General features: G+C 71.9%; 51 protein-coding genes, 2 pseudogenes and 1 riboswitch (1 of these 54 running past the window's edge). Of the genes and pseudogenes, 25 read left to right on the top strand and 28 right to left on the bottom strand.

The features are described 5' to 3' along the window. The 3 genes from sdhA to ACWIF2_RS11180 all read left to right on the top strand — a co-directional run. Window positions 1-1,634, top strand: the 3' portion of a protein-coding gene (gene sdhA, locus ACWIF2_RS11190) for a succinate dehydrogenase flavoprotein subunit (RefSeq protein ID WP_391099198.1). Its footprint begins 121 nt before the window's first position; 1,634 of the gene's 1,755 nt are visible here — the last part of the coding sequence; its start codon lies beyond the left edge, outside the window; it ends in the stop codon at window positions 1,632-1,634. Next, a complete protein-coding gene (locus tag ACWIF2_RS11185) occupies window positions 1,634-2,413 on the top strand; it encodes a succinate dehydrogenase iron-sulfur subunit (protein ID WP_391099195.1) in 780 nt (259 codons plus the stop codon). The genes sdhA and ACWIF2_RS11185 overlap by 1 nt, the downstream gene beginning before the upstream one ends. A gap of 154 nt (window positions 2,414-2,567) precedes the next feature. Beyond that, window positions 2,568-3,188: a Uma2 family endonuclease gene (locus tag ACWIF2_RS11180; RefSeq protein ID WP_454359869.1), complete on the top strand. Its 621-nt coding sequence runs from the start codon at window positions 2,568-2,570 to the stop codon at window positions 3,186-3,188. 1 nt (window position 3,189) lies between these two features. On the opposite strand, the gene ACWIF2_RS11175 is transcribed toward ACWIF2_RS11180, so the two are convergent. Then, window positions 3,190-3,465: a DUF7737 domain-containing protein gene (locus tag ACWIF2_RS11175; protein ID WP_454359868.1), complete on the bottom strand. Its 276-nt coding sequence runs from the start codon at window positions 3,463-3,465 to the stop codon at window positions 3,190-3,192. A gap of 168 nt (window positions 3,466-3,633) precedes the next feature. Between ACWIF2_RS11175 and ACWIF2_RS11170 the strand changes: the two genes are divergently transcribed. The 4 genes from ACWIF2_RS11170 (at window position 3,634) to ACWIF2_RS11155 (ending at window position 5,581) form a co-directional block, all read left to right on the top strand. Then, window positions 3,634-3,804, top strand: a complete 171-nt coding sequence (locus ACWIF2_RS11170) for a hypothetical protein (protein ID WP_454359867.1) — start codon at window positions 3,634-3,636, stop codon at window positions 3,802-3,804. Window positions 3,805-3,872: 68 nt separating this feature from the next. Next, window positions 3,873-4,280: a hypothetical protein gene (locus ACWIF2_RS11165; protein ID WP_215119183.1), complete on the top strand. Its 408-nt coding sequence runs from the start codon at window positions 3,873-3,875 to the stop codon at window positions 4,278-4,280. A gap of 12 nt (window positions 4,281-4,292) precedes the next feature. Then, window positions 4,293-4,787, top strand: coding sequence for a thiol-disulfide oxidoreductase DCC family protein (locus ACWIF2_RS11160; RefSeq protein ID WP_454359866.1), 495 nt, complete (start codon window positions 4,293-4,295; stop codon window positions 4,785-4,787). Between the two features lie 32 nt (window positions 4,788-4,819). Beyond that, on the top strand, window positions 4,820-5,581 hold the full coding sequence (locus ACWIF2_RS11155) for a TetR family transcriptional regulator (RefSeq protein WP_454359865.1): 762 nt from the start codon (window positions 4,820-4,822) through the stop codon (window positions 5,579-5,581). A 34-nt stretch (window positions 5,582-5,615) separates the two neighbouring features. On the opposite strand, the gene ACWIF2_RS11150 is transcribed toward ACWIF2_RS11155, so the two are convergent. The 3 genes from ACWIF2_RS11150 to ACWIF2_RS11140 all read right to left on the bottom strand — a co-directional run bounded on the left by ACWIF2_RS11150 (window position 5,616) and on the right by ACWIF2_RS11140 (window position 9,091). After that, window positions 5,616-7,157 (bottom strand): ABC transporter substrate-binding protein, encoded by a 1,542-nt coding sequence (locus ACWIF2_RS11150; protein ID WP_454359864.1) that lies wholly within the window; start codon window positions 7,155-7,157, stop codon window positions 5,616-5,618. Between the two features lie 162 nt (window positions 7,158-7,319). Further along, complete coding sequence (locus ACWIF2_RS11145; RefSeq protein WP_454359863.1) at window positions 7,320-8,828, bottom strand: metallophosphoesterase; 1,509 nt, start codon at window positions 8,826-8,828, stop codon at window positions 7,320-7,322. Between the two features lie 23 nt (window positions 8,829-8,851). Next, window positions 8,852-9,091 (bottom strand): SCO4848 family membrane protein, encoded by a 240-nt coding sequence (locus ACWIF2_RS11140; protein WP_382489590.1) that lies wholly within the window; start codon window positions 9,089-9,091, stop codon window positions 8,852-8,854. Window positions 9,092-9,182: 91 nt separating this feature from the next. Between ACWIF2_RS11140 and ACWIF2_RS11135 the strand changes: the two genes are divergently transcribed. Beyond that, window positions 9,183-10,472 carry a D-alanyl-D-alanine carboxypeptidase family protein gene (locus ACWIF2_RS11135; protein WP_454359862.1) on the top strand — a complete coding sequence of 430 codons (1,290 nt, stop codon included), beginning with the start codon at window positions 9,183-9,185 and terminating at the stop codon, window positions 10,470-10,472. Between the two features lie 530 nt (window positions 10,473-11,002). On the opposite strand, the gene ACWIF2_RS11130 is transcribed toward ACWIF2_RS11135, so the two are convergent. The 4 genes from ACWIF2_RS11130 to ACWIF2_RS11115 are packed head-to-tail and all read right to left on the bottom strand — an operon-like array spanning window position 11,003 to window position 13,848. After that, window positions 11,003-11,932 (bottom strand): YihY/virulence factor BrkB family protein, encoded by a 930-nt coding sequence (locus tag ACWIF2_RS11130; RefSeq protein ID WP_454359861.1) that lies wholly within the window; start codon window positions 11,930-11,932, stop codon window positions 11,003-11,005. Continuing rightward, entirely contained in the window at window positions 11,920-12,375 is a 456-nt protein-coding gene (locus tag ACWIF2_RS11125; RefSeq protein WP_454359860.1) for a GtrA family protein, read from the bottom strand. The genes ACWIF2_RS11130 and ACWIF2_RS11125 overlap by 13 nt, the downstream gene beginning before the upstream one ends. Further along, window positions 12,372-13,316: a decaprenyl-phosphate phosphoribosyltransferase gene (locus tag ACWIF2_RS11120; protein WP_454359893.1), complete on the bottom strand. Its 945-nt coding sequence runs from the start codon at window positions 13,314-13,316 to the stop codon at window positions 12,372-12,374. The genes ACWIF2_RS11125 and ACWIF2_RS11120 overlap by 4 nt, the downstream gene beginning before the upstream one ends. Before the next feature lie 10 nt (window positions 13,317-13,326). Beyond that, window positions 13,327-13,848, bottom strand: coding sequence for a phosphatase PAP2 family protein (locus ACWIF2_RS11115; protein ID WP_382489584.1), 522 nt, complete (start codon window positions 13,846-13,848; stop codon window positions 13,327-13,329). A gap of 133 nt (window positions 13,849-13,981) precedes the next feature. On the opposite strand from ACWIF2_RS11115, the gene ACWIF2_RS11110 reads away from it, so the two are divergent. Then, complete coding sequence (locus ACWIF2_RS11110) at window positions 13,982-15,364, top strand: FAD-binding protein (RefSeq protein WP_454359859.1); 1,383 nt, start codon at window positions 13,982-13,984, stop codon at window positions 15,362-15,364. A 16-nt stretch (window positions 15,365-15,380) separates the two neighbouring features. Further along, window positions 15,381-16,136, top strand: a complete 756-nt coding sequence (locus tag ACWIF2_RS11105; protein ID WP_454359858.1) for a decaprenylphospho-beta-D-erythro-pentofuranosid-2-ulose 2-reductase — start codon at window positions 15,381-15,383, stop codon at window positions 16,134-16,136. 24 nt (window positions 16,137-16,160) lie between these two features. Here the strand turns inward: ACWIF2_RS11105 and ACWIF2_RS11100 are convergent, their stop codons facing one another. The 5 genes from ACWIF2_RS11100 to ACWIF2_RS11080 all read right to left on the bottom strand — a co-directional run bounded on the left by ACWIF2_RS11100 (window position 16,161) and on the right by ACWIF2_RS11080 (window position 21,232). Continuing rightward, on the bottom strand, window positions 16,161-16,739 hold the full coding sequence (locus ACWIF2_RS11100; protein ID WP_454359857.1) for a 2'-5' RNA ligase family protein: 579 nt from the start codon (window positions 16,737-16,739) through the stop codon (window positions 16,161-16,163). 141 nt (window positions 16,740-16,880) lie between these two features. Further along, entirely contained in the window at window positions 16,881-17,894 is a 1,014-nt protein-coding gene (gene trpS, locus ACWIF2_RS11095) for a tryptophan--tRNA ligase (RefSeq protein WP_454359856.1), read from the bottom strand. Window positions 17,895-17,998: 104 nt separating this feature from the next. Next, window positions 17,999-19,477 carry a glycine hydroxymethyltransferase gene (locus ACWIF2_RS11090; RefSeq protein WP_454359855.1) on the bottom strand — a complete coding sequence of 493 codons (1,479 nt, stop codon included), beginning with the start codon at window positions 19,475-19,477 and terminating at the stop codon, window positions 17,999-18,001. Beyond that, a riboswitch (ZMP/ZTP riboswitch) is annotated at window positions 19,477-19,562 on the bottom strand. Its footprint overlaps the gene before it by 1 nt. A 111-nt stretch (window positions 19,563-19,673) precedes the next feature. Next, on the bottom strand, window positions 19,674-20,855 hold the full coding sequence (locus tag ACWIF2_RS11085) for a glutathionylspermidine synthase family protein (RefSeq protein ID WP_454359854.1): 1,182 nt from the start codon (window positions 20,853-20,855) through the stop codon (window positions 19,674-19,676). Window positions 20,856-20,869: 14 nt separating this feature from the next. Then, window positions 20,870-21,232 (bottom strand): hypothetical protein, encoded by a 363-nt coding sequence (locus ACWIF2_RS11080; RefSeq protein WP_454359853.1) that lies wholly within the window; start codon window positions 21,230-21,232, stop codon window positions 20,870-20,872. Between the two features lie 163 nt (window positions 21,233-21,395). Between ACWIF2_RS11080 and ACWIF2_RS11075 the strand changes: the two are divergent. From ACWIF2_RS11075 to ACWIF2_RS11045, 7 genes and pseudogenes are all read left to right on the top strand, one after another. Then, a pseudogene (locus tag ACWIF2_RS11075) lies at window positions 21,396-22,263 on the top strand (hypothetical protein). Window positions 22,264-22,389: 126 nt separating this feature from the next. Beyond that, window positions 22,390-22,968 carry an antibiotic biosynthesis monooxygenase gene (locus ACWIF2_RS11070; RefSeq protein ID WP_454359852.1) on the top strand — a complete coding sequence of 193 codons (579 nt, stop codon included), beginning with the start codon at window positions 22,390-22,392 and terminating at the stop codon, window positions 22,966-22,968. A 30-nt stretch (window positions 22,969-22,998) separates the two neighbouring features. Then, the gene (pabB, locus tag ACWIF2_RS11065; RefSeq protein ID WP_454359851.1) at window positions 22,999-25,506 is read left to right on the top strand and encodes an aminodeoxychorismate synthase component I; all 2,508 of its coding nucleotides are present in this window, start codon (window positions 22,999-23,001) and stop codon (window positions 25,504-25,506) included. A 17-nt stretch (window positions 25,507-25,523) separates the two neighbouring features. Beyond that, window positions 25,524-27,047: an AMP-binding protein gene (locus ACWIF2_RS11060; protein ID WP_454359892.1), complete on the top strand. Its 1,524-nt coding sequence runs from the start codon at window positions 25,524-25,526 to the stop codon at window positions 27,045-27,047. 23 nt (window positions 27,048-27,070) lie between these two features. After that, window positions 27,071-28,660 (top strand): class I adenylate-forming enzyme family protein, encoded by a 1,590-nt coding sequence (locus tag ACWIF2_RS11055; protein WP_454359850.1) that lies wholly within the window; start codon window positions 27,071-27,073, stop codon window positions 28,658-28,660. After that, complete coding sequence (locus tag ACWIF2_RS11050) at window positions 28,657-29,835, top strand: FAD-dependent monooxygenase (RefSeq protein WP_454359849.1); 1,179 nt, start codon at window positions 28,657-28,659, stop codon at window positions 29,833-29,835. The genes ACWIF2_RS11055 and ACWIF2_RS11050 overlap by 4 nt, the downstream gene beginning before the upstream one ends. A gap of 13 nt (window positions 29,836-29,848) precedes the next feature. Further along, window positions 29,849-30,646 (top strand): aminotransferase class IV, encoded by a 798-nt coding sequence (locus ACWIF2_RS11045; RefSeq protein WP_454359891.1) that lies wholly within the window; start codon window positions 29,849-29,851, stop codon window positions 30,644-30,646. Window positions 30,647-30,711: 65 nt separating this feature from the next. Here the strand turns inward: ACWIF2_RS11045 and ACWIF2_RS11040 are convergent, their stop codons facing one another. Both ACWIF2_RS11040 and pdxR read right to left on the bottom strand, forming a co-directional pair. After that, window positions 30,712-31,179 carry a carboxymuconolactone decarboxylase family protein gene (locus tag ACWIF2_RS11040; protein ID WP_193481623.1) on the bottom strand — a complete coding sequence of 156 codons (468 nt, stop codon included), beginning with the start codon at window positions 31,177-31,179 and terminating at the stop codon, window positions 30,712-30,714. 63 nt (window positions 31,180-31,242) lie between these two features. Next, window positions 31,243-32,631, bottom strand: coding sequence for a MocR-like pyridoxine biosynthesis transcription factor PdxR (gene pdxR / locus ACWIF2_RS11035; RefSeq protein WP_454359848.1), 1,389 nt, complete (start codon window positions 32,629-32,631; stop codon window positions 31,243-31,245). A gap of 47 nt (window positions 32,632-32,678) precedes the next feature. Between pdxR and ACWIF2_RS11030 the strand changes: the two genes are divergently transcribed. From ACWIF2_RS11030 to ACWIF2_RS11020, 3 genes are read left to right on the top strand one after another with little or no spacing between them, the layout of a single operon-like run. Beyond that, entirely contained in the window at window positions 32,679-33,197 is a 519-nt protein-coding gene (locus ACWIF2_RS11030) for a carboxymuconolactone decarboxylase family protein (RefSeq protein ID WP_454359847.1), read from the top strand. Next, entirely contained in the window at window positions 33,194-33,640 is a 447-nt protein-coding gene (locus tag ACWIF2_RS11025) for a carboxymuconolactone decarboxylase family protein (RefSeq protein ID WP_454359846.1), read from the top strand. The genes ACWIF2_RS11030 and ACWIF2_RS11025 overlap by 4 nt, the downstream gene beginning before the upstream one ends. Beyond that, on the top strand, window positions 33,637-34,353 hold the full coding sequence (locus tag ACWIF2_RS11020) for an isocitrate lyase/PEP mutase family protein (RefSeq protein ID WP_454359845.1): 717 nt from the start codon (window positions 33,637-33,639) through the stop codon (window positions 34,351-34,353). The genes ACWIF2_RS11025 and ACWIF2_RS11020 overlap by 4 nt, the downstream gene beginning before the upstream one ends. 6 nt (window positions 34,354-34,359) lie before the next feature. Here ACWIF2_RS11020 and ACWIF2_RS11015 read toward each other — a convergent pair whose 3' ends face one another. From ACWIF2_RS11015 to ACWIF2_RS10970, 10 genes are all read right to left on the bottom strand, one after another. Then, entirely contained in the window at window positions 34,360-35,316 is a 957-nt protein-coding gene (locus ACWIF2_RS11015) for an ABC transporter substrate-binding protein (protein ID WP_454359844.1), read from the bottom strand. 1 nt (window position 35,317) lies between these two features. Then, window positions 35,318-37,267, bottom strand: coding sequence for an ABC transporter permease (locus ACWIF2_RS11010; protein WP_454359843.1), 1,950 nt, complete (start codon window positions 37,265-37,267; stop codon window positions 35,318-35,320). After that, on the bottom strand, window positions 37,267-38,379 hold the full coding sequence (locus ACWIF2_RS11005; protein WP_454359890.1) for a quaternary amine ABC transporter ATP-binding protein: 1,113 nt from the start codon (window positions 38,377-38,379) through the stop codon (window positions 37,267-37,269). The genes ACWIF2_RS11010 and ACWIF2_RS11005 overlap by 1 nt, the downstream gene beginning before the upstream one ends. Before the next feature lie 5 nt (window positions 38,380-38,384). Then, the gene (locus ACWIF2_RS11000) at window positions 38,385-39,917 is read right to left on the bottom strand and encodes a GMC family oxidoreductase (RefSeq protein WP_454359842.1); all 1,533 of its coding nucleotides are present in this window, start codon (window positions 39,915-39,917) and stop codon (window positions 38,385-38,387) included. Between the two features lie 88 nt (window positions 39,918-40,005). Continuing rightward, window positions 40,006-41,526 (bottom strand): aldehyde dehydrogenase family protein, encoded by a 1,521-nt coding sequence (locus ACWIF2_RS10995; RefSeq protein WP_454359841.1) that lies wholly within the window; start codon window positions 41,524-41,526, stop codon window positions 40,006-40,008. A gap of 176 nt (window positions 41,527-41,702) precedes the next feature. Further along, window positions 41,703-42,278: a DinB family protein gene (locus ACWIF2_RS10990; protein WP_454359840.1), complete on the bottom strand. Its 576-nt coding sequence runs from the start codon at window positions 42,276-42,278 to the stop codon at window positions 41,703-41,705. 95 nt (window positions 42,279-42,373) lie between these two features. After that, the gene (locus ACWIF2_RS10985) at window positions 42,374-43,363 is read right to left on the bottom strand and encodes a malate dehydrogenase (RefSeq protein WP_454359839.1); all 990 of its coding nucleotides are present in this window, start codon (window positions 43,361-43,363) and stop codon (window positions 42,374-42,376) included. A 1,025-nt stretch (window positions 43,364-44,388) separates the two neighbouring features. Next, on the bottom strand, window positions 44,389-45,708 hold the full coding sequence (locus ACWIF2_RS10980; RefSeq protein WP_454359838.1) for a DUF2690 domain-containing protein: 1,320 nt from the start codon (window positions 45,706-45,708) through the stop codon (window positions 44,389-44,391). A gap of 386 nt (window positions 45,709-46,094) precedes the next feature. Further along, window positions 46,095-46,766 carry a DUF3017 domain-containing protein gene (locus ACWIF2_RS10975; RefSeq protein ID WP_454359837.1) on the bottom strand — a complete coding sequence of 224 codons (672 nt, stop codon included), beginning with the start codon at window positions 46,764-46,766 and terminating at the stop codon, window positions 46,095-46,097. Between the two features lie 34 nt (window positions 46,767-46,800). After that, window positions 46,801-47,655 (bottom strand): bifunctional methylenetetrahydrofolate dehydrogenase/methenyltetrahydrofolate cyclohydrolase, encoded by an 855-nt coding sequence (locus ACWIF2_RS10970; protein WP_382489540.1) that lies wholly within the window; start codon window positions 47,653-47,655, stop codon window positions 46,801-46,803. Window positions 47,656-47,933: 278 nt separating this feature from the next. Between ACWIF2_RS10970 and ACWIF2_RS10965 the strand changes: the two genes are divergently transcribed. The 4 genes from ACWIF2_RS10965 to ACWIF2_RS10950 all read left to right on the top strand — a co-directional run bounded on the left by ACWIF2_RS10965 (window position 47,934) and on the right by ACWIF2_RS10950 (window position 51,717). Beyond that, window positions 47,934-48,515: a hypothetical protein gene (locus ACWIF2_RS10965; RefSeq protein WP_454359836.1), complete on the top strand. Its 582-nt coding sequence runs from the start codon at window positions 47,934-47,936 to the stop codon at window positions 48,513-48,515. A 133-nt stretch (window positions 48,516-48,648) separates the two neighbouring features. Then, the gene (locus tag ACWIF2_RS10960) at window positions 48,649-49,395 is read left to right on the top strand and encodes an FHA domain-containing protein (protein WP_454359835.1); all 747 of its coding nucleotides are present in this window, start codon (window positions 48,649-48,651) and stop codon (window positions 49,393-49,395) included. Next, a complete protein-coding gene (locus ACWIF2_RS10955) occupies window positions 49,392-50,966 on the top strand; it encodes a protein kinase domain-containing protein (RefSeq protein ID WP_454359834.1) in 1,575 nt (524 codons plus the stop codon). The genes ACWIF2_RS10960 and ACWIF2_RS10955 overlap by 4 nt, the downstream gene beginning before the upstream one ends. 157 nt (window positions 50,967-51,123) lie before the next feature. Next, window positions 51,124-51,717, top strand: a complete 594-nt coding sequence (locus ACWIF2_RS10950) for an ALF repeat-containing protein (RefSeq protein ID WP_454359833.1) — start codon at window positions 51,124-51,126, stop codon at window positions 51,715-51,717. A gap of 46 nt (window positions 51,718-51,763) precedes the next feature. Here the strand turns inward: ACWIF2_RS10950 and purH are convergent, their stop codons facing one another. Beyond that, complete coding sequence (gene purH / locus ACWIF2_RS10945; protein WP_454359832.1) at window positions 51,764-53,329, bottom strand: bifunctional phosphoribosylaminoimidazolecarboxamide formyltransferase/IMP cyclohydrolase; 1,566 nt, start codon at window positions 53,327-53,329, stop codon at window positions 51,764-51,766. Beyond that, window positions 53,326-53,964 carry a phosphoribosylglycinamide formyltransferase gene (gene purN / locus ACWIF2_RS10940; protein ID WP_454359831.1) on the bottom strand — a complete coding sequence of 213 codons (639 nt, stop codon included), beginning with the start codon at window positions 53,962-53,964 and terminating at the stop codon, window positions 53,326-53,328. Before purN ends, purH begins: the two co-directional genes overlap by 4 nt. Window positions 53,965-54,310: 346 nt before the next feature. On the opposite strand from purN, the gene ACWIF2_RS10935 reads away from it, so the two are divergent. Next, the gene (locus ACWIF2_RS10935; protein WP_454359830.1) at window positions 54,311-55,090 is read left to right on the top strand and encodes a hypothetical protein; all 780 of its coding nucleotides are present in this window, start codon (window positions 54,311-54,313) and stop codon (window positions 55,088-55,090) included. Window positions 55,091-55,107: 17 nt separating this feature from the next. Here ACWIF2_RS10935 and ACWIF2_RS10930 read toward each other — a convergent pair. Further along, window positions 55,108-55,691: pseudogene (locus ACWIF2_RS10930) on the bottom strand (hypothetical protein); the annotation flags it as partial.

Genomic DNA, 55,691 nt, shown 5'->3' with positions numbered 1-55,691 from the left:
CCCACACGGGCGCCGCGCAGGGCGGCATGGCCGCCGCGCTGGCCAACGTGGAGGAGGACAACTGGGAGTGGCACACCTTCGACACGGTCAAGGGCGGTGACTACCTGGTCGACCAGGACGCCGCCGAGATCCTGGCGAAGGAGGCCATCGACTCCGTCCTCGACCTGGAGAAGATGGGCCTGCCGTTCAACCGCACGCCGAACGGCACCATCGACCAGCGCCGCTTCGGCGGTCACAGCCGTAACCACGGCGAGGCCCCGGTCCGCCGCTCCTGCTACGCGGCCGACCGCACCGGCCACATGATCCTCCAGACGCTGTACCAGAACTGCGTCAAGGAGGGCGTGGAGTTCTTCAACGAGTTCTACGTCCTGGACCAGCTGATCACCGAGGTCGACGGCGTCAAGAAGTCGGCCGGTGTGGTGGCGTACGAGCTCGCCACCGGCGAGATCCACGTCTTCCAGGCGAAGTCCGTGGTCTACGCGTCCGGCGGCTGCGGCAAGTTCTTCAAGGTGACGTCCAACGCGCACACGCTGACGGGTGATGGCCAGGCGGCGGTCTACCGCCGCGGTCTGCCGCTGGAGGACATGGAGTTCTTCCAGTTCCACCCGACCGGCATCTGGCGCATGGGCATCCTGCTGACGGAGGGCGCCCGCGGTGAGGGCGGCATCCTCCGCAACAAGGACGGCGAGCGCTTCATGGAGAAGTACGCGCCGGTCATGAAGGACCTCGCGTCCCGTGACGTCGTGTCCCGCTCCATCTACACGGAGATCAGGGAGGGCCGCGGCTGCGGCCCCGAGGGCGACCACGTCTACCTGGACCTGACGCACCTGCCGCCGGAGCAGCTGGACGCGAAGCTCCCGGACATCACGGAGTTCGCCCGCACCTACCTCGGCATCGAGCCCTACACGGACCCGATCCCGATCCAGCCCACGGCCCACTACGTCATGGGCGGCATCCCGACGAACGTCGAAGGTGAGGTCCTGGCGGACAACACCACCGTCGTCCCGGGCCTGTACGCGGCCGGCGAGGTCGCCTGCGTGTCCGTGCACGGCGCCAACCGCCTCGGCACCAACTCGCTGCTGGACATCAACGTGTTCGGCAAGCGCGCGGGCATCGCCGCCGCGGAGTACGCGCAGACGGCGGAGTTCGTCGAGCTGCCGGAGAACCCGGCGGAACTCGTGATCGAGCAGGTGGAGCGACTGCGTGACTCCACCGGCACCGAGCGCGTGACGGCGATCCGTCGCGAACTGCAGGACACCATGGACGCCAACGTCATGGTGTTCCGCACCGAGCAGACGATCAAGACGGCGGTCGAGAAGATCGCGGAGCTGCGCGAGCGGTTCAAGAACGTGTCGATCCAGGACAAGGGCAAGCGGTTCAACACGGACCTGCTGGAGGCCATCGAGCTGGGCAACCTGCTGGACCTCGCCGAGGTCATGGCGGTCTCCGCGCTCGCCCGCAAGGAGTCCCGCGGCGGTCACTACCGCGAGGACTACCCGAACCGCGACGACGTCAACTTCATGCGGCACACCATGGCGTACCGCGAGGTCGGCGCCGACGGTTCCGAAACCGTCCGTCTCGACTACAAGCCGGTCGTCCAGACCCGCTACCAGCCGATGGAGCGTAAGTACTGATGGCTACCCCTGTTGTGGACAAGGCGGAAGCGGCCGGCCAGCCCGAGCCCGGCTTCGCCGACTCCCCCTACATCACCGTCACCTTCCGGGTCCGCCGCTTCAACCCGGAGGTCTCGGCCGAGGCGACCTGGGAAGACTTCCAGCTGGAGATCGACCCCAAGGAGCGCGTCCTCGACGGCCTCCACAAGATCAAGTGGGACGTCGACGGCACGCTGACGTTCCGCCGCTCCTGCGCGCACGGCATCTGCGGCTCCGACGCCATGCGGATCAACGGCAAGAACCGCCTCGCGTGCAAGACGCTGATCAAGGACATCAACCCCGAGAAGCCGATCACGGTCGAGCCCATCAAGGGCCTGACGGTCCTGAAGGACCTCGTGGTCGACATGGAGCCGTTCTTCCAGGCGTACCGCGACGTCATGCCCTTCCTCATCACGAAGGACACGAACGAGCCGACGCGTGAGCGCCTCCAGTCGGCCGAGGACCGCGAGCGCTTCGACGACACCACGAAGTGCATCCTCTGCGCGGCCTGCACCACGTCGTGCCCGGTCTTCTGGAACGACGGCCAGTACTTCGGCCCGGCGGCCATCGTCAACGCGCACCGCTTCATCTTCGACTCGCGCGACGAGGCCGGCGAGCAGCGCCTGGAGGTCCTCAACGACCGCGACGGCGTCTGGCGCTGCCGCACGACCTTCAACTGCACGGACGCCTGCCCGCGCGGTATCGAGGTCACGAAGGCGATCGCGGAGGTGAAGCGAGCGCTGATCACGCGCCGCTTCTGAGATCGCGTTCCGCAGTCCTTCGAGGGCCCCGTTTCCACTGGGAAGCGGGGCCCTCGGGCATATGCCACACCATGGGGTGAACGACGCCGAGAGGGACGCTCGGGGGGGCCGACCTACGATGATGCTCTCGACACCAGCCCCCAGGAGGCACCTGATGTCCGCAGCTTCCGTCGAGCAGCCCTTCCACGATGCAGAGCCGGTCACCCTGACGACCATCGCCGACGAGATCATGGAGCGCCATAAGGGCTACCGCGTCGAGATCATCGGAGGCCATCTCCTCGTGACCCCGTCCCCGGATGCTCCTCATGCTCGGGCCCTGACCAAACTCATGCGGCCGTTCATCGCGGCCGGATTGGACGACGGCGAAACCGAGGTACTCCAGAACGTAGGACTCTGGCTCCCGACCGGCGTCGAGGACTACGCCATCCCCGACCTCGTGGTGGTGGACGCCGACATCGACGACCACTTCATCGAGAACAACGCGTACGACCCGGTCTGCTTCCGCCTCGTTCTGGAGGTCACCTCCGGCAACTGGAAGGACGACCTCAAAACCAAGGTCACCGCATACGCCGAGGCCAAGGTGCCCGTCTACGTCGTCGTCGACCGGAAGCACCAGCGTCTTCACGTCCTCACCGATCCCACCGGCAACGGGTACGAGAAGCACCGTCCCCACGCCCCCGGCGAGATCGTCGCTCTTCCCGACTCCATCGGCGCCAAGGTCACCCTTGATGTCGCCGCGATCCTGAAGGCGGGACAGCCGGCGACGAGCGACTGAGTCACAGCTGGCTCAGGATCGTGGGGTCCGTGATCTTCGTGTCCGCCGCCAAGAGCATCGCCTTGCTGAGGATGACCGCCAACATGCGGTCGCCCTCGAAGGGGAGGTAGCCCGTCCCCGGGGCGGTCGGGGCGAATTTCGGGACGATGCAGAGGTACTGGTCGTTCGGGGTCATGAGGATGTTGCCCGAGCCAAGGTGGATCTTGTACGTGTGGCGGTCGCCCTTCACGTGAAGAAAGCGGCCCTCCAGGGTGTCCGGAAGGCGGTCATCAGCCACCCACCAGGGGCACGAGCTGCAGGAAGGTGACCTCGGTGCCGAGCGGCAGCTCGATCTCCTCGTCCGGGTCCGTGATCTGACGGTCCCCCACCAGCACCAGGAAGCCGTTCCCCGCGAAGGCGCGCAGGGCCAGGCCCGTCTGCGCCTCGGGGGTCGATGCGGCGGGGTGTGCGCACCACGTACCCGTTCAGCACGCGCTCGGTGTCCTCGGGCTGGACGAGCCCCTGGAACACCTCCGGCGTACGGGCGTTGTACTCGGCGACCTCCTGGAACACCCGGCGCCGGATCAACTCCCGTGCGGTCAGCCGCTCCTCGGCGATCTCCAGTCCCACATGTTGAACACGTTCAAAAAAGGGTCTACAGTCTTCCTCGACAGCGTTTTGAACGTGTTCAAGAAGGGTGGGGCAATGGACCGCACGGTCATCGCCTACGTCATCTACCTGGTGGTCAGCGTCGCGTTGACGGTCTGGGTGGCTCGTACGCTCAGCCGGAACGGGAAGGTCTTCCTCGCCGATGTGCTGCACGGCAACGAGAAGCTCGCCGACGCCGTCAACCACCTGCTGGTGGTCGGCTTCTACCTCGTCAACCTCGGGTTCGTCGCGCTGTATCTGAGCGGCGACGAGACCATCACCGACACCCGCGGCGTCTTCGAGGCCCTGTCGACGAAGCTCGGCGTGGTGCTGCTGGTGCTCGGCGTGATGCACCTGGCCAACGTTTATGTGCTGAACCGGATCCGGCGGCGGGGCGTGATGGAGCGGGAGCAGGTGCCGCCCGTGCCGCCGCAGGGCTGGGCGGCCCCGTCGGCCCGGGCCTGAGCGGAGGCCCGGGTGAACGCCACCGCACCGGTCCGCCGGCTCACCGTCCTGTACGACGCCGAGTGCTCCCTGTGCGCGTTCCTGCGCGACTGGCTCCTGCGGCAGCCCAAGCTCGTGCCGCTGGAGCTGGTCCCGGCCGCCTCCGAGGAGGCCCGGCGGCGGTTTCCCGGACTGGACCACGGCGCCACCCTCGACGAGATCACCGTCGTCGGCGACGCCGGGCAGGTCTATCTGGGGCCCGCCGCCTGGATCGTCACCCTGTGGGCGCTGCGCGAGCACCGGCCGCTCGCCCACCGGCTGAGCACCCCGTCCGGCGCCCTGCTCGCCAGGGGCGCGGTGCTCGCCGCCGCCAAGTGGCGCGGGGCGCAGTGGCGCCAGGGGCCGCGGGGCGGGGCGCAGTGGGGCGGGCAGGTGTACCGGCGCGCTGACGGGTGGGCGTACGACCCGAACGCCGGCTGGTCCTACACCGCGCCGGGCTGCGTCGACGGCACCTGCGCCCCTCGGTAGCCGCACCGGCTCTGACGTTAGGCTCTCTTCCCGTGTCCGCGAAGAACGACGGCCCCGACGACGGCGCCACCCCCACGAAGTCCGAGCAGACCCGCGCCCTGATCCTGGAGACGGCCATGCGGCTGTTCCAGGAGCGCGGCTACGACAAGACGACGATGCGGGCCATCGCCCAGGAGGCCGGGGTCTCCGTCGGCAACGCGTACTACTACTTCGCGGGCAAGGAACACCTGATCCAGGGCTTCTACGACCGGATCGCCGCCGAGCACCAGGTGGCGGTCCGGGAGATCCTGGACCGGGAGCGCGACCTGGAGACCCGGCTCGCGGGCGTGCTGCGGGCCTGGCTGGACATCGCCGCGCCCTACCACGAGTTCGCGGTGCAGTTCTTCAAGAACGCCGCCGACCCGGACAGCCCGCTCAGCCCCTTCTCCCCCGAGTCGGAGCACGCGCGTGTGGAGGCCATCAGCGTCCACCGGGAGGTGCTGGCCGGGGCGACGAAGACGAAGGTGCCCGAGGAACTGCGGGACATCCTGCCCGAGTTGATGTGGCTGTCCCAGATGGGGCTCGTCCTGTACTGGATCTTCGACCGTACGGAGGGACGGGAGCGCAGCTACCGGCTCGCCGAGCGCGGCGCCCGGCTCACCGCGCGGGGCGTCGCCCTGGCCCGCTTCCGGGTGCTGCGGCCGCTGGTGCGGGAGGTGCACGAGTTGTTCACGGACTTCCTGCCGGGGATGACCCGGGCCATCCCGGACCCTGCGGCACGCCGCACCGAGTCCCAGGGCCGCACCGAGACCTAGGTCGCGGACCCGGCCCAGGGCCGCGCAGGGCGCCTCAGAGCCTCGTGAGGCTCCAGAGGCGGAAGACGCCCGTGCCGTCCGAGAGGTACTGGCCGCCGCCGATGTCCTCGGTGGTGACGACGTACTCCTTCGACTGCCACAGCGGGAGCACCGGCACGTCCTGCGCGACGGTCTGCTGCACCTCGCGGAAGTCCCGGTCGGCTTCGCCGCGGTCGGCGTAGCGCTGGCTGTCCTTGATGAGCCGGTCCACGGTCTTGCTGCTGTAGCCGGTGTTCATGGCGCTGCCGGTGCCGACGAGCGCGGCGCCGAAGGTGTCCGGGTCGGGGAAGTCGGCGACCCAGCCGACGGCGTACGCGTCGAGCTTGCCGATCGCCCACCGCTTCTGGAAGTCGGTCCACTCGTAGCCCTGGAGAGTGACCTTGAAGAGTCCGCTCGCCTCCAGCTCGCGTTTGATCTCGGCGCCCTCCTGGGCACCGGCGCCGCGGCCCTTGGCGTAGCCGTAGGTGATGCGGACCGGCAGGCTCACACCGGCCTTGGTGAGCAACTGCCGTGCCTTCTTCGCGTCCTGCCCGGGATAGTCGTCGAAGAACGAGGCGGTGTGGCCGGTGATGCCCGCCGGGATCAGGGAGTACAAGGGGTCGACGGTGCCGTCGTAGACGGTGGAAGCCAGTCGCTCGCGGTCGATCAGCCAGGCGATGGCCCGGCGGACCTCGGGCTTGTGCAGGGGTTTGCCCGCGCGGGTGTTGAAGTACAGGTTGCGAGTCTCGGAGCCGTCCGCCTCGAAGACGCGCTGCGCCGGGTCGCTGGGGTTGAGGTCGGCGAGGACCTGGGGCGGCAGCTGGCGGGTCGCGACCTCGACCCGCCGGTCCTTCCATGCGGTGTCGAGGGCGTCGGGGGTGCCGTAGTAGCGCAGCTCGACGGAGCGGTCCGCGCCGCCCTTGACGGCGCCCTGGTAGTGGGCGTTGGGCGCGAGGACGGCCGTGGCGTTCTTCGTGTAGGAGGTGAGGGTGTACGGGCCGGTGCCGTCGACACCGTTGTCGGTGCGCAGCTTGCCGGCCGGGTACGCGGTGTGGTCGACGATGGAGCCGGCGCCGGTGGCCACCTTGAACGGGAAGGTCGCGTCGGGCGAGGACAGGTGGAAGGTGACGGTCAGCCGGTCGGCGCTGACGGAACCGAGGGTGTCCAGCAGGGGCGCCGGGCCGACGGGCGACTTGATCCTCAGGATCCGGTCGAAGGAGTACTTCACGTCCTCGGCGGTCATCGTCCGGCCGCTCGGGAAGGTGAGGCCGGAGCGCAGCTCGCAGCGGTACGTCGTCAGGTCACCCCCGGCGAACGCGCAGCTCTTGGCCGCGTCCGGTACGGGTGCGGTGCCGCCCGGCGTGAAGGTGAGCAGTGACTGGAAGACGTTGCTGAACAGCGCCCAGGAGCCGGCGTCGTAGGCGCCGGCCGGGTCGAGCGAGGTGACGGCGTCCGTCGTGCCCACCGTGATGGCCTTGCCGTCGCTCTTCGACGGCAGGAACTGCCAGGCGCCCACGCCCGCGGCCGCCAGGACGAGCAGCCCCGCGAGTATCCGCATGCGAACCGATCGCATCGGCCTTGCCCTCCCCGGGCCCTTTGGGCCCTTGTGCCGGTGCCACACCCCTTCGTGGCGGGCTCACACAATCACAGGCTTTTGAGGCCGGGGAAGGGAGATTTGACGACTTGGGAAAGAACTTACCGATGGGCCGATCGGTCCGGATCAGGCCTGCTTCGACGCCAGCTCGATCAGTGTGATGTCCGACGGTGCGCCGACCCGGGTGGGCGGGCCCCAGGCGCCGGCGCCGCGCGAGACGTAGAGCTGGGTGTCGCCGTAGCGCTCCAGGCCCGCGAGGGTCGGGTTGGCGGCGGAGGCGATGAGGTTGCCGGGCCAGAGCTGGCCGCCGTGGGTGTGGCCGGAGAGCTGGAGGTCGACGCCGTGCTCGACGGCGTCGTGGATCTGGACGGGCTGGTGGGCGAGCAGCACGCACGCGCGTGCGGTGTCCCGGTCCCCGAGCGCCCGGGCGAAGTCGGGGCCCTGGCCCTCCTCCTCGCCCGCCACGTCGTTGACTCCGGCCAGGTCGAAGTACGGGAGTTCCCGGCGGGCGTTCTCCAGGGGGGTGAGGCCCAGGCGCCGGACCTCCTCGACCCACTGTTCGGCGCCCGAGAAGTATTCGTGGTTGCCGGTGACGAAGTAGGACCCGTGACGGGCCCTCAGCTGGGCCAGCGGGGCCGCGGCGGGGCCGAGGTCCTTGACGCTGCCGTCGACCAGGTCGCCGACGACCGCGATCAGGTCGGGCTGGGTCGCGTTGATCGTGTCGACGACCGTCTGGGCGAAGCCTCGGCCCAGGACCGGGCCGAGGTGGACGTCGCTGACCACCGCGATCCGGAACCCGTGCGCCGCGCGCGGCAGCTTGGCCAGCGGCACGGTGACCCGCTTCACCTTCGGCCCCCGCAGCACGCCGTACGTCCCGTACCCGACGGTCCCGACGGCGGCGGCCGCGGCGGCCCCGGCGACGACCCGGGAGACGAAGAGGCGGCGGGAGGGGCCGGTGGGGGTGGGGGCTGCGGGTGTGGTGTCGGTGGTGCCGGTGGGGGTGAGCGGCTGCGGGGTGGCCTCCGGGGCGTCGGGGGCGGGGTCCGTCAGGGGGTGGGGCTCGGTGGCGGAGGCGGTCGCTCCGCCGCGGAGACCGGCCTGTGCGGCGGCAGCGGCGGCCATACCGGGCGCTGCGGCGCCGACGCCGGCCTGCGGACCGGCCGTCGGCGCGGCATCGGGCGCTCCGCCGTGGGGGCCGGCCTGGGCGGCGGCCGCCGGCGCGGAGCCCGTCGCTCCGCCTGGTGCGTCAGGGGTGTGCGGCCGGTCCGCGGGCGACGCCGTCGGCCCCGTCCCGGCTTCGGCTCTCGCTCTGTCCCGGCGTTCCAGGAACCGCCGCAGCAGGGGGCGTACGACCTCGCCCGCCACCACCGCCAGCAGCAGGTATATCGACAGGGCCAGCCACAGGAAGCCCGGCCAGGCGAGGGTCTGCTGGAGCCAGAAGGGGGCTCCGGAGCGTTCGGCGACCAGGGCCGTGATCGCCAGGGTCCAGCCGCCGGCGATCAGGACCGCGCCCGCGCGGCGGGTGAGGCCCGGTCCGCGGGTCGTGTCACGGAACAGGCGGCGCCACACGTACCAGTTGGCCGTCACGATGACGGCCAGGACCAGAGTTGCGACGAGTACGAAGACGATGGCCACGGTGTCGTGTCTCCCGATTGCCGTTATGACGTCCGGCGCAGTGCGCGCAGACCACGCAACCCGATGGCCCCGACGGCCGTCCCCAATACGAAGGAAACGACGGCGAGCAGCAGGTGCACCCAGAAGTACGCCGTGGGACGACCGTCGTCGAAGGCGAGCCCACTGCTGTCCTTGACAAGGTTTTTGACGAAAGTGATCCAGATGACCCAGCTCCACACCCCGAAGGCGAGCAGGAACCAGGAGACGGGGCGGCTGAGCTTCATGAGTCCAGTATCGCCAGAGCGTGTCCTGTTCCGTTCCCGGGGTGGGGCGGGAGGCGGGACTTCCCTGCGTACGGCATGTACGTTTCCGACCGTGCCCGCACCGAAGAAGACCGCCAGGCGATCCCTGCTGGTCACCGCCGCCGTCCTGTCGTCCCTCGCCCTGGCCGCGCCCGCCGCCGTCGCGGCCCCGAAGCCCTCGGACAGCCCGTCGGGCAGCCCCTCGGCCACTCCCCCGGCCTCGATGTCGTCCCTGGGCGGCGCCCGGCTCGGGCGGCCGGGGACGCAGGTGAACCTGGCGAGCGGTGTGCCGGTGCTGCCGAAGGACCTGAGCGCCCGCTCCTGGATCGTCTCCGACGCCGAGACCGGTGATGTGCTCGCCGCGCACAACGCGCACTGGCGGCTGGCCCCGGCTAGCACGCTGAAGATGCTGTTCGCGGACACGCTGCTGCCGAAGTTCCCGAGCACGGCCAAGCACAAGGTCGTGCCCTCCGACCTGGCGGGCATCGGGGCGGGGTCCAGCATGGTCGGGATAAAGGAGGAGGAGACGTACTCCGTCCACGACCTGTGGCTCGGCGTCTTCCTGCAGTCCGGCAACGACGCGGTGCATGTGCTGTCCGCGATGAACAAGGGCGTCGAGAACACCGTCAAGGAGATGAACGAGCACGCCGAGGAGCTCCAGGCCCTCGACACGCACGTCGTCAGCCCGGACGGCTACGACGCCGAGGGGCAGGTGTCGTCGGCCTACGACCTGACGCTGATCGCCCGTTCGGGGCTTCAGAAGAAGGACTTCCGGGAGTACAGCTCGACGGTCTCAGCGAAGTTCCCCGGCGAGACGAAGAAGGACAAGAAGGGGAAGTCCGTCCGCAAGTCCTTCGAGATCCGCAACACCAACCGGCTGCTGAGCGGCGATGCGGACGTGCCTGTCTACGAGGGCATCGCGGGCGTGAAGAACGGCAACACCACCAACGCGGGTGCCACGTTCACCGGCGTCGCCGAGCGGAACGGCAAGGTGCTGTTGGTCACGGTGATGAACCCGGAGAAGGACGAGCACAACGAGGTCTACAAGGAGACCGCGCGGCTGTTCGACTGGGGGTTCAAGGCGGCCGGGAAGGTGCAGCCGGTGGGTGAGCTGGTGCCGCCGAAGAGCGCCGCGGGGGGCGGTGACCGGCCCGGCGCGAACCCCTCCGGCGAGGCCGGCGGCTCCGGCGACGCCGGGACCGGTTCGAAGCCGGTGGCCAGCGCCTCGGCCGCGGACGGCTCCAGCGGCATCGGAACGGCACTCGGCATCACCGGCGGGGTCCTGGTCCTGCTCGCGGCCGGCGCCTTCCTGATCAACCGCCGCTGGCCCCTGCGCCGGGCCCGCTCGGGCGACGACGACTGACGCCCAGCAGCCACCACCCCACCCGGGCATCACCGGGGCCGTTCGGGCGGCACCTCCCAGCCCAACCGCCGCCCGCCACCACCCGACCCGGCACACCGCGGGGGCTGCTCGGGCGACGACGGCTCACGCCCAGCAGCCACCACCCGCTCGGGCATCACCGCAACGCCACCGGCCCCCGCCGCGGGCGGCACCTCCAGACCAACCACCGCCCGCCACCACCCGACCTGGCACACCGCCAGGCCCACTCGAGCGACGACGGCCGACGCCCAGGAGCCGGCAGCCCGCTCGGGCATCACCGCACGACAACTGGCCGGACAGCACCTCCCCGGCCAACCGCCGCCCGCCACTACCGGAAGCCCGGGCTACGACAGCTCGCCCCCGGAAGCCGAGGCCCCGCCCGGGCATCACCGCACGACAACCGCCGCCGGCCACCACCCGACCCGGTGCGCCGCCCGACCGAGCCCGGCCCGGCCCGGCGACGGCTCACCCCAGGAGTCGGCGCCACCGCAGCGCTGTCGGTGCCCGCCCGGTCAACCGCCCCCTGCCACCGCCGGGTCCGCTGCCCCGTCGGGGCCGTCCGGGCGGTCGGGGGCGGTGGTCGGGAGTTCGTCCTGTTTGCTCTGTGTTGCCGTCCAGGCGGCGCAGAACAGGACCAGCTTCGAGGTGAAGTTGATCCAGAGCAACAGTGCGACGGGGACGCCGAACGCGCCGTACATGCTCTTCGCGGCCACGCCCTGGAGGTAGCCGCTGAGCAGGAGCTTCAGGAGTTCGAAGCCGACCGCTCCGGTCAGCGCGGCCACGAACAGGCGGTGGCGCGTCGGCTCGACGCCGGGCAGCAGCGTCAGGACGTAGAGCAGGAGCAGGAAGTCGGCGAGGACGGCGACCAGGAACGCGGCGATCCGCAGCAGGACCCCGCCCCAGCCGCCCTCGTCGATGCCCAGCTGCCGGATGATCCAGCCGACCATCGCGGAGGCGACGGCGGAGGCGGCGAGGGTGACGAGGATCGCGCCGCCGAGGCCGATTAGGACACCCGCGTCCTTGGCGTAGCGCAGGACCGGGTTCTCCTCCTCCTCGGGCAGCTCCCACACCGCGCGCAGACACTCGCGCATGGAGCCCGCCCAGCTGATGCCGGTGAAGAGCAGCAGCGCGCCCGCGATGAGACCGATGGCGCCGGCGTTGTCCACCAGCCCTGAGATGTCCAGCTGGTCGGAGATGCCGGGAACCTGCTCGGCGATCTTGTCCTGCAGCTTCTCCTGCTGGCCCTCGCCGAGCGTGGCGGCGGCGATCGCGGCGGCCACGGTCAGCAGCGGGAACAGCGCGACGAAGCTGGTGAAGGTCATCGCGGCGGCCAGCCGCGTCCACGCCACGCGGTCCAGCCGCTCGTACGACCGCCACGCGTGCGTGATCATCAGCCGGGTCGCCCACGGCCCGACGACCGGAAGCTTTTTCAGCCAGTCCATGATCCGCTTCTGCCCTCCGCCCGGAACACCCATGTACGGGTACCCCAGAACCGCAGAATCGTGGCCAGGGCCATACCGACGACCGCGCCCGAGACGGTGTCCGCGCGCTGGGAGGTGAGCCCGAGGCCGTAGTGGCTGACGGCGAGGCAGAGCAACTGGACGGCGGCACCGGCGAGGTTCACCGCACAGAAGACGGCGTACGGCCGCCAGCCCCGGCCCCGCGTGGTCCGGTAGGGGCCGAGGGCGTTGCCCGCGTAGGCCACCGAGCAGGCGGCCACGAAGGACAGGGCCTTGGCGGTGAGCGGGTCGAGTCCGGCGGGGCCTCGCAGCCAGCTGAACAGGGCCAGGTCGACGGCGTAGGCGAGGAGACCGACGGCGGCGAAGCCGGCCAGTTCACGACGGCACGGGCGAGCCGGTCGGGCCCGCCACGCGCGCGTGGTCACCAATTGGCCACCGCCAGGCCGTACATCGCCATCCACACCAGGCCGATGAGGGCGAGCGCACGGTCGCGCAGGACGACGTCCTCGGGTTCGCCGGCCGTACCGCGGTCGGCGAAGACGGCGTATCTGAGGACGGCGAGGACGAAGGCGACCATGGACAGCTGCCGCCACGGCAGCACGCTGGTGTGCGGGACACCGCCCTCCTCCATGGCCCACAGGCAGTAGCCGAGGACGGCGGCCCCGGCCGCGAGCTGCCAGACGAAGCGGAGGTAGTCGCTGGTGTACTCGGTGAGCAACGCGCGCGTGGCGCCCGCCTTTCCGGCCATCTGCACGGCTTCGGAGTAGCGCTTGGCCGACACCATGAACAGCGCCCCGAAGCCGGTGGTGATCAGGAACCAGCGCGACAGCGGGATGCCGAGGGCGAGTCCGCCGATCATCGCCCGCATCAGGAAGCCGGTCGTGACGACGGCGAGGTCGACGACGAGGACGTGCTTGAGGCTGACGCAGTAGGCCAGTTGCATGCCGAGGTAGGCGACCAGCAGGGCGGCGACGGCCGGGGGGCACAGCCGGGCAGCGGCGGCGGGCGCGAGGACGGCGAGGACGCCGCCGACGGCGTAGGCGACGGGTACGGGAACCTGCCCGGCGGCGACCGGCCGGTGCCGCTTGGTGGGGTGGGCACGGTCGGCTTCGGCGTCGCGGGCGTCGTTGACGAGGTAGACGGCGGCGGCGCAGGCGGTGAAGAGGACGAAGACGAGGGCGAGTTGTACCAGGGCGTGCCGGGAGAAGAGCTCGCCCGCGGCCGCGGGGGCGGCGACCACGAGGACGTTCTTGATCCACTGCCGGGGGCGAGCGGTCCTGAGGAGACCGGCCAGGAGACCGCCCTTGCGGGGCGGCGCGGGCCGCTGCTCGCCGGCGCGCTGCCGCAGGACGGCCGTCTCGGCCATGGCGGGCGCCTCAGTCATGGCGGGCGCCCCCCTTCACCCAGCGGGCGCCGAGCCGGGCCGTGAGCGCGCCGAGGGCGGCGCCGGCCGCGACGTCCGAGGGGTAGTGGACCCCGGCCACCAGCCGTGAGACGCACACGGCGGCGGCGAGGGGCGGTACCGCGCGCGCTCCCAGGGCGCCGAAGGCGACGGCGGCGGCCGCGGCGGAGGCGGCGTGCGAGCTGGGGAAGGAGTGCCGGCCGGCGGTGCGCACGAGGGGCTCGACATGCGCGGGGCGCGGTCGGCGCACGACTCGTTTCACGCCCATGCTGACGAGATGCGCCCCGGCGGTCAGTGCCGTGCCGCGCAGCCAGGCCCCGCGCCGCCCGCCGTCCACGGCGGCTCCGGCGAGCCCCGCCGCCAGCCACAGCGCCGCGTGCTCCCCCGCCCAGGACAGGGCCCGCGCGGCGCCCGCCACACGCGGGTCGGTGCCGCACGCCCTGAGCGCCGAAACGATCCGGTGGTCCATGTCGTGCAGGTCGTCGAGGTCGTCCATGTGGACTCACTGTTCACGCCCCCGCGGCCCGAACTCCGGCAATATTGAGCGACATCCCATTAATCACCCATTTCGGGGAGGGATGCCATGTTCACTAACTAATCGCTCATAAGAGGGCGATACGGTCACGGTCATGTCTGCCGACACCGATTCCGCTCCGGACGTCATGGGCCTGGACCACACCACCGTCACCGGCTGGGGCCGCACCGCTCCCACGGCGGGCCGGCTGATCCGCCCGAGGACGTACGAGGAGGCCGCGGCGGCCGTCCGGGAGTGCGGGGCCCGGGGCGGGATCCCCCGGGGCCTGGGACGGGCGTACGGGGACGCGGCGCAGAACGCGGGCGGGGCCGTGCTCGACATGACGGGCCTGGACCGCGTTCACGCGATCGACGCCGCCGGCGGGACCGTGCTGTGCGACGCGGGCGTCTCCCTGCACCGGCTGATGCAGGTGCTGCTGCCGCTCGGCTGGTTCGTGCCGGTCACCCCCGGCACGCGCTACGTCACCGTCGGCGGGGCGATCGGCGCCGACATCCACGGCAAGAACCACCATGTCTCGGGCTCGTTCGCGCGGCATGTGCTGTCCTTCGAACTGCTCACCGCCGACGGCGAGATCCGCACGGTGATCCCCGGCACGCCCCTGTTCGACGCCACCGCGGGCGGCATGGGACTGACCGGCGTGATCCTCACCGCGACGATCCGCCTCCAGCCGGTCGAGACCTCGCTGATGTCGGTCGACACCGAACGGGCGGCGGACCTCGACGACCTGATGGCCCGGCTGACGGCCACCGACCACCGCTACCGCTACTCGGTCGCCTGGATCGACCTGCTGGCCCGCGGCGCCGCCACCGGCCGGGCGGTCCTCACCCGCGGCGACCACGCGCCCCTGGACGCGCTGCCCGCCCGGCTGCGCACGGACCCGCTGGCCTTCCGCACCGCCCGCCTCCCGGCCGCCCCGGCCGTCGTCCCCGAGGGCCTGCTCAGCCGGACCACCGTGGGCCTCTTCAACGAGCTCTGGTACCGCAAGTCCCCGCGCGCACGAGTCGGCCGGCTCCAGCGGATCTCGGCCTTCTTCCACCCCCTGGACGGCGTGCCCCACTGGAACCGCGTCTACGGCCGCGGCGGCTTCGTCCAGTACCAGTTCGTCGTCGGGCACGGCCGGGAGGACGCGCTGCGCGGGGTCGTCCGCCGTATCGCTGAGCGCCGCTGCCCGTCCTTCCTGGCCGTCCTCAAGCGCTTCGGGGAGTGCGACCCGGGCTGGCTGTCGTTCCCCGTGCCGGGCTGGACGCTGGCGCTGGACATCCCGGCGGGGCTGCCCGGCCTCGGCGCGTTCCTCGACGAACTCGACGAGGAGGTCGCCGCCGCGGACGGGCGCGTCTACCTCGCCAAGGACGCCCGGCTGCGCCCGGACCTGCTCGCGGCCATGTACCCGCGCCTCGACGACTTCCGCGCACTGCGCGCCGAACTGGACCCGCACGGGGTGTTCGTGTCCGACCTGGCCCGCCGCCTCCACCTCTAGGCACCTAGGAGCTCCCATGAAGGACGCCTTCGGTCTCCCCCAGTCCCTGCTCGTCCTCGGCGGTACGTCGGAGATCGCCCTGGCGACCGCCCGCCGGCTGATCGCCCGCCGCACCCGCACGGTCTGGCTGGCGGGCCGCCCCTCGGCCGCCCTGGAGGAGGCCGCCGGGCGGCTGCGCGGGCTCGGGGCCGATGTGCACACCATCGCCTTCGACGCGCTCGACCCCGGCTCCCACGAGGGCGTGCTCGGCAAGGTGTTCGCCGAGGGCGACATCGACATGGTGCTGCTCGCCTTCGGCCTGCTCGGCGACCAGGCCCGTGACGAGCGGGAGCCGGAGGCGGCCGTGCGGGTCGCGCAGACCAACTACACCGGCGCGGTCTCGGCGAGCCTGGTGTGCGCCCGCGCGCTCCAGTCCCAGGGGCACGGCTCCCTGGTCGTCATGTCCTCCGTGGCGGGCGAGCGGGCCCGTCGCGCGAACTTCATCTACGGCTCCAGCAAGGCCGGCCTGGACGCCTTCGCGCAGGGCCTGGGCGACGCGCTGCACGGCACGGGCGTGCACGTCATGGTCGTACGCCCCGGCTTCGTCCGTACGCGGATGACCGCCGGCCTGCCCGAGGCACCGCTGGCGACCACGCCCGAGGCGGTCGCGACGGCCGTGGAGCTGGGTCTGCGCCGCCGCTCGGAGACGGTGTGGGTACCGGGCGCGCTGCGCGTGGTGATGGCGGCACTGCGCCATCTGCCGCGCGGGGTGTTCCGGCGGCTGCCGATCTGACGCGGCCGCCGATCTGACTCCGATTCAGCGCGTGGGGACCGAGCCGCGTTCCGCGGGGCCGGCCTGGGACGGCACGACCGCGCCGCCGAAGGGGAACTCGCGGAGCTTGCGCCAGACGCCGTCGGCGCCCTGCTCGTAGAGGGCGAAGCCGGTGCAGGGCCACTCGGCCTCGTAGCCGGAGAGCTCCTCGAAGGCGCGGTCCATCGCCGCCTCGTCGATGCCGTGCGCCACCGTGACGTGCGGATGGTACGGGAACTGCAGTTCGCGCGGGACCGGCCCGGCCGGGTCGCGGACCTGCTGCTGGAGCCCCGTGCAGGCCTCCGCTCCCGAGACGACCTGGACGAACACGACCGGCGACACGGGCCGGAACGTCCCCGTGCCGGACAGCCGCATGGGGAACGGCCGGCCGGCCGCGGCGACCTCGGTCAGATGCGCCTCGACGGCCGGCAGGGCGTCCTCGTCGATCTCCGTCGGCGGCAGCAGGGTGACGTGCGTGGGGATGCCGTGAGCCGAGGCGTCGCCGAAGCCCGCGCGCAGCTGCTGGAGCTCGCTGCCGTGAGGCTCCGGGACCGCGATCGAAACACCGATCGTTACGGTCCCCACGTCGTCTCCTGTCGTTCAGTTGGCGGGTCGCTGATACGACCACCCGGTTATCGACTGTACGGCCACGGCCGGGTTACAGGCAGGCGCAACCGGAGTGATGTACAGCGCTGTCGGGTGGTACGGCTGTGCGCGGGGGCGGGTTCAGTGCTTGGCGGGCAGGAAACCGACCCTGTCGTACGCCTGGGAAAGGGTTTCCGCGGCGACCGCGCGCGCCTTCTCGGCGCCCTTGGCGAGGATCGAGTCGAGCGTCTCGGGGTCGTCCAGGTACTGCTGGGTGCGCTCCCGGAACGGCGTCACGAAATCGACCATGACCTCCGCCAGGTCCGTCTTGAGCGCGCCGTAGCCCTTGCCCTCGTACTTCGCCTCCAGCTCGGCGATGCTCTCGCCCGTGAGGGTCGAGTAGATGCCGAGGAGGTTGCTGACGCCGGGCTTCTCGGCCGCGTCGAAGCGGATGACGGTGTCGGTGTCCGTGACCGCGCTCTTGACCTTCTTCGCGGTGGCCTTCGGCTCGTCGAGGAGGTTGATCAGACCCTTCGGCGTGGACGCCGACTTGCTCATCTTGATCGTCGGGTCCTGAAGGTCGTAGATCTTCGCCGTCTCCTTCAGGATGTACGGCTTCGGCACGGTGAAGGTCGGGCCGAAACGGCCGTTGAAGCGCTCGGCGAGGTCGCGGGTGAGCTCGATGTGCTGGCGCTGGTCCTCGCCGACCGGGACCTCGTGGGCCTGGTAGAGCAGGATGTCCGCGACCTGGAGGATCGGGTACGTGAACAGGCCGACGGACGCGCGCTCGGCGCCCTGCTTGGCGGACTTGTCCTTGAACTGGGTCATCCGGCCGGCCTCGCCGAAGCCGGTGAGACAGTTCATGATCCAGGCGAGCTGGGCGTGCTCGGGGACGTGGCTCTGGACGAAGAGCGTGCAGCGGTCCGGGTCGAGACCGGCCGCGAGGAGCTGGGCCGCGGCCAGGCGCGTGTTCGCGCGCAGGTCCTTCGGGTCCTGCGGGATGGTGATCGCGTGCAGGTCGACGACCATGTAGAACGCGTCGTGGGTCTCCTGGAGGGCTACCCACTGGCGGACGGCACCGAGGTAGTTGCCGAGGTGGAACGAGCCGGCGGTGGGCTGGATACCGGAGAGCACGCGGGGACGGTCAGAGGCCATGTTTCTTATTGTCTCAGAGGGGTGTGGGTGGTTTCGGCGGGTGGGGAACCGCGGACCGTTTGTGGTTGATCGCGCAGTTCCCCGCGCCCCTTATGGGGCGTTCGTCAGCCGAGGTCGATCTCCGGGTACAGGGGGAAGCCCGCGACCAGGTCCGTCGCCCGCTGGGAGATCTCGTCGGCGATCTTCGCGTCGAGGACGTGCTGGGCCTTGGAGGGGGCGCCCGACTTGGTGGTGCCCGCTTCCGTGCCGGTGAGGACGCGGTCGATGAGGCCGGCGACCTCGTCCATCTCCGCCGTGCCCAGTCCGCGGGTGGTCAGGGCCGGGGTGCCGATGCGGATGCCGGAGGTGTACCAGGCGCCGTTCGGGTCAGCGGGGATCGCGTTGCGGTTGGTGACGATGCCCGAGTCGAGCAGGGCGGCCTCGGCCTGGCGGCCGGTGAGGCCGTAGGAGGAGGCGACGTCGATCAGGTTGAGGTGGTTGTCCGTGCCGCCCGTCACCAGCGTCGCGCCGCGCCGCATCAGGCCCTCGGCGAGGGCGCGGGAGTTGTCGACGATGCGCTGGGCGTAGTCACGGAAGGACTCCTGGCGGGCCTCCGCGAGGGCGACGGCCTTGGCGGCCATCACGTGCGGGAGCGGACCGCCGAGGACCATCGGGCAGCCGCGGTCGACCTGGTCCTTCAGGGTGTCGTCGCACAGGACCATGCCGCCGCGGGGGCCGCGCAGCGACTTGTGAGTGGTCGTCGTCACGATCTGGGCGTGCGGGACCGGGTCGAAGTCGCCGGTCAGGACCTTGCCCGCGACCAGGCCGGCGAAGTGCGCCATGTCGACCATGAGCGTGGCGCCGACTTCGTCGGCGATCTCGCGCATGATCCGGAAGTTCACCAGGCGGGGGTAGGCCGAGTAGCCCGCGACGATGATCAGCGGCTTGAACTCGCGGGCCTGGGCGCGCAGGGCCTCGTAGTCGACCAGGCCGGTGGCCGGGTCGGTGCCGTAGGAGCGCTGGTCGAACATCTTGCCGGAGATGTTCGGGCGGAAGCCGTGGGTGAGGTGGCCGCCGGCGTCCAGGGACATGCCCAGCATGCGCTGGTTGCCGAAGGCCTGGCGCAGCTCGGACCAGTCGGCCTCGGTCAGGTCGTTGATCTGGCGTACGCCGGTCTTCTCCAGGAAGGGCACCTCGACGCGGGCGCCGAGGACGGCCCAGAAGGCGACGAGGTTGGCGTCGATGCCGGAGTGCGGCTGGACGTAGGCGTGCCGGGCGCCGAATAGCTCCTTGGCGTGCTCGGCGGCCAGGGACTCGACGGTGTCGACGTTGCGGCAGCCGGCGTAGAAGCGGCGGCCGATGGTGCCCTCGGCGTACTTGTCGCTGAACCAGTTGCCCATGGTCAGGAGCGTGGCCGGGGAGGCGTAGTTCTCGGAGGCGATCAGCTTGAGCATCTCGCGCTGGTCGGCGACCTCCTGGCCGATGGCGTCCGCCACGCGGGGTTCCACGGCGCGGATGACGTCCAGCGCGGCGCGGTAGGCGGTGGAAGCGGGGGTGAGCTGCTCGGGCATGGGGGACCTCCGGACGTTGCGTTCAGCGTTCACGGTACGGCCCAGGCGCACGGCTCTTGTCGTTCGGGCCGCTCCCCGATGGTTTGTCCATCCCAGCGCGCCAGTCACGGCCCGGCGATCAGCCTACCGGTTGGGTCGGGGAAGCGTCTGCCGGGTGGGTGAGCATTGCCGGGTGCGGGTGCGTGGGGGCTGGTCGCGCAGTTCCCCGCGCCCCTGAAAAGCACGGTCACTAAAGGATCACGTGGGGCAAGAATCGGGCGTACTCGTCTGTGATCAAGCCCGAGGACTCTCTGATGCCCAGGCCCGCCGACTCGTTTTCCACCACCCAGGCGCCGAGGACCACCCTGTTGCCGTCGAAGTCGGGCAGGGGGGCAAGCTGCTGGTAGACGCAGGGTTCGTCGCGGAGGGTGGGGGCGGTGCCCGGGTCGTGGATCGTGACGCCCGCGCCCTCGCGGCCGAGGAGGGGCTTGGCCACCCAGCCCGTGGTGGACAGGTCGCGGGGGCCGTCCAGGTGGGCCGGCAGGAGGTTCGGGTGGTCCGGATACAGCTCCCAGAGGATGGCGAGCAGGGCCTTGTTGCTGAGGAGCATCTTCCAGGCCGGTTCGATCCACAGCGTGGAGCCCGTCCCGCCGCCGTTGTCGAGGGTGTCCAGGACATGGTCGGCGAAGCGGTCGGTGGTGAGCCACTCCCAGGGGTAGAGCTTGAAGGCGCTGCGGATGAAGCGGAGGCGGTTGTCGACGAAGCGGCCGGAGAGGCGGTCCCAGCCGATCTCCTCCATGGCGATCCAGTCGGTCGCCAGGCCCGCCTGCTCGGCCGTCTCCTTGAGGTAGGCGACCGTCATCATGTCCTCGCCGAGTTCGTCGGCGGAGGAGTACGCGAAGTACAGGGGGCTGCCCGGCGGGAGGAGGGCGGCCTGCTTCTTCCAGGCGTCGATGAGGCGTTCGTGGAGGGAGTTCCACTGGTCGGCGCCGGGGAAGCGCTCCTCCATCCAGAACCACTGGGGGGACGCGGCCTCGACCAGTGAGGTGGGGGTGTCGGCGTTGTACTCCAGGAGCTTGGCCGGGCCGGTCCCGTCGTAGCGGAGATCGAAACGGCCGTAGAGGGAGGGGAGTTCGGCGCGGCGGTGCCAGGACTCGGCGACCGCCCGGGCGATGCGGGGGTCGGTGATGCCCAGGTCGGCGAAACGGTCCTCGGCGACGATGTGGGCGGCCGCCGCCAAGCACATGCGGTGGAGTTCCTCGACGACCTCTTCCAGTGCCTCGATCTCCGGAAGGGTGAAGACGTAGTACGCGCTTTCGTCCCAGTAGGGGCGCAGGGAGTCGTCGGGGTAGCGGGTGAGGGGGTAGATCAGGCCCTGTTCCTCGACGGTCTGCTGCCAGCCGGGGCGGGGCTCCATGGTGCGGCGTTCCATCTGCCCGGGCCCGCTCAGCCGCCGCCGCTGCCGGAGCCCGAGCAGCCGAAGCCGCCCCGGTCGACGGCCTCGCTGCGGCTGAAGGTGCCGTTGTCGGCGTAGCCGGCGCTGATGTCGGCGTCGTAGTACCAGTCGGCGTCCGTGGTCTTGGACTTTCCGGTCTTCTTGCGGCCCTTGCCGTAGGAGGAGCCGGACGAGGAGCCGGAGTTGCAGTTCTTGTCGGCGACGATCTTGTAGCCGTTGATGTAGTCGTAGCTGTCCCGGTCCACACAGCGGCGGTCCGGGTCGGAGCCGCAGGCGGAGAGGGCCGCCGCGAGGACACCCATGCCGCCCAGCACCACCGTGCTGGAGCGCAGCCGTCGACGTGTTTCGGCCATGTTCGTCTCTCCCCCGTGTTCTTCGTGTCGTGTACGGCGCCGGGTACCGCTTCGGGTGCCTCGCCGTGTACTGCCGAGCGGTCAGCCTAGAGAGCGGTGAGAGCGGGCGTGCATGCCCCCCTGCCCGCACCCCCTCCCCCACTGTCGTTTTGTGATCTTTGGAATGGTGTGCGCCCTTGGTGCGGCCGTCTGTTTCGGTACGGCGACGGTGTTTCAGGCGATGGCCGCGCGGGCGGCCGCGGCGACCGGCCCGGCGGGGACGTGGCGCTGCTGTGGCGGGCGCTGCGGCAGTGGCGGTATCTGCTGGGACTCGCGCTGGACGGGCTCGGATTCCTGCTCCAGATCATCGCGCTGCGGTCGGTGCCGATCTATGCCGTGGGGCGGCGCTGGCCGCGAGCCTCGCGGTGACGGCCGTGGTCGCGGCTCGGCTGCTCGAGGTGCGGCTGAGCCGAGTGGAGTGGGCCGCGGTGGGGGTGGTGTGCGCCGGACTCGCGCTGCTGGGGCTCGCTGCCGGGGCGGAGGGCGACGAGTCCGGGCCGGAGTGGCTGAAGTGGGCGATGCTCGGGGCGGCGGGCGGGGTGCTGCTGCTCGGGGCGGCGGGCGGGCGGCTGCCGGAGCGGGGGCGGGCGCTCGCGCTCGGCCTGGGGGCGGGCTGCGGGTTCGGGGTGGTGGAGGTGGCGGTCCGGCTCATCGACGGGCTGTCGCCCGGGGAGCTCTTCACGAATCCGGCGGCTTACGCGCTGGTGCTCGGCGGCGGGGCCGCGTTCCTGCTGCTGATCTCGGCCCTGCAGCGCGGGTCGGTGACCACGGCGACCGCCGGTCTGGTACTCGGGGAGACGGTCGCGCCCGCGCTGATCGGCGTGATCTGGCTCGGGGACCGTACGCGGGAGGGGCTGGGCCGGCTGGCGGTGCTCGGTTTCGCGGTGGCGGTGGCCGGGGCGCTGGCGCTGTCGCGGTTCGGGGAGGCGCCGGTGGAGTCCGGGGCCGGGGCGGCGGGGGAAGCCGGGGAGGGCGCGGTGACGCCGAAGTGAGCTGGGCTTTTTCCGCGGGGGTGGCGTACCTGCCGTAAAGCTTCACGTTCCGGACAACTTCCGGGCGGCCGGAAAATTGTTTGTTGAATCTTGAACGCGCGGGAACCGCTTTCCGTACGGTACGGCGTGACCAGTAATCCCGTCACGGTCACCGTGGCCTATCGCGTGACGCCGGGCCGTGCGGCCGACTTCCACTCCTGGGGGTGGGCCATGCTGGGCGCGACCGCTCGGCAGCCGGGTTTTCTGGGGGGTGGGGTACTTGTCGACGGAGGGGCGGAGTGGCATGTCGTCTATCGCTTCGCCAGCGAGGGGTCGGCCCTGGCCTGGGAGCGATCGTCCTCCCGGACACAGTGGGACGCCCGGCTGGAGGGGGTCGCGCGGGAGGCGGAGCGCCGGAGAGTGCCGGGCGCCAGGGCCTGGTTCGAAGCGCAGACGCTGACGCCCCCGCCGCCGGCACCGCCGAAGAAATGGAAACTGTGGTTCGTGAATATGAGCGCGGTTTTCCCACCGGTGCTCCTGTTCAATCTGACGATTCTTCCTTATCTCGGTGACCTCAATGCACTGATACGCACGCTGTTGTTATGTCTGTGTGTGACCGCCCTTGTCACCTGGATTCTCATGCCGCGCCTCCAGCGTTTCTTCAGGAAATGGCTGTACCCGTCGCTCCAGGCGCTTCGTGGGCGGCACAAACGCCGGACCACGTAGGTCCGCGAACGAACAGAGGGAGGTGGGCGGGTGAAGACCCTGCTCATCGACAATTACGACTCGTACACGTACAACCTGTTCCAGCTGATCGCCGAGGTCAACGGCGAGGAGCCGGTGGTGGTACGCAACGACGCCCCGGCGGACGGGATTCCGGATCTCCGGGAGTTCGACAATCTCGTGGTGTCCCCGGGCCCCGGGCACCCGGGTGACGCGCGTGACTTCGGCATCGGGACCAGGCTGCTCGCGACCTCCCCGGTTCCCGTGCTCGGCGTGTGTCTCGGCCATCAGGGCATCGCCCTCGGGGAGCGGGGTCTGGTGGGGCCGGCGCCGGAACCGCGGCACGGGCACCTCTCCGCGGTCCGGCATGACGAACAGGATCTGTTCCGGGGCCTGCCGCAGCATTTCACCGCCGTGCGCTATCACTCGCTGGCCGTACGCGAGCCGTTGCCTCCGGCGCTCGAGGCCACGGCCTGGGCGGAGGACGGCGTCCTGATGGGGCTGCGGCACCGCAGCCGGCCGCTGTGGGGTGTGCAGTTCCACCCGGAGTCCGTCCTCACGGAGTACGGCCACCGCATGCTCGTGAACTTCCGCAACCTGACCGCAGAACGGGCCGGCAAGCTGCGCACGAAGAACACGGCGGTCCCGTCCCCCGAGACCCCGACCCGCCGCCGGGCAGTGCTACCGGAGTGCGACGCGGGCGTCCGCCGGCCGACGGGGGCTCGGGGGGCTACGGCGGGGGTCCAGGCGACGGTCGGAGCGGACTCCCGTGCTGCGGCTGTTGCCGGGGCCGGTGATCTCCCCGGAGCCAAGCTGAGCAGTCGGTCGGCGGCCGCATCCGGGACCACGGCCGGCCATCAGCCCGGGTCCGCGACGCCGCCGCGGAGCGGGGTTCCTAGGCCTGCTGCCGTCTTTCCCGTCTCGGCGATGTCCAAGGGGGCGGTGAACCCGGCTGACGGGGCTCAAGCCGCCGCAGACACCGTCCCGGTAGGCAGCGCCAAGCCGCCCGCCGCCGCCATTCCCCGCCCCCGGCGTCCCGGCCGTGTCGGTTACCGGCTGCACACCCGTCGGGTCACCGGTGCCGTCGACACCGAGGCGGCCTTCACCCGGATGTTCGCCGCGTCTCGACGGTCGTTCTGGCTGGACAGCTCACTGGTCGAGCCCGGGCGGTCGCGGTTCTCGTTCCTCGGGGGCGACAGCGGGCCGCTCGCCGAGTTCGTGCGGTACGACGTCACCACCGGGCGCTGCGAGATCGAGCGGGCCGGGCGGCCGGTGCGCAAGGTCGCGGCGAGTGTCTTCGACTATCTGAAGCGGCAGTTGACGAATCGGCGCGTGGACGCGACCGGGCTGCCCTTCGACTTCACCGGGGGCTACGTCGGCTACCTCGGCTACGAGGTGAAGGCCGACTGCGGGTCTCCCAACCGGCACCGCTCCCCGGACCCGGACGCCGCTTGGCTGTTCGCCGACCGGGTGGTCGCGGTGGACCACCAGGAGGGCTTCACCTACGCCGTGTGCCTGGCGGAGGACACCCCGCAGGCGGCCCGGGAGGCCGCCGACTGGCTGGAGAGCGCGCTGGCGGACCTGAGCTGCGTGGCGACGGAGCAGGCGCCGCTGCCCGTGTCGCCGGCCCCGGCCGACCCCGGCGCCGCCGAGCCGTGGCTGGTACGCGACCGGGCGACGTACCTCGCGGACATCGAGGCGTGCCAGCGGCAGTTGCGGGCCGGCACCAGCTACGAGGTCTGCCTCACGAACGCCGCCCGTTTACCCGCTCCGCCCGACGCGCTGGAGTTCTACCGGACGCTGCGCCGCGACAACCCGGCCCCGTACGCGGCGTTCCTGAGATTCGGGGAGCTGGAGGTGGCCGGCTCCTCGCCCGAGCGGTTTCTGAAGATCGGGCGGGACGGTACCGCCGAGGCAAGGCCCATCAAGGGAACCGCGCCCCGGGGCGAAGGACCGGAGGAGGACGACCGGCTGCGGGACGCGCTCGCGTCGGACGACAAGACCCGGGCCGAGAATCTGATGATCGTCGATCTGCTCCGCAACGACCTGGGACAGGTCTGCCGGACGGGATCGGTGCGGGTGCCGAAGCTGATGGCCACGGAGACGTACGCCACGGTGCACCAGCTCGTCTCGACCGTGGTGGGACGGCTGCGGCCGGGCACGGACGCGGTGGACTGCGTCCGGGCCTGCTTCCCCGGCGGGTCGATGACCGGCGCGCCGAAGCTGCGCACCCTGGAGATCATCGACTCGCTGGAGACCGAGGCCCGCGGCGTGTACTCCGGCGCCCTCGGCTACTTCGGGTGCGGCGGCGGCGCGGATCTCAGCATCGTCATCCGTACCGCCGTGTTCGCCGACGGCCAGCTGCATCTGGGCGCGGGCGGCGCGATCGTGCTCGGCTCCGATCCGGAGGCGGAGTACGAGGAGATGCTGCTGAAGACCGCGGCCCCGATGCGGGCCCTGCACCAGCACACCGCCGACCGGATACGGCAGCAGGCCCCGCCGGGTGACAGAGCCGGGGCGGCCGGGGAGGCCCGGCGATGACCAGTCCTCAGGTAGAGATGACCAGTCCTCAGGTCGAGCTGAAACCGGCCGAGGCCGAGGCCCCCGGGAACATGGCGGCCCAGCTCGCGGAACTCGCCGAGCGGCGCGGGTGGAACGGCCGGACCGCCTTTCACCAGGGCCACCGGGCCTGGACCCACGGGGAGGTGCACGACCTCGCGGCCCGTGCGGCCACCGTGCTCGCCGAGTACGGAGTGCGCCCCGGCGACCGTGTGCTGCTGGCGCTGCCCGACTCCCTCGCCTGGGTGACGGCCTTCCTCGCCACCGCCCGTCTCGGCGCCGTCGCGGTCCTGGTCAACCCCGAACTCCCCGCGGCCGACCATGTGTTCCTGGCCGAGGACACCGGAGCGCTGCTGTGCGTGACGGGGCCGGGCCTGGAGGAGCGGTTCGCCCGCCGGGCCTGCCTGGGAGCGGACCAGCTGATGGCACTCACCCCGGCCGCCGAGCCCGCGCCCGCCCACCAGGTCGACGCGTACGCCCCGCTGTACGTCCAGTACACCTCCGGCACCACGGGCCGCCCCAAGGGCGTCGTGCACACGCACGGCGATCCACGGACGTACCACGACATGGTCGGCCGGCGGGTGCTGCGGATCACCCCGGACGACGTCACCCTGTCGGTGTCGAAGCTGTACTTCGCCTACGGCTTGGGCAACGCCCTCGTCTTCCCGCTGTTCTCCGGTTCGTCGGCGGTGCTGGTGGACCGGCGCCCCTCCCCGGCCACCATCGACGAGCTCGTCGCCCGGCACCGGGTGACGCTGCTCTACTCGGTGCCGTCCGCGTACGCCGCGCTGGTCGCCGAGCGGGGCCACGGGCACGAGGGCTGCTTCGCCTCGGTGCGGGCCGCGGTGTCGGCCGGCGAGGGGCTGCCGGACGGGCTCGCACGGCAGCTGACCGCGCTGCTCGGGGCGCCGGTGCTGGAGCAGATCGGCTCCACCGAGGCCGGTCACGCGTTCTGCGCCAACGGCTTCGCCCACGACCACCCGGGCACCGTCGGCCGTCCCGTGCCCGGCTTCGAGGTGGAGCTGCGCGACCGTGACGGGCGCCCGGTGCCGGACGGCGAGGAGGGCGAGATGTGGGTGCGCGGGCCGACGGTCACCCCGGGCTATCTGAACCGGCCCGAGGAGACCGCGCGGACCCTGGTCGGCGGCTGGCTGGCCACCCGCGACCTGGCGTGCCGCGAACCGGACGGCTCCTACCGGCATCTGGGCCGCGCCGACGACATGGAGATGGTCGGCGGCATCACCGTCTCCCCGCTGGAGGTGGAGGCCGTACTGCGCGGCCATCCGGCGGTGCGGGAGGTTGCGGTCGCGGCGGTGCCCGACGGGCGGGGCGCGAGCCGGCTGCGGGCCTTCGTGGTGCCGGTCGCCTCCGCGCGTGACGGTCTGTCGGACGAGCTGATCGGCCTGGCGCGGGAGAGCCTCGCCGCCTTCAAGGTCCCCCGCAGCGTCAGCTTCGTCCCCTCGCTGCCTCGCACCCCGACCGGGAAGCTCCGCCGCCATCTGGTGCGCCGGGGGGCCTGGTGAACACCTCGGAAAGGAACGGCCTCATGCGACAGTCCCAGGACCGGTCCCGGCCCCTGCTCGCCGATCGCGGCTTCTATCTGGGACCGGTCTTCCGGCGTGCCGCCGACCGGCACGGGGCCGTCTTCGTCACCCTGGACCGGCCGCTGGACGTCAACCCCTCCCTCGGGGTCGACCTGAGCTACACCGTGCTCGCCGACGTGGTGGAGGAACTGTCCGGCCGGCTGTGGGAGGCCGGGGTGCGGCCCTCCGAGCAGGTCGTGGTGCACAAGGCCGACAACGTCGACATCATGCTGCTGACCTGCGCCGCCTCCAGGATCGGCGCCGTGCCCGTGCTGCTGTCGCCCGCGCTGGCCCCTCAGGTGGCCGGGCAGCTCCTCGCCCGGCTGCGCCGCCCCTGGCTGATCACCGACAGCGCCACCCTGGACGGTCTGAAGGACCTCGCCCTGTCCGGGCTCGTGCGGCGGACGCTCTGCGTGGACGACGCGCCCGGGGCCGAGCCCCTGGCGAAGTACACCGGCGCCGAGCCGCCCCCGCCGGTCCGGCTCCACCCCCGCGAACCCGCCCTGATCACCCACAGCTCGGGCACCACCGGCGTCCCGAAGCTGGCCGTGCACTGCGCGCAGACCATGTGGAACCGGCTCGTGCCGCAGCAGGCGATGGGCTGGCCCACCCGTGGCGAGCCGGCGGCGCTGCACATGTCCTTCGTGCACTCGCGCTTCTACCATCTGCTCGGCGTGCTGCTGCACTTCGGCAGCCCGCTTGTGCTGATCACCGACCCTGATCCGGCCGCGGTGGGCCCGCTGCTGGTCCGGCACCGGCCCGGCATCGTGGAGACGCACCCCAACACGTTCGTGCTGTGGGAGGAGCTGGCCGACGCCCCCGGGGCCCCGCTGTCCCGGGTCCGGTCGTACGGCTCCACGTTCGACGCGATCCACCCGCGCACCGTACGGCGGCTGCTGGGCGCCTCCCGGCGCCGTACGCCCTGGCTGATCCAGCTGTACGGGCAGAGCGAGACGGGCCCGGTGGCGTTCCAGGTGGTGACGCGGCGCGGTGCCGCCCGGGTGGACGGGCGCCGGGTCGGGATCGGGATACCCGGCTTCACCCGGGTCCGTGTCACCGACGCCGAGGGCAGGCGGGTCGCGCCCGGCACACCCGGCCGGATCGAGGCCCGCACCCGGGGCCGGATCCTCACCTACCTGGGCATGCCGGAGCGCTACGACCGTCAGCTCACCGACGGCTGGTGGGAGATGGGCGACATGGGCTACCGGAGCCGGCTGGGCGCGCTGTACCTGATCGACCGCGAGGTGGACCAGATCGACGCCGTGCACAGCAATCTCGAGGTCGAGGACGAGCTGATGTCCCGGCTGGAGGAGCTGCGCGAGGTCGTCATCGTGCCGGGCGCGGACCGCGAGCCGGTGCCGGTGGTGTGCGTGCGCGGCGAGCGGCCCCTGGACCCGGAGCGCTGGCGGAACGCCACGGCGGGGCTGCCGGCCATGGCCGAGCCGCGGCAGTGGCGCTTCGAGGATCTGCCGATGACCGCGACGTGGAAGGTCAAGCGCGTGGAGATCGCCCGGATGCTGGCCGGGACCAGGGCCGAAGGCGCCCGCGCATGACCCTGGCCGTGGTCGTGGGCGCCGGGCCCGTGGGCCTGTCGGCGGCCCTGGCCCTGCGCGGGCACGGACTGCCGGTGGTGCTGCTGGAGGCCGACCCTGAGGACCGGGAACGGCCCGGCAGCCGGGCCCTGTTCGTGCACCGGGAGACCCTGGCCCTGCTGGACGCGATGCTGCCCGGCCTCGCCGCCGAGATCACCTCGTACGGGCGGACCTGGCACACCCGGCGCACCCTCTACCGGGGGCGTGAGGTCTACGCCCGCACGTTCCCGCCGCCGTCCGGTCCGCCGCCCTTCACCAGCCTGCGCCAGACGGACACCGAACGGTTCCTGCGCGCGGCCTGCCAGGGGGCCGGGGTGGAGTTCGTGTGGGGCGCGCGGGTGGCGGGCGTGAGCGTCTCGGAGACGGAGGTGCGGCTGACGGGCGAGGACGGACGGGTGTGGACCGGCGCCTACGCCGTGGCCGCCGACGGCGCCCGCTCCGCGGTCCGGCGCGAGCTGGGAATCCCCCTGGAGGGCACGCACGGCGAGGGCTTCCACGTCGTGGTGGACGTCGCCGACGTGCCGGGCGCGGAGCTGCCGCTGGAGCGGGTCTTCCACTACGAGCATCCCGGGGTCGGCGGGCGCAGTGTGATGCGGGTGCCGTTCACCGGCGGTTTCCAGGTCGACCTGCAGTGCCGGGACGACGACGCCCAGGAGGAGTACGGCACCGAGGAGGCCGTACGGCGCTGGCTGCCCGCGATCGTCGGGGACGGCTACGGCGACCGGATCCTGTGGGTGTCGACGTACCGCTTCCTGCGCAAGGTGGCGGCCTCGTTCACCGACCCGCACGGGCGTGTGCTGCTGGCCGGGGAGGCGGCGCATCTCTTCCCGCCGTTCGGGGCACGCGGCATGAACAGCGGAATCGCGGACGCGGCGGCCGCCGCCGAGGCGATCGCCACCGGCACCGGCGAGGCGGTCGCGCACTTCGCCGAGGTGCGGCGGGCGGCGGGCCTGTTCAACAGCGCCGCCGCCGGTACGGCCCTGGACCATCTGCGGCCGCACCGCCGTACCGTCCGGGTCAGACAGCGGGCGGCGGCGGCCCTGGCGCCGGTGCTGCCGTGGTGCGGATCATGGCTGGAGCACGCGCCGTACGGGCCCCGGCACGGGGCGCCGGCCGTCGCGGGCCGCAAGTACTGAGGAGGAGCCGGTGGTGACACGCCCGGCGGTGGCCGAAGGCATGTGGACATGGACGCCCGGCCGTGGCCTGGCCCCCGCCCCGGAGCAGGAGGCCGGGGGGCGGCTGCTCGTCGCGGACTCGTGGCTGCTGCGCGAGGGCCGGGTGCGCGCCTATGCCCGGCACCGGGAGCGGTTCTCACGGTCCTGCGTCGAGTGCGGCGGGCCGGAGCCGCGCCTGCTCGTCGCGTTCTGGCAGGACGTCACGGCCGCGCTGCCGCGCACCGGTGAGTGGTTCCCGCGGGTGGAACTCGCAGCTGGCTCCCTGGAGTTGCGGCTGCTGGTGCGGCCCGCGCCGCCACTCGGCACGGAGATCCGGCTGTGGGCGGCGGGCCAGCCCGACCCGAGGACGGTGCCCCGTCGCAAGGGCCCGGACCTGGAGGCCCTGGCCCGGGTGCGCCGCCGGGCCGCCGGCGAGGGTGCCGACGAGGCGGTGCTGATCGCGCCCTCGGGCACGGTGCTGGAGTCGGCCACCGCCAGCGTGCTGTGGTGGGAGGACGACACCCTGTGCCTGCCCCCGCCCCGGCTGCCCGTCCTGCCGGGTGTGACGGCCGGGCTCGTCCAGGAGCGGGCGCTGCGGTCCGGGATCCGGATCGCGCACCGCGAGCGGACCGTGGCCGAACTGGACGGCCGCGAGGTGTGGCTGCTGAACGCGCTGCACGGGATCCGGCCCGTCACGGGCTGGACGGGGCGCCCGATGGGGGTGCCTCCGGTGGAGCGGGCCGGGGAATGGCGGACCTGGCTCGACGGTCTTATGGAGCCGCTGCCGAGCTGAATTAGCAGACCATTAGGACGCCGGGCCGAAAAAAATCGACCCGGCGTGATTTCCGCTGTTCTTTTTCAGTTCTTCGGCACCATACGAGTGGCTATCGCGATGCGGTTGTAGGCGTTGATGACGGTGGCCGCCCAGATCAATGCCGCGATCTGGTTCTCGTCGAACACCTCGGCCGCCTCGGCGTACACCTCGTCCGGGACGCGACCGTCGTGGACCAGGGTCACGGCCTCGGTCAGCGCCAGTGCGGCGCGCTCCCGCTCGGTGAAGAAGGGCGTCTCCCGCCAGGCGTTCAGGGTGTACAGGCGCTGCTCGGTCTCGCCCTGGGCGCGGGCGTCCTTGGTGTGCATGTCGAGGCAGAACGCGCAGCCGTTGATCTGCGAGGCACGGATCCTGACCAGTTCGAGCAGTTCCGGTTCGACCTTGGCGTCCTGCGCCGCGGAAACGGCGGCGGAGTGCAGGGAGCCCATTGCGGCGGAGACGTCCGGGGTGATTTTCTTCAGGGCCACACGGGATATGGAAGGGCTTTCGCTCATGGGGTGACCATATCCCCGGAACCGCATTCCCGGAGTGGAATTCGCGCGATTGTCCGAGCGTGATTATCCGGGCAGTACCGCGCACAGCGCGTCCAGCGCTCCGGACCAGGCGTGGTCCGGAGGCGTCCCGTAGCCGACGACCAGGGCGTCGGCCGGCTGGGCCTGCGCCGCGGGGTTGGTGTAACGGGCGAGTCCGTGAAGCGCGAGACCCCGCCAGTGGGCCGCCTGGACCACGGACTGCTCGGTGCCGGGCGGCAGCCGCAGCAGGACGTGCAGCCCGGCCGCGATGCCGGTGACCCGGGCCCCGGGAGCGCGGGCCGTGACGGCGGCGACCAGGGCATCCCGGCGGCGGCGGTAGCGCAGGCGAGTGGCGCGCACATGACGGTCGTATGCACCGGAGGCGAGGAACTCGGCCAGGGTCAGCTGGTCCAGCACCCCGCAGGTGTCGACGCCGCCCTTCGCCGCCGCGACCTCCTCGGCGAGGCCCGGCGGCAGCACCGCCCAGGCCAGCCGCAGCCCGGGGGCGAGGGACTTGCTGGCGGTGCCCAGATAGATCACCCGGTCGGGGTCCAGGCCCTGGAGCGCGCCCACGGGCTGACGGTCGTAGCGGAACTCTCCGTCGTAGTCGTCCTCCAGCACCAGCCCGCCGGTGCGGTGCGCCCAGTCCACGACGGCGGCGCGGCGGTCGCTGTGCAGGGGCACGCCCATGGGGAACTGGTGGGCGGGGGTGAGGAGGATCGCGCCGACGCCGGACAACTCGCCCGGATCCGTGCCCAGTTGGTCGAAGGGCAGCGGGGTGGTGGTCAGGCCGGCCGCGGCGAGGAGCCTCCAGTGCGCGTCGAGCCCGTACGACTCGACCGCGACGGTCCTTGCCCCACGTGCCCGCAGGACCGTGCCGAGCAGCTTCAGGCCGTGCGCGAACCCCGCGCACACCACGATCCGTTCGGGGTCGGCGCGTACGCCCCGGGCCCGGGAGAGGTAGCCCGCGAGCGCGGCCCGCAGCTCCGGGTGGCCCCGGGGGTCGCCGTAGTCCAGCGCGTCGTACGGGGCGGCGGTGAGGGCGCGGCGGGCGGCCTTGAGCCACTCCGCGCGCGGGAAGGACGCGAGGTCGGGGCTGCCGGGGCGCAGGTCGTAGGCCGGGCGGGTGCGGGCGCGGGGGTGGGGCGCCGTACCGGCCGGCGGTACAACCGTCCTGGTGGCGACCCGGGTCCCCGAGCCCTGCCGGGCGGTGAGCCAGCCCTCGGCGGCCAGGTCGGCGTAGGCGTCGGCGACCGTGTTGCGGGCGATGCCCAGGTCGGCGGCGAGCGCCCGGGAGGAGGGCAGCCGGGTGCCGGGGGCCAGCCGGCCGGAGCGCACCGCCTCGCGCAGGGCGTCGGTCAGCCCTCGGCGCAGGCCCGGGCCGGTCGGCTCCACATGCAGGTCGATGCCCAGAGTGGCCCATGGTTCCGCCATGGAAATGGACCATACTCCTGGGCTGCTTCCTTCCTAGGGTCGGGAGCATGACGACGCATACGGATGACACGACGCCCGCGACAAGCGCGGAGTACGCCGCCGAGCGGCCCGCCCGCCTGGAGTGGGCCAAGCACGCGCCCGATGTCTACAAGGCGATGGTCCGGCTGGAGACCGCCGCCCGGCGGGGCCTGGACCACACGCTGTACGAGCTTGTGAAGATCCGCGCCTCCCAGATCAACCACTGCGCCTTCTGCATCGACATGCACACCAAGGACGCCCTCGCGTCGGGCGAGAGCGTCGAGCGGATCGTGCAGCTCGGCGCCTGGGACGAGTCGCGGCACTTCTACACCGAGAGGGAACTCGCGGCGCTGGAGCTGACGGAGGCCGTGACGGTCCTGACGGAGGGGTTCGTCCCGGACGAGGTGTACGAGCGGGCCGCGCGGCACTTCGAGGAGGCGGAGCTGGCGCAGCTGATCGCCGCGATCACGGTGATCAACGCCTGGAACCGGTTCGGCGTGACCTGCCGGATGGCGCCGGGGCACTACCAGCCGGGCCAGTACAAATGACGGCTCGGACCCGGCTGCTCGACCCGGCGGTCGGCGGGGCCATGGCCGCGCTCAGCAAGGTCGCCAAGCGGGGCTTCGGCGACCCGGCCCTGGCCGAACTCGTCGTGATCCGCGCCTCGCAGCTCAACCAGTGCGCGTTCTGCCTCGACATGCATCTCGCGATCGCCCGCGAGTACGGCGTGAATGAGCGGCAACTCGGCATGCTGGCCGCGTGGGAGGAGGCCGAGGACGTCTTCGACGAGCGGGAGCGGGCCGCGCTGGCGCTGACGGAGGCGGTGACCCTGCTGACGGCGGGCTTTGTGCCGGACGAGGTGTACGAGCGGGCCGCCGAGCACTTCGACGAGGCCCGGCTGGCCCATCTGATCGGGCTGGTCGTCGCCATCAACAGCTGGAACCGGGTGATGGTGAGCCGCCGGATCCCGCCGGGAGGTCACACGCCATGAGCAAGGCCGATGTGTTCCGCGCCCTGCACCACCACCGGGTGCCCGGCGATCCCCTCGTGCTGCCCGGCCCCTGGGACGCGGCCAGTGCCCGGGTGTTCGAGGAGGCGGGCTTCCCGGCACTCGCCACGCCCAGCGCCGGGGTCGCCGCGTCCCTGGGGTACGAGGACGGGCAGACCCCGGCCGGCGAGATGTTCGCCGCGGTAGCCCGCATCGTCCGGGCCGTCGACGTGCCGGTGTCGGCGGATGTCGAGGGCGGCTACGGACTCGCCCCGAAGGAGCTGGTGGAGCGGCTGCTGGAGACAGGGGCGGTGGGCTGCAATCTGGAGGACTCCGAGGACGGGGTGCTCAAGGACCCGCGCGCGCACGCCGAATGGCTCGCCGAGGTGCGGGCCGCGGCCGGTGACCGGCTCTTCGTGAACGCCCGTGTGGACACCTTCGCCCGCGGGGTCGCCGACCCCGGACGGGCCATCGAGCGGGCCGCGTTGTACGTCGCCGCGGGCGCCGACTGCGTCTACCCGATCGGGGCCCCGCCGGAGGTGCTGCCGCTGCTGCGGTCCGGCATCCAGGGGCCCGTCAATGTGGGAGCCCTGATCGACGAGGGCCCCTCGCCCGCCGAACTCGGCGCGCGAGGGGCCACCCGGATCACCTTCGGGCCGCGACTCCAGCGGCGGGCCGCCCGGGCCCTGCGGGAGATCGCCGCTCAGCTGACGTAGGGCAGGTCAGGACAGCCACTTCTTCCATGTGGACTTGTGGCTGTCCACCCACTTCTTCGCCGCCTCCTCCGGGGTCATCTTCTGGTCGGCGATCATCAGGGAGACCTCGTTCTGGTCCTCGGTCGTCCACTTGAACTTCTTCAGGAAGGCCGCCGCCTTGCCGCCGTTCTTGGCGAAGTCCGCGTTGAGGTACTTCTGCAGCGGCGTGTGCGGGTAGGCGCAGGCGACCTTCTCCAGGTCGGCGTCGCAGCCCTCCTTGTACGCCGGCAGCTTCACCTCGGTCATCGGGACCTTCTTGAACAGCCACTGCGGGGAGTACCAGTAGGTGAGGAAGGGCTTCTTCTCCTTGGCGAACTGCCTCATCTGGGTGATCTGCGCCGCCTCGGAGCCGGCGAACACCACCTGGTAGTCCAGCTTCAGGTTCTTCACCAGCGCCTTGTCGTTGGTGACGTAGGACGGCGAACCGTCCATCAGCTGGCCCTTGCTGCCGCTCTCCGGGGTGCGGAACTGATCGGCGTACTTGTTGAGGTTCTTCCAGTTGGTGATGTCCGGGTGCTTCTTGGCGAAGTACGTCGGGACGAACCAGCCGATGTGCCCGGTGACGCCGAGTCCGCCGCCGGGCGCGATCGTCTTCTTGTCCTTGACGTACCGCTGCTCCTGCTCGGGGTGGCCCCAGTCCTCCAGGAGCGCGTCGACGCGGCCCTGGCTGAGCGCGTCCCAGGCGGGCACCTCGTCGACCTGGACGGTGTCGACGCGGTAGCCCAGCTCGTGCTCCAGGAGGTACTGGGCGACGGCCACGTTGGCCTGCGCGCCCACCCAGGACTGCACGGACAGGGTCACGGACTTGGCGCCCTGCGCGTTGGCGAAGGGCGAGGCCTGCTTGGTCATGTCGGCCGCGCCGCAGCCGGTGAGCAGCGCCAGGGAGCTCACGGCGGCGATCATGGCAGTCGTACGGACTCGCATGTCACGCTCCCTTCTTCGCGCGCCGCTCGGTGGGCTGGGTCACCCGGTCGAGCATCAGGCCGAGGCAGACGATCGCCGCGCCGGCCACCAGACCGGTCGCCAGGTCGCCCTGGGCGAGGCCGAAGACCACGTCGTAGCCGAGCGCGCCACCGCCGACCAGGCCGCCGATGACGACGACGGCGAGAACCAGGACGAGGCCCTGGTTGACGGCGAGCAGCAGGGCCGGGCGAGCCAGCGGGAGCTGGACCTGCCGCAGCTGCTGCCAGCTGGTCGCGCCGAGCGAGCTGGAGGACTCCAGCGCGGCCGGGTCGACCTGGCGCAGGCCCTGGGTGGTGATCCGGACGACGGCCGGCAGCGCGTACACGATCGCGGCCGCGACGGCCGGGGCGCGGCCCACGCCGAACAGGGCGACGACCGGGATCAGGTACACGAACTGCGGCATCGTCTGGAACACGTCCAGGACGGGACGCAGCAGCCGCTCCAGACGGTCGCTGCGGGCCGCCGCGATGCCGGTGGCGAAGCCGACGACGAGGGTGACGGCGACGGCCGCGAGGACCTGGGAGAGGGTGTCGAGGGAGGGCTTCCAGACACCGAGGACGCCGATGGCGGCCATGGCGAGGACGGCGGTGAGCGCGGTGCGCCAGGTGCCGATCACCCAGGCCAGGGCGGCGACGATCAGCAGGACCGACCACCAGGGCAGCGACTGCAGGCCGTCGCGCATCGGGTCGAGCACCCAGGTGGTGAAGTGGCCCGCCCAGTCGGCGGTGCCGCCGACCACGGGGACGCCCGAATACAGGTGCGCGGTCATCCAGTCGACCGCGCGGTTGACGGGCTCGGCGATGCCGACGACCCAGGACTCGGGCCAGTCGAGCCGACCCGCGAGACGCCCGGCGACCGCCACGGCGGCGAAGGCGACCAGGGCGTACAGCCGGCCGAGCCCGCGCCGGGGCTCCGGCTCGGCGCCGAGCCGCTCCCCCGCCGCGCCCGTGACGCGGTCCAGGACGACGGCCAGCAGCACGATCGGGATACCGGCGGCGAGCGCGGCACCGACGTCGACCGAGGCCAGCGCCTGGTAGACGCGGTCTCCGAGACCGCCCGCGCCGATGACGGCCGCGATGACGGCCATCGACAGCGCCATCATGATCGTCTGGTTGAGGCCGAGCAGGAGTTCCTTGCGGGCCAGCGGGATACGGGCCGTCAGCAGCCGCTGGCGTGCGGTGGAGCCGAGCGACTCGACCGCCTCCAGCACCTCCTTGTCGGCGCCGCGCAGACCGAGCGAGGTGAGGCGGGCCATGGGCGGGGCGGCGTAGATGACGGTGGCCAGGACGGCCGCCGGGACGCCGATGCCGAAGACCAGCACGACCGGCAGCAGATAGGCGAAGGCCGGGAGCACCTGCATGGTGTCCAGGACCGGGCGCAGCAAGCGGTCCATCCGGTCGGACAGCCCGGCGGCGAGCCCGAGCAGCGCGCCCACCACGACCGACGCGAGGACCGCGACGACCATCAGGGCGAGCGTCTGCATGGTCGGCACCCACATGCCGAGCAGGCCGCAGGCCAGGAACGCGACGCCCGTGCCGAGCGCGAGCCGGATACCGGCGACGCGCCAGGCGACCAGCGCGCCCAGGGCCGTGACGCCCGCCCAGCCGACGGCCAAGAGGCCGAGGTAGACGGCCCGTACGGCGATGACGACGACGTTGCTGACGTGGCCGAAGAAGTACAGGAACAGCGGGTGGCTGTCGCGGTTGTCGATGATCCAGTCGCTGGCCTTGGCGAGCGGCTCGGAGAAGTCGACGGTCAGCGCGGCCGGCCAGCTGCCGCTCGCCCAGCGGGCGTTCGCCAGGGGGACGAGGATCGCGGCGGCCAGGGCGAGGAGCAGCAGCTTGCGGACGGCCGGGGTCTTGAGGAGGCCGGGCAGTCCCACGCGCGGCGGGGACGCGGTGATGGTCGCCATCAGACGGCCTCCTTGGACTGCTCCGTCCGGGGCGGAGCCGGCTGCTCCGTGCCGGCGACGACACCGAGCAGGGTGTCGGAGTCGACCATGCCCACGCACCGGCCCTCGTCCACGACGCGGGCCGGGACGCCGGCGCGGGCGACCGCCTCGATCGCCTCGGAGACCGTCGCGTCGGGCCGGACGGCCGGTCCGCTGCCGTCCAGGTCCGCCGAGGGGTTGCGCATGGCCGTACGGACGGTCATGACCTGCTCGCGCGGGACGTCCCGGACGAACTCGCGAACGTAGTCGTCGGCGGGCGAGCCCACGATCTCCTCGGGCGTACCGAGCTGCACGACCCGGCCGTCGCGCATCAGGGCGATGCGGTCGCCCAGCTTGAGGGCCTCCTGGAGGTCATGGGTGATGAAGACCATCGTGCGGCCCTCCTCGCGGTGCAGGCGGACGACCTCGTCCTGCATCTCGCGCCGGATGAGGGGGTCGAGCGCGCTGAACGGCTCGTCGAAGAGGAGGACCTCGGGGTCGGCGGCGAGCGCGCGGGCGAGGCCGACGCGCTGCCGCTGGCCGCCGGAGAGCTGGCTGGGGCGGCGGTGCTCCATGCCTTCGAGGCCGACCTTGGCGACGACCTCGGCGGCGCGCTCCCGCCGCTCGGCCTTGCCCATGCCCTGGATCTCCAGGCCGTAGGCGACGTTGTCGAGGACCGTGCGGTGCGGCAGCAGGCCGAAGTGCTGGAAGACCATGGCGGCGCGGTGGCGGCGCAGTTCGCGCAGCCGGGAGCGGTCCATGGCGCGGACGTCCTCGCCGTCGATGGCGATGGTGCCGGCCGTCGGTTCGATGAGCCGGGTCAGACAGCGCACCAGCGTGGACTTGCCGGAGCCGGACAGGCCCATGACGACGAAGACCTCGCCCTTGCGCACATCGAAGGTGACGTCGCGGACGGCGGCCGTGCAGCCGGTGCGGGAGCGCAGCTCGGCGGGGTCGAGGGCGGTGAGCTCGGGGTCGGCGGGAACGCGCTCGGCCTTGGGGCCGAACACCTTCCACAGGCCCTCCACCGAGAAGACGGGGGTGGTGTCCATGGTCTGCTCCGTGGGGGGTTCGAGGGTCGGGATCTCGGTCATGTCGGTCACCGGTCACCACCACCGATCAGCTCGGCGGCCTTCTCCCCGACCATGAGCACGCCGATCATGGGGTTCACGGTGGTCATGGTGGGGAACACGGAGGCGTCCGCGATGCGGATGCCCTCCAGGCCGCGGATACGCAGCTCGGGGTCGACGACGGCGAGCCGGTCGTCGGCGTCGCCCATCTTGCAGGTGCCCGCGGGGTGGTAGACGGTGTGCGCGACCTTGCGGGCGTACTCGCTGATCTCCGCGTCGTCGGTCACGTGCGGTCCGGGCGCCACCTCGCGCTTGAGCCAGCCGGCCAGCGGCTCGGTCTTCGCGATCTCACGGGCGATCTTGATCCCGTCGACGAGGGTCTGACCGTCGTAGTCGTCCTCGTCGGTGAAGTAGCGGAAGTCCAGGGCCGGCTTGACCTCGGGGTCGGCGCTGGTCAGGTAGAGCCGGCCGCGGCTCTTCGGCTTGGGGATGTTCGGGGTCATCGAGACGCCGAACTCGGGCCGCTGGTAGCCGAGGCGCTCCGGGTTGTCCGTGAAGGGGATCTGGTAGAAGTGGAACATCAGGTCGGGGTGCGGCTGTTCGGGGTCGCGGCGCACGAACAGGCCCGCGTCGGAGTCCATCGCGGAGTTCTCCGGGATGGGTCCGTTCGTCTCCCACACGATCACCGACTCGGGGTGGTCGAGCAGGTTCTCGCCGATGCCCGGCAGGTCGTGCGTCACGGGTATGCCGAGCTTCTCCAGGTCCGCCTTCGGGCCGATGCCGGAGTGCATCAGCAGCCGGGGCGAGTCGACCGCGCCGGCACAGAGCAGGACCTCGTTACGGGCCTTGACGAGGATCTCCTCGCCGTCCTTGGTGCGGACGTGCACGCCCTCGGCGCGGTTGCCGTCCAGCTCCAGCTTGTACGCCCAGGTCTCCAGCAGGATCGTCAGGTTGGGCCGCTCGTCCATCACCGGGTGCAGATACGCCACCGACGCCGAGGAGCGCTTGTTGTTCTCCGGGTGGTAGGCGAGGTCGAAGAAGCCGACGCCCTCGGTGAACGGCTTCTTGTTGAAGCCCTCCACGCGCGGCACGTTCAGCGCGGCCTGGGCCGCGTCGACGAAGTCGCGGGCGATGGCGTTGCGGTCCTTCTCGTCGACCGGGACGACGTTGTTGAGGAGCCGCGCGAAGTACGCCTCCATCTGCACCGCGCCCCAGCCCTTGGCGCCGGCGGCCTCCCACTCGTCCCAGTCGGCCGGCAGCGGCTTGAAGGCGATCAGGGTGTTGTGCGAGGAGCAGCCACCGAGGACCCGGGCCCGGCTGTGCCGGATATGCGAGTTTCCGCGTGGCTGCTCGGTGGTGGGGTAGTCGTAGTCGAGCTCGCCGCCCAGCAGGCCCATCCAGCGGCGCAGGGTCAGCACGTCGTCGCGGCCGACGTCGCTGGGGCCGCCCTCGATGACGGCGACGGTCACGTCGGGGTTCTCGGTCAGACGGGAGGCAATGACGGAACCTGCGGTTCCGCCGCCTATCACGACATAGTCGTACTCGTGACTGGTGTGGGACATGGCGTACGTGCTCCAGAGGGGATGAACCAGAGGGACGAAGAAGTCGGGCCCGAAGGGCGCGGGTGCGGCGATGCGCGGGTGCGGGGGGTCAGCCCGCGAACCAGCGCACCGGCTTCGGGGCGAGGTTCTGGTAGACGTGCTTGGTCTCCCGGTACTCGGCGAGTCCGGCCGGGCCGAGCTCCCGGCCCACTCCGCTCTTGCCGAAGCCGCCCCACTCCGCCTGCGGCAGGTAGGGGTGGAAGTCGTTGATCCAGATCGTGCCGTGCCGCAGCCGGCCGGCCACGCGCCGGGCGCGACCCGCGTCGGAGGTCCAGACACCGCCCGCGAGGCCGTACTCGGTGTCGTTGGCGAGGGCGACGGCCTCGTCCTCGGTGCGGAAGGTCTCGACGGTGAGGACCGGTCCGAAGACCTCCTCCCGGATGACGCGCATCTCGCGGTGGCAGTGGTCGAGGACGGTCGGCTCGTAGAAGTAGCCGTTCTCGGGGCGCTGCGGGGACGGCTCGGGGCGCTTGCCGCCGGAGCGCAGCACCGCGCCCTCCTTGAGGGCGGACTCGACGTACATCTCGACCTTGTCGCGCTGCTGCTCGGAGACGAGCGGGCCGCACTCGACACCGTCCTCGGTGCCGCGGCCGAGGCGGATCTTCTCGGCGCGCCGGGCCAGTTCGGCGACGAAGCGGTCCCGGACCGACTCCTCGATGATGAGGCGGGCTCCGGCCGAGCAGACCTGGCCGCTGTGGATGAAGGCGGCGTTGAGGGCCTGGTCGACGGCGGTGTCGAAGCCCTCCTCGGTGGCGCAGGCGTCGGCGAAGACGACGTTGGGGTTCTTGCCGCCGAGTTCGAGGGCGACCTTCTTGACACTGGGCGCGGCGGCCTGGGCGACCTTGGTGCCGCTGACCAGACCGCCGGTGAAGGAGACCAGGTCGACGTCGGGGTGCTCGGAGAGCCGTGCGCCGACCGAGTGGCCGGGGCCGGTGACGAGGTTGGCGACGCCGGCGGGCAGCCCTGCTTCGACCAGCAGCTCGATGACCGCGATCGTCGTCATCGGCGTGATCTCGCTCGGCTTGATGACGAAGGTGTTGCCCGCCGCGAGCGCCGGGGCGATCTTCCAGCTGGCCTGCAGCAGCGGGTAGTTCCAGGGCGTGATCATCGCGCAGACGCCGATGGGCTCGTGCACGACGACGCTGTGGATGTCGGGCGAGCCCGCGTCCACGACCCGGCCGGGGGCCTCGCCGGCGACCAGGTCGGCGAAGTAGCGGAAGGCGTCGGCGACACAGTCGATGTCGACGCGGCCCTCCTCGACGGTCTTACCCGCGTCCTGGGCCTCCAGCCGCCCGAGCGCCTCGCGGTCGCGCACCAGCAGGTCGGCGACGCGCCTCAGCAGCGCGGCGCGCTCGGTGACGGGCGTGCGGGGCCAGTCGCCCTCGTCGAAGGCGCGCCGGGCGGCGGCGATCGCCAGGTCGGTGTCTTTCTCGTCACCCTCCGCGACCATGGCGAAGGGCAGCGCGTCCGCGGGGTCGAGGATCTCGCGGGTGGCTCCGGAGACGGCGGCACGCCACTCCCCTCCCGCGTGGATGGTTTTACGCGCCTGAAGTTCGGTACTTTCCGCCATGATCCGTAACTGCCCTTCCGTTCCTGTTCAGCGCCCTTGTGTCACACGTGTGTGACACAGGAGACCGAGTTCGCCTGCCCGGGGCTCCCGGTTGCATGCGCATTCCATGGCCGAAAGTGCGCTGCCTCACTGAACATGCGGGCAAACAGGGACGAATCACCTGCCGAGCGGAAGGCTCACGCGCGGAAATCGGCTGGTGGATCCTCGCCCACACGGCCGTCGATCGACTCACGTATGAGGTCGGCGTGGCCCACGTGGCGCGCGTACTCCTCGATCAGGTCGATCAGCAGCCGCCGCACACTGGGCGACCTGCCGTCGCGGGTGGTGTACGCGGCGAGCCGGCCGGCGTCGCCGTCGGCCAGCGCCTCCCGCAGGTTCGCCCGGGACCGGGTCACCGTCTCCGCCCACAGCGCGTACAACCGCTCGGGGGCGTCCCCGGCGGCCGAGGTCCACTCCCAGTCCGGCTCGGCGTCCCGGTCCGCCGCGTCCCACGGCGACGCGGGCTCCCTCCCCAGCAGCCGTACGGACAGGTAGTGGTCCTCGACCAGGGCGAGATGCTTGAGCAGCCCTCCCAGCGTGACGGCCGAGGAGGCCACCCGCGCGCTCAGTCCGGCCGCGTCCAGGCCCTCGCACTTCCAGGCGAACGTCCTGCGCTGGCGCTCCAGGGAGCCCACGAGCGTGTCGACTTCGTCGCCCGCGATCGGCGGCTCCAACGGCACTTCCGCCACGTCCCGTTCCACGTCCGGTGTCATGTCTCGAAGACTACGACCCGGGTCTGACAACGCGGGAAGCACACAGGCCCCGCACCGGCCGAAGCCGGTACGGGGCCTGCGCGGAGAGGCTTTGGTCAGATGAGGCCGAGGCCGCGGACCGCCTCGCGCTCCTCCTCGAGCTCCTTGACGGAGGCGTCGATCCGGGCGCGGGAGAACTCGTTGATGTCCAGGCCCTGGACGATGTCGTACTTGCCGTCCTTGGTGGTGACGGGGAAGGAGGAGATGAGCCCCTCCGGCACGCCGTACGAACCGTCGGACGGAATGCCCATGGAGACCCAGTCGCCGTCGGCGGTGCCGTTGACCCACGAGTACACGTGGTCGATGGCGGCGTTGGCGGCGGAGGCGGCCGACGAGGCGCCACGGGCCTCGATGATGGCGGCGCCGCGCTTGGCGACGGTCGGGATGAAGTCCTCGGCCAGCCACTTCTCGTCGTTCACGACCTCGGCGGCGTTCTTGCCGGCGACCGTGGCGTGGAAGATGTCCGGGTACTGGGTGGCGGAGTGGTTGCCCCAGATCGTCAGGCGCTTGATGTCGGCGACCGTCGAGCCCGTCTTCTTCGCGAGCTGGGTCAGCGCGCGGTTGTGGTCGAGGCGGGTCATGGCGGTGAAGCGCTCGGCCGGTACGTCCGGCGCGGCGGCCTGGGCGATCAGGGCGTTGGTGTTGGCCGGGTTGCCGACGACCAGGACCTTGATGTCGTCCGCGGCGTGGGCGTTGATGGCCTGGCCCTGCGGCTTGAAGATGCCGCCGTTGGCCTCGAGGAGGTCACCGCGCTCCATGCCCTTGGTACGGGGGCGGGCGCCGACGAGCAGCGCGACGTTGGCGCCGTCGAAGGCGACGTTCGGGTCGTCCGAGATGTCGATGCCCTGCAGGAGCGGGAACGCGCAGTCGTCGAGCTCCATGGCCGTGCCCTCGGCGGCCTTGAGCGCCGGGGTGATCTCGAGGAGGCGCAGCTTGACCGGCACGTCCGCGCCGAGCAGCTGACCGGAGGCGATGCGGAAGAGCAGGGCGTAACCGATCTGGCCGGCCGCGCCGGTGACGGTGACGTTCACGGGAGTGCGGGTCATGGCGTTCTCCGTATGACAGCTGGCGGTGGGGCGGTCCCTGCCCCGGACGTCTGATCGATCTCTTGGTATCAAGAGATCCACCAGCGGTCAGGCTATCGCGCATCCGGTATCTCGCACGGCCGGGTCGGTGTGGCCCACCCCACAACCCGCCCGACGCCCACGCAAAAGGCGGCCGCCCGTCCGGGAGAGGGGGACTGAGGCGGCCGCCGGGGGGGAACCGACCGTGCCGGACTCCCGTGGGGGTACGGTTCGCGTGCCCCCGATTCCCCCGGCCATTCCTCCATCTCCGAAATTAGTTCGGAGACGTCCGACGACCGGGCCCGCCGGCACCGGGCCGGCCCTCGCCGGCACCGCGACAGGGACCGGGCCGCCCCGCCCCGCCAGAGCCGGACGCGAGCCGCTCCGCCAGAGGCCGGACGCGAACCGCCCTGCGAAAGCCCGACGGGCCCCCTGCGAGGCACCCACGGGCCTGGGGACCGTCGGAAGCCGGGCAGGCGGCCAAGAGCCGGCCGACGACCAAGAGCCAGCCGACCGCCGAGAGCCGGGCGACCACCAGAGCCAGCCAACGACCGAACGCCAGCCGACCACCAAGAGCCAGCCGACGAGACCGAAAGCCGCGCCCCCGTCGAAGAGCCGGCCAAGGACCGAATGGCGGGCGCCCCGGGACCCGGCCGACGACGGCAAGCCGGGTGCCCGCCGTACGCCGAGCGCCCCGGCAAGTCCCGGGAGAGGGCCCGAGGGCAGGCGGCGGCCGCCCGCAAGACGCGGCGCCGCCGAATCCCACGGCGCCCGCCGACCCCGATTCACCGAAGCCGGCCACCTGCTCCGCGTGGCCCCGCCGACGGCTACTCCGTGCAGCCCTGCTGGCCCGCGCCCGCCGTACGCCGAGCGCCCCGCCGTGTCCCGTGAGACGGCCGACGGGCAGGCGGCGGCCGCCCGCAAGACGCGGCGCCGCCGAATCCCACAACGCCCACCGACCCCGATTCACCGAAGCCGCCCTCCTGCTCCGCCCCCCCTGCCGACTGCTACTCCGTGCAGCCCTGCTGGCCCGAGGCCAGGATCGCGCAGGCCTTGGCGTCGGCGGCGTTCTTCACCGCCACCATCGGGGTGTACGCGATCGCGTCGCCGGCCACGGTGATGCTTCCGGACTGCTTCGCCTTGCCCGCGCTGATCTGGACCTCGTCGCCCTGGGTCGCCTGGGTGACACGGCCCCAGGCCGCCTTGCAGGTCTCGCTGTAGCGGACCTCCACGACGGCGGTGCCGACGGTCGCGGTCTGTGCCGTGGTGACCAGGTCACCACTGCACCCCATGGCCTCCGCGTCCTTGCCGGTGCAGCTGTCGCCGCTGCACTTCACACCGGGCGGCAGGTCCGGGTTCGTGGTGGCGCTCGGCGTGGGCGACTTGGTGCTGCCCTTGGCCTCGTCGTCGCCACCGCCACCGGTGAGATAGAACGCGCCGGCGATCACCACGAGCACGCCCACGACACCCGCGACGAACGTCGCGGTCCGCCGCTTGCCCCCGGCAGAACCCCCGGCGGAGCCCTTCGCCCGGGCCGGGGCGGCGCCCCTCGGCGACCGGTGCTGCGAGCCCGCGCCCGCGCCCGGCGTCCGGGCAGGCCCGTCGGGCGCCCCGGCGGGTGAACCGCCGCCCGCACCGGGCCGGGACCCGCTGCCGCTGCCGACACCGCTGCCGGCGCCGGCGGAGCGGCCGCCCGACGGCGACGGCCCCTGGTACCCGGCGATGCCCCACGAGTTGACCCCGGTGGCACCGCCCCGGCCGCCGTCCTCCCGCACACCACCGCTGGTGGAGGAGTCCTGGACCTCGGGCGCCGTCGGCTGTGGCGGCACGGTCGGGGCCACTCCGGCCGGCCCCGCGATACCCGGCGTGACCGTGGCGCTGCCGCTTCTGCGGGCGGGCTTGTCGTCACGCCCGGAGGCCGACTTGCCCGAAGCGCTCTTGCCGCCGGAGGTCGTCGTACCGCCGCTCTTGGAGCCGGCCGACGGGTCGCCGAAGTCCTGCCCTCCGAACTCCCCGAGCGCGGCGCGCGCCTGGGAGATCCGGATGGCCTCCATCGTCATGTCGTGCCGCATCTCCGAGCGGCTCCAGGCGCGCTCGGCGAGCTCCCACATGGTGGTCAGGTGCAACGGGTTGGTCCCGGTCACCTCGGCCAGCGCCACGATCGCGCCCTTGGGCGCGAGCAGCCGGCCGTTCAGATAACGCTCCCACGACGTCTTGCTGTAGCCCGTGCGGTCCGCCACCGACGCGATGCTCAGACCACTGCGGTCCACGAGTCTGCGCAGCTGGCTGGTGAACTCCCTGATCTGTGGATCGAGCTCATCCGGCAAGGCCCTCCAACGAGGCATTGCTTCCCCCCTCTTCCCCCCGGTCGTGCTGATATTTCCCGCGCTGTTCGCCCCGCGCGTTGGCGGCCTTGGCCGAGTCCCCGTTCTGGTTACCCACAGGGATGCGCACACTCAGGATCTCAGTTCCCTGACTGGGGGCGCACAGAAGCATGCAGACCGCGCGCGATACACCCTGGACCGTCCTGATTGTCCACGCCAACCCCGTTGTCGCACCAGTTCGTGCGGAATCCGCCAGAAGAAGTACCGGAACCGTCACTTCCGTGCCACAGCGCTCTGACAGCCGTTGAACAGGCCGTTCGCCGTGCAGGAGGGTTGGTCCGTGACGGCGGCCCGTCCTTCCTCGGGGGAGAGGACGGACCGCCGTCCGGTCATCCGCTGGTGACCGTGAAGTGCAGCGTGTCCTTCAGGAACGGGATCTGCAGCCACGGCTCCGGCTGTGCCATCAGGGCCAGCAGGACGATCACCAGGCCCAGTACGCCGTACGTGACGATGTCCGTGAAGCGGGAGCGGACGGCGAGCATGCCGACGTCCGGCAGCAGCCAGCGCATCACGCCACTGCCCAGCAGGGCGACGCCGATCAGCAGCGTCCCGAGCCGGAACTGGTCGAAGGCGGTCACCAGCAGCCCGAGCCCCACCAGCCCCAGCACGGCGAGGACGGGCCACTGCCGCACCGGCGCGGGCGCGTCCCCGGACACGGCCCGGCCACCGCCCTCGGGCCGCGCGGTGTCCTTGGTGAACAGCGGAAACCGCCGGGTGACCCGCCGCGCCCGCCCCTCGGCGTCGGGTGCGCTGACCGGATCCCGGACGGTGAGTTCGTCTTCGCCCGCTTCCGGCCCGTCCGGCTCGCCCGAAGCGCTTTGGCGCGCCTGCGCATCGGGCTCGGCCGAAGCGATCGGCCCGGACTGCCCGTCCTCGACGCCCTGCCCGGCCCGTGCACCACGACCGGCCTCGGCACCCTCCGCGCTCCGGCCGGCCGGGGCGCTCTCCGTGTCCAGGCCGCTCCGCGCGGCCCGCGTGTCCCCGGCCCGGGTACCGTCCACGCTCCCGCCGTCCGCCGCGCTCCGCGCGCTTCGCTCAGCCGACACTGCGCTCCGCCGCCTCGACCACGTTGACGAGCAGCTGGGCACGGGTCATCGGGCCGACTCCGCCGGGGTTCGGGGAGATCCAGCCGGCGACCTCGGCCACGTCGGGGTGGACGTCGCCCACGATCTTGCCCTCGGCGCTGCGGGAGACGCCGACGTCCAGGACGGCCGCGCCCGGCTTGACGTCCTCGGCGCGGACCAGATGGGCGGAACCGGCCGCGGCGACGATGATGTCCGCGCGCTTGAGGTGCGCCGACAGATCACGCGTGCCGGTGTGGCACTGGGTCACCGTCGCGTTCTCGCTGCGCCGCGTCAGCAGCAGCGGCATCGGCCGGCCGATGGTCACGCCCCGGCCGACCACCACGACCTCCGCGCCCTTGATCTCCACCCCGTAGCGGCGCAGCAGGGTCAGCACGCCGTTCGGAGTGCAGGGCAGCGGGGCCGGCTCGTTCAGGACCAGGCGGCCGAGGTTCATGGGGTGGAGCCCGTCCGCGTCCTTGTCCGGGTCCATCAGTTCCAGGATGCGGTTCTCGTCGATGCCCTTGGGGAGCGGCAGTTGCACGATGTAACCCGTGCAGGCCGGGTCCTCGTTCAGCTCGCGGACGGCGGCCTCGATCTCCTCCTGCGTCGCCGTCGCGGGCAGCTCGCGCTGGATCGAGGCGATGCCGACCTGCGCGCAGTCGCGGTGCTTGCCGGCTACGTACTTCTGGCTACCGGGGTCGTCCCCGACCAGGATCGTGCCGAGGCCGGGCGTGACGCCCTTCTCCTTCAGCGCCGCCACGCGGGCGGTCAGATCGGACTTGATCGCGGCTGCGGTGGCCTTGCCATCGAGAATCTGGGCGGTCATGCCCCCATCCTCGCGGATGACCCGCCCACGGTTCCAATCCGGCCACAATCCGGGCACCGGGGGCCGCTCCTCCCGTATCCGCCCATGATCAGCGATGTTGCACTTGCACAACACATCGGGAATGCGGCTGGACAAGCCCGTCACCGGTGCAGAACGATGACATGACAAGTGCCGCGGGCAGTTCAACGGGGGGACGGTCGCAATACGAAGTACTTCTCCTCCGTGCGGATGACCCGCGTCGTCCCCGCACTCGAAATACCAACGGAGGAAAGTCAGCCATGAGCTACGGCGACCCGAACAACCCCTACGGCGCTCCCCAGGGGCAGCAGCCGCAGCAGCCGGGCTACGGCTACCCGCAGCAGCAGGGCCAGGCGCCCGGCTACGGCTACCCGCAGGCCCCTCCGGTGTCCCCCTACGGCGCCGGCCCCGCCGCGCCGACCACGATGACGGGCTCGGTGAGCGCGGCCCGCGCGATGATGTGGGTGATCGTCGGTCTGCAGGTCGTCGGCGTGGCGCTCATGGTCTTCGCCGCCGCGGCCCTCAACGCCGCGAAGGACGACGAGTCCCTCCAGGACAACACCGCCTTCCAGGACCTGGTCGGCCAGTCGACCGGCCTGATCTGGGGCTACGCGGTGTTCGGCCTGGCCTGGCTCGTGTTCGGCGCGGTGCTGGCGACGAAGTTCAAGTCCGGCGGCAACGGCGCCCGGGTCACCATCCTGGTCTTCGCCATCATCACGGCCGTCCTCGGCATCTACCCGTTCGTCATCATCGGCCTGGTGCACACCATCCTGGGCATCCTGGTCGCGGTGTTCGTCGGCAACGCCAACGGCAAGGCCTGGTTCAACCGCCCCAAGTACTGAACGGACCCGGTCGACCGGACCAGTTCACGCCAATCACACCCAAGGGCCGTGTCTCACCCGTACGAGGGGGGCACGGCCCTGGTGCGTCGCCCTAGTCTGACGGTGGTAGCTGTTCAGGCACGGGGAGAGCACCTTGTACAGCATCATCGTGGTACCTCCGCCGACCACGGAGGACGAGCGAAACCGCACCCAAGTCAGACTCGCGCCCGGCGAACGCCTCACCTTCGGCCGGTCCGCGCACGACAACGACCTGCCCATCCCCCACGACGGGGTCTCCCGCCGGGCCGGTGAGATCACCGCGCAGGGCGCCTTCTGGATCCTGAGCAACCTCAGTCGCGACCAGACCTACGTGGTGGAGAACCCGGAGGGCGCGGGCGAACACGTCAAGGTGGCGCCGGGGCGGCTGGACGCGCCGATCCCCTTCGAGTTCTCGCGGATCGTGCTGCCCGCCGCCGGCGACCTGCTGCCGCTGGAGGTGTGGGCGCCGCGCCACGACTACCTCAGCGGCACAGGCGGCCTCGACGGCGCCACGACCGCGCCGGCCTTCTCCGTCGACCGCGGCAAGCGCTACTTCGCGGTTCTGGCGGCCCTGTGCGAACCGCGTCTGCGCGGCACCCCGCACGCCCCGCTGCCCACCGTCGACCAGGTCGCCGACCGCCTCCGCCCCACCTGGCCGGCCGCGTCCCGCACGGCCGTGCAGTGGAACATCGACTACCTGGCCGTGAAGCTGCGCCTCAAACCGGGCCCGGAGAGCGCCGACACGGGCCCTCGGCTCAACGGCAAGAAGGAGTCCCTGGTCTCCCTCGCGCTCCGCTTCGACCTGGTCCGGGAGGACGACCTGGGCGTCCTGGCCGCCCCGCCGGGCGGGGTGACCCGGTGAACGAGGCCTATGCGGTGCCCGTGCCGAAGGGCTACCGGGTCGGCGCCTGGGAGGTGCGCGAGCCGATCGCGACCGGCGCCTTCGGCAGTGTGTACGCCGCCCGGCGCATAGGCGAGAGCACGGAACTGCCCCGGACCGCCGCCCTGAAGTTCCTGCCCACCGGTACGGCCACGCCCCGCCGGCTCAGTCATCTGCGCGAGCTGATCGAGCGGGAGGTCGCGCTGTACCGGCGGCTGAAACACCCGCGGCTGGTGCGGATGTACGAGACGCTGACCGTCGACGACCCGGGCACCCCGGAGCTGGACGGCGCCACCGTCCTCGTCCTGGAGCGGGCCAAGGGCTCCCTGTCCGCCCTGCTCACGGCGGTGCCCCGGCCCGAGGCGGGTCCCACTCTGCTCGCGCAGATCTGCGAGGGGCTGGCCCAGTTGCACGACGCCGGCTGGGTGCACGGCGACCTGAAACCGGCCAACGTGCTGCTGATGGACGACGGTTCGGTCCGGCTGGCCGACTTCAACATGGCGGCCGAGCTGGAGGGCACCCACGCCTACACCCCGGCCTTCTCCACCCCCGACTACACGCCGCCCGAACTCCTGTGGACCGAGATCGGCGAACGAGGCCGCCGAATCCGCCCGTCCGCCGATGTGTGGGCCTTCGGCGTCCTGGCCCACCTCGTCCTGACCGACTCCTTCCCGCTGCCCGGCGCCACCCCGACGGCCCGGCGCGACGCGGCGGCGGCCTACGCCCGCGGCACCGACGAGCTGCGCCTTTCGCCCGAACTGGCCGACGATTGGCGGGACATCGTCCGCGCCTGTCTGACCCGGACGTACCAGGACCGCATCACCGGCGAGGCACTGCTGCGCCGCGTCCGGGCGGCTGCCGCCGGGACGGCCCACCGGCCCTTCCGGCTGCCCCGGCTGCTCCCGGCCCGCCGCCGCGTGGGCCGTACGTCCCTCGCGGCGGCCATGGCCGTCGGCGCGCTCGCCGCCCTCGCCTACGGCGTCAGCGTCTGGGCCGGGGGTGCCCCGGGCGGCGGTGGCTCCGGCAGCGGTGGCTCCGGCGCCACCGCGAACGTCCCGGCCGCCGTGTACGGCGCCTCCGACCTGCGCACCGACCGGGGCATCCCGCCCGCCTACCGGCTGCTGATCGTGGAGACGGCGCACGACTGCGACCAGAAGGAGGTCACCCCGGTCCTGATCGCGGCCATGCTGAAGGTGGAGAGCGACTTCGACCCGGACCTCTCCGACCCCGCCAACGACGAGTACGGCATCGCCCGCTGGACCCCGCGCGTCCTGCGCTGGTGGATGAACGAGGACGGCACTCCCGGCGAGACCGTCCCCCGGCCCCCCTTCCCGCCCGCCGAGTCCATCCCGGCGATGGGCCGCTACCTGTGCTGGATCGCCCCGCGCCTGGAGCCCGGGCTGCGGGGCGAGCGGCGAGTGCTGGTCGCCGCCGCGTACCGGACGTCGTACAAGACGGTGAACGACGCGGGCGGCGTTCCCCCGGACACTCGTACCTACGCCGGCCGCGTCGCGCACTACCTCAAGGAGTACAGCCCGCCCGGGAAGAAGTGACCCTGAGAGTTCCGAGGTGCCTCAGCAGGCGGGGACCGTGCTGTCGGCGAAGACGACCGACTGCTCCGACCAGCCGCTCAAAAATGCGGGGCTCCGCGCGGCGGGGGATGTGAGGATGGCCGCTCCGAACTCCCTTGTTCCGAAAGCAGGTTCACGCATGAGACGCACCCGTGGTGCCCTGGCGGTCGCCGCCGCCCTGACGCCCGTCCTCCTGCTCGCCACCCCGGCCGTGGCCGCCGGCCCGGCCCCGGCAGCGCCCGCCGTGACGGCCGCGGCATCGGCGGACGGCACGCCGGTGGACGAGATGTCGGAGGAGGAGCTCCGGATAGCGATCCTGCGCATCATGGCCGCCGAGGACAGCGGACGGGGCGTCAAGAGGGAGGGGAGCAAGGCCCTCGACGGCACCGTGGAGGACATGCGCGCCTTCCTCAAGACGGGCTACCGCCTCGCCCAGGCCGAGGACGACCGTGTCGCCATCGTCCGCATCATCGGCGACCCCGACTCCGGACGGGGCGTCAAGAGGGAAGCCGGCAAGGCCCTCGACGTGAACACCCCTGAGGCCCTGCGCGCCTTCCTGGAGACCGGCTACCGCCTCGCCCAGGCCGAGGACGACCGCGTCGCCGTCGCCCGCATCCTGGCCGACCCGAACATCAGCGCGGCACTGCGCGCGGCCGCCGAGGACGCCATCGACGGCACGCCGGAGGAGCTGCGGTACTTCCTGGAGGTCGGGCAGTACGAAGTGGACGGCTGAGTCGTCCGAGGCGGGTCGGCCGTACCGCCGACCCGCTCCGCCACCGTCAGTGGAAGAAGTGCCGCGTTCCGGTGAAGTACATCGTGACGCCCGCCTTGCGCGCGGCCTCGACGACCTGTTCGTCACGGACGGAACCGCCGGGCTGGACCACGGCCTTCACGCCGGCCTCGGTGAGGATCTCCAGACCGTCCGGGAAGGGGAAGAACGCGTCGGAGGCGGCGTACGAACCCTCCACGCGCTCGGCGCCGGCCCGCTCGACGGCCAGCTTCGCGGAGTCCACGCGGTTGACCTGCCCCATGCCGACACCGACGGAGGCGCCGTCCTTGGCGAGCAGGATCGCGTTGGACTTCACCGCGCGGCATGCCTTCCAGGCGAAGGCCAGCTCGGCCAGCTCCCCGGCGCTCAGCGCCTCGCCCGTCGCCAGCGTCCAGCCGGCCGGGTCGTCGCCGTCCGCCTGGAGCCGGTCCGTCACCTGGAGGAGCGCGCCGCCGTCGATCGGCTTGACCTCGACGGGGGCGGCGGGGCCTTCGGCGCAGCGCAGCACACGGATGTTCTTCTTCTTGGTGAGGGCCTCCAGCGCCCCCTCCTCGTAGCCGGGCGCGACGATGACCTCGGTGAAGATCTCGGCGACCTGCTCCGCCATCTCCTTGCTGACCGGGCGGTTGACCGCGATCACACCGCCGAACGCCGACAGCGGGTCACAGGCGTGCGCCTTGCGGTGTGCCTCGGCGACGTCACCGGCGACCGCGATCCCGCAGGGGTTGGCGTGCTTGATGATCGCGACACACGGCTCGGCGTGGTCGTACGCGGCACGGCGGGCGGCGTCCGTGTCCGTGTAGTTGTTGTACGACATCTCCTTGCCGTGCAGCTGCTCGGCCTGGGCGAGGCCGCCGCCCTCCGGGGAGACGTAGAGCGCGGCGGGCTGATGCGGGTTCTCGCCGTAGCGCAGGGTGTGCTCGCGCTCCCAGGTGGCGCCCAGGAAGTCGGGGAACCGGGAGTCGTCGACGGGCGCGTAGGAGGAGGCGAACCAGGAGGCCACGGCGACGTCGTAGGCGGCCGTGTGCTGGAAGGCCTCGGCGGCGAGCCGCTTGCGGGTGGCGAGGTCGAAGCCCCCGCTCTGGACGGCCTCGAGCACGTCGGCGTACCGGGCCGGGCTGGTGACGACCGCGACCGACGGGTGGTTCTTGGCGGCGGCGCGGACCATCGAGGGACCGCCGATGTCGATCTGCTCGACGCACTCGTCGGGCGAGGCGCCCGAGGCAACGGTCTCGCGGAACGGGTAGAGGTTGACGACGACCAGGTCGAACGGCTCGACGCCCAGCTCGGCGAGCTGCTCACGGTGGCTGTCCAGGCGCAGGTCGGCGAGGATGCCGGCGTGCACGCGCGGGTGCAGCGTCTTCACCCGGCCGTCCAGGCACTCGGGGAAACCGGTGAGCTCCTCGACCTTGGTGACGGGGACGCCGGCAGCGGCGATCTTCGCGGCCGTGGAGCCGGTGGAGACGAGCTCGACGCCGGCCTCGTGGAGCCCGCGCGCGAGGTCCTCGAGCCCGGTCTTGTCGTAGACGCTGACGAGCGCCCGGCGAAGGGGCCGCTTGTTGCTGTCGGCGGTCACTGGATAACTACCTTTCGTCCCTCAATGCGATGGCCGTTGCGGGCGAGCCGCCCCACGACCTCGACGAGCAGCCTTCGCTCGACGTCCTTGATGCGCTCGTGCAGAGCGCTCTCGTCGTCCTCGTCCCGGATCTCGACCACGCCCTGGGCGATGATCGGGCCGGTGTCGACGCCGTCGTCGACGAAGTGGACGGTGCAGCCGGTGACCTTGGCGCCGTACGCGAGCGCGTCCCGCACGCCGTGGGCTCCCGGGAAACTGGGCAGCAGGGCGGGGTGCGTGTTGACGAACCGCCCGCCGAACCGCGCGAGGAACTCCTTGCCGACGATCTTCATGAAGCCGGCGGAGACGACGAGGTCGGGCTCGAAGGCGGCGACGGCCTCGGCGAGGGCGGTGTCCCACTCCTCGCGGCTCCCGTGGTCCTTGACCCTGCGCACGAAGGTCGGCAGCCCGGCGCGCTCGGCGCGGGCCAGCCCCTCGATGCCCTCGCGGTCGGCGCCGACGGCCACGACCTCGGCTCCGTAGGCCTGCGCGCCGACGGCGGCGATCTCGTCGAGGAGCGCCTGCAGATTGGTGCCGGATCCGGAGACCAGCACGACGAGGCGCTTGGCGCGCGGGGCCACGGGCTTGGCGGCCACGGTGGGGGCCTTTCTCGGGGGAGCGTCTGTCCGGGCGGTCGGACTGTGGCGTTTGTACATTCATACGAATGCTTCGGGTCCCCTGATACGGGGAAGCCTACGAACCGGCCGACCGTCAGCAACGATACCGGCACACCGGACGGCCCCCACGGGACGGGGGCGTGGCCGGAAGGTAGCGTCTGGGCGGAGCCGGTTCGGGAACGCCGTCCGGGCGTGGTGCGTTCAGGAGGGTGACGGAGCCGGTCCCGACGCCGCACCGACCTCTGTCCGTCCAGTCCTGATCCCCCACTCCTGATCCCCCAGCCTTACTCACCGTCCTACTCACCAACGGGAAGACGCTCACTTGATGCCGGACCGCAGCCTGCGACTCCTCACGTTCCCCCCGCTGTCGGCACAGGGAGGGGAGCGCGGCGCCGTGCTGCTGCGGGAGCGCCCCAGCTCACCGCCCGACGCGCCGTCGGACGGCTCCGGCGGCGACGGGCGAGGGCGCGGCTCCCAGGAGGACAACCCCTTCGCCCCGCCGCCCGAGGGCACCCCGGACCGGCCCTGGCAGCCCCGCCGCCCGTCGGGCGACGACTCCCAGGACGGCGACGGGGGCGACCGTGCGCCGTGGGGCAGTCAGTGGAGCGACCGCCAGCCCGGCCGCTCCCCCGACGGCTTCGGCGAGCGCCCCCGCGGCGGCCCCGAGGGCCAGGGCGGCGGCGGCCAGGGCGGCCCCAACCTCCGCTGGGACCCGACGGACCCCTCACAGCGCCGTGCGCGCTATGCCCTGCTGTCGGGCATGTGGGCCTTCTTCTTCGCCCTGTTCAGCTGGCCGTACGTGGCGCTGCTGCTCGGCGCGCTCGCCCTCTACTGGGGCATCAGCGCGCTGCGTGCCAAGCCCCGCAGGTCCGACCCGGACTCCCCGGCCCCGGAGCAGCCGGGCCGCCCCCAGACGACCGCCGCGGTCAGCGGCCTGGTCACGGCGTCGCTGGCGATCGCCCTGGTCGCCGCGACGTTCACGGCGCAGCTGGTCTACAGCGACTACTACACGTGCACGAACGACGCCCTGACGAACAAGGCCGAGAAGTCCTGTACGAAGCTGCTGCCGGAGGAGCTGCGGGGGCTGCTGGGGTCGCAGGGCTGAGGCGGCCCCGCCCCCGGTCAGGGGCTGTCGGAGCCCGGAGCCGGGTCGGCCGGCAGGAAGTCGTAGGGCTCGTACCCGGCGTCGTCGTCCTGGCCCTGCGGGCCGTACAGAGAGTCGTGCTCGAAGGGCGCGTAGGGGACGTAGGGCAGGTCCGGCGCGCGTTCCGGGGTACGAGAGGCCGTAGCCCCACCGGACACCGAGCCGCCACGCCAGGGGCCCGGCGCGCCTTTGGGGTCCTTGAGCCCGCGGGCGACTCCGGCTCCCCCGGCGACTCCGGCACTCCTGCCGTTCTTGGCCCCCCAGGCGACTCCGGATTCCGCGGTGCCCTTGGTGTTCCCGGGCTGCTTGGCGTTCCCGGCGCCCCAGGCGTCTCCGGCATCCCAGTCGACTCCGGCCCCCTCGGCGTCCCAGACATCTGGGGATTCCCAGGCGGCGGCTCCCTTGCTCCCGGTGGCCGTGGTGCGTTCGGACCGCCGGGTGCCTCCGGCGGTCCCGGCGGTCCCGGTGGCTCCGGCGGTCCCTGCGGTTCCGGTGGTCCCGGCGGTCCCGGTGGCTCCGGCGGTCCCTGCGGTTCTGGTGGTCCCGGCGGTCCCTGCGGTTC

This window comes from Streptomyces sp. NPDC055506 (assembly GCF_053643595.1).
This window is presented reverse-complemented; position numbering and strand designations above follow the sequence as displayed.

What these genes read in the sequence shown, in the direction of transcription:
- ACWIF2_RS11080 (WP_454359853.1), bottom strand. Translation starts at nt 21,232, where the DNA reads ATGGCCGAAACACGTCGACGGCTGCGCTCCAGCACGGTGGTGCTGGGC.
- ACWIF2_RS11150 (WP_454359864.1), bottom strand. Translation starts at nt 7,157, where the DNA reads ATGCGGATACTCGCGGGGCTGCTCGTCCTGGCGGCCGCGGGCGTGGGC.
- ACWIF2_RS11000 (WP_454359842.1), bottom strand. Translation starts at nt 39,917, where the DNA reads ATGTCCCACACCAGTCACGAGTACGACTATGTCGTGATAGGCGGCGGA.
- pdxR (WP_454359848.1), bottom strand. Translation starts at nt 32,631, where the DNA reads ATGGCGGAACCATGGGCCACTCTGGGCATCGACCTGCATGTGGAGCCG.
- ACWIF2_RS11180 (WP_454359869.1), top strand. Translation starts at nt 2,568, where the DNA reads ATGTCCGCAGCTTCCGTCGAGCAGCCCTTCCACGATGCAGAGCCGGTC.
- ACWIF2_RS10990 (WP_454359840.1), bottom strand. Translation starts at nt 42,278, where the DNA reads ATGACACCGGACGTGGAACGGGACGTGGCGGAAGTGCCGTTGGAGCCG.
- ACWIF2_RS11015 (WP_454359844.1), bottom strand. Translation starts at nt 35,316, where the DNA reads ATGCGAGTCCGTACGACTGCCATGATCGCCGCCGTGAGCTCCCTGGCG.
- ACWIF2_RS11025 (WP_454359846.1), top strand. Translation starts at nt 33,194, where the DNA reads ATGACGGCTCGGACCCGGCTGCTCGACCCGGCGGTCGGCGGGGCCATG.
- ACWIF2_RS10985 (WP_454359839.1), bottom strand. Translation starts at nt 43,363, where the DNA reads ATGACCCGCACTCCCGTGAACGTCACCGTCACCGGCGCGGCCGGCCAG.
- ACWIF2_RS10950 (WP_454359833.1), top strand. Translation starts at nt 51,124, where the DNA reads ATGAGACGCACCCGTGGTGCCCTGGCGGTCGCCGCCGCCCTGACGCCC.
- ACWIF2_RS11110 (WP_454359859.1), top strand. Translation starts at nt 13,982, where the DNA reads ATGTCTGCCGACACCGATTCCGCTCCGGACGTCATGGGCCTGGACCAC.
- ACWIF2_RS11060 (WP_454359892.1), top strand. Translation starts at nt 25,524, where the DNA reads ATGACCAGTCCTCAGGTCGAGCTGAAACCGGCCGAGGCCGAGGCCCCC.
- ACWIF2_RS10995 (WP_454359841.1), bottom strand. Translation starts at nt 41,526, where the DNA reads ATGGCGGAAAGTACCGAACTTCAGGCGCGTAAAACCATCCACGCGGGA.
- ACWIF2_RS11115 (WP_382489584.1), bottom strand. Translation starts at nt 13,848, where the DNA reads ATGGACGACCTCGACGACCTGCACGACATGGACCACCGGATCGTTTCG.
- ACWIF2_RS11120 (WP_454359893.1), bottom strand. Translation starts at nt 13,316, where the DNA reads ATGGCCGAGACGGCCGTCCTGCGGCAGCGCGCCGGCGAGCAGCGGCCC.
- ACWIF2_RS11055 (WP_454359850.1), top strand. Translation starts at nt 27,071, where the DNA reads ATGCGACAGTCCCAGGACCGGTCCCGGCCCCTGCTCGCCGATCGCGGC.
- ACWIF2_RS11040 (WP_193481623.1), bottom strand. Translation starts at nt 31,179, where the DNA reads ATGAGCGAAAGCCCTTCCATATCCCGTGTGGCCCTGAAGAAAATCACC.
- ACWIF2_RS10970 (WP_382489540.1), bottom strand. Translation starts at nt 47,655, where the DNA reads ATGACCGCCCAGATTCTCGATGGCAAGGCCACCGCAGCCGCGATCAAG.
- trpS (WP_454359856.1), bottom strand. Translation starts at nt 17,894, where the DNA reads ATGGCCTCTGACCGTCCCCGCGTGCTCTCCGGTATCCAGCCCACCGCC.
- ACWIF2_RS11140 (WP_382489590.1), bottom strand. Translation starts at nt 9,091, where the DNA reads ATGAAGCTCAGCCGCCCCGTCTCCTGGTTCCTGCTCGCCTTCGGGGTG.
- ACWIF2_RS11020 (WP_454359845.1), top strand. Translation starts at nt 33,637, where the DNA reads ATGAGCAAGGCCGATGTGTTCCGCGCCCTGCACCACCACCGGGTGCCC.
- ACWIF2_RS11085 (WP_454359854.1), bottom strand. Translation starts at nt 20,855, where the DNA reads ATGGAACGCCGCACCATGGAGCCCCGCCCCGGCTGGCAGCAGACCGTC.
- ACWIF2_RS11130 (WP_454359861.1), bottom strand. Translation starts at nt 11,932, where the DNA reads ATGGACTGGCTGAAAAAGCTTCCGGTCGTCGGGCCGTGGGCGACCCGG.
- ACWIF2_RS11030 (WP_454359847.1), top strand. Translation starts at nt 32,679, where the DNA reads ATGACGACGCATACGGATGACACGACGCCCGCGACAAGCGCGGAGTAC.
- ACWIF2_RS11010 (WP_454359843.1), bottom strand. Translation starts at nt 37,267, where the DNA reads ATGGCGACCATCACCGCGTCCCCGCCGCGCGTGGGACTGCCCGGCCTC.
- ACWIF2_RS11005 (WP_454359890.1), bottom strand. Translation starts at nt 38,379, where the DNA reads ATGACCGAGATCCCGACCCTCGAACCCCCCACGGAGCAGACCATGGAC.
- ACWIF2_RS11185 (WP_391099195.1), top strand. Translation starts at nt 1,634, where the DNA reads ATGGCTACCCCTGTTGTGGACAAGGCGGAAGCGGCCGGCCAGCCCGAG.
- ACWIF2_RS11105 (WP_454359858.1), top strand. Translation starts at nt 15,381, where the DNA reads ATGAAGGACGCCTTCGGTCTCCCCCAGTCCCTGCTCGTCCTCGGCGGT.
- ACWIF2_RS11050 (WP_454359849.1), top strand. Translation starts at nt 28,657, where the DNA reads ATGACCCTGGCCGTGGTCGTGGGCGCCGGGCCCGTGGGCCTGTCGGCG.
- ACWIF2_RS11165 (WP_215119183.1), top strand. Translation starts at nt 3,873, where the DNA reads ATGGACCGCACGGTCATCGCCTACGTCATCTACCTGGTGGTCAGCGTC.
- ACWIF2_RS10935 (WP_454359830.1), top strand. Translation starts at nt 54,311, where the DNA reads ATGCCGGACCGCAGCCTGCGACTCCTCACGTTCCCCCCGCTGTCGGCA.
- ACWIF2_RS10965 (WP_454359836.1), top strand. Translation starts at nt 47,934, where the DNA reads ATGAGCTACGGCGACCCGAACAACCCCTACGGCGCTCCCCAGGGGCAG.